The organism is Dickeya sp. CFBP 2040 (genome assembly GCF_012273755.1).
GTDB lineage: Bacteria > Pseudomonadota > Gammaproteobacteria > Enterobacterales > Enterobacteriaceae > Dickeya > Dickeya poaceiphila.
Genome location: NZ_JAAVXH010000103.1, coordinates 1 through 57671 on the forward strand (window position 1 = coordinate 1; position 57671 = coordinate 57671).

Here is a 57671-nt window from a genome sequence, read left to right on the forward strand (position 1 = left end):
GGTTATCTTTTACGGAAAAATAAACCGTCGCATCGTCAGAAAAATAAAAATGAGATTATCGATATACCCTAAATAATTCGAGTTGCAGGCAGCGACGCAGCAAATCCCAGCCGTTCGAATGTTGCCAGCGGAATGCTCCTTAGCGGGACAACGCCTGCCGGACAAAATCCAGCAGCAACCGCCGCGCCCACACCGGCTCAGCGCTGTCGGTGATTTCCGGCAAGGCGCAGTGGCGCAGGCAGGCGTTCATCACTGCCGCATCCATTTCCGGGTGAAACTGGAATGACAAGGTATGCGACGTGTAACGAATAATCTGGCATCCATCCTGTTCTGACGCCGCCAGCACCTGTGCACCCGGTGGTGGCACCACTACCGACTGGAGATGGCTGAGGTAGGCGCTGAATTGCGTCGGCATCGTTGTCAGCAGCGCATCAGTTACGGCACGGTCATGCAACGTTACCGTCTTCAGCCCCATTTCCCGCCCATTAGGGTTATCCGCCACCGTGCCGCCCAACGCATGAGCCAACAGTTGATGACCGTAGCATACGCCCAGCACCGGCAACCCGACCTGCACGCACTGTCGTAGCCATTCAGCGGTGCGTTCGCTCCAGTCCAGCCGGTCAGTCACCATCGACCAGGAACCGCTGATAATAGCGGCATCATGCTCACCGGCATCTGGCCGCACCACATGCAGTTGCACGCCTTCATCGGCCAGCGCACTACCAAACCAGTCAGCCTGCTGACCGACCGCATTAGCAATAGGTTCAGGCGGTTCGCCCATCTGCACAATCAGCAATGAAGGTGGTCGTGATGAAGTAGGAGAATTTACGGTCAACGTCGTCATAGCGTGTCGCTTGCCTCGAAGGACAGTAACAGGATAAGTTTTGAACCTACCACGGGGAACACGCGCTGTCATCGCTTCATACCGTTGATTTTTATTCACATCGCCAACCGGCGACGACAGCACAAATCAATGTGGCAAGGCTGACCGGTATGCCAGAGAAAAGATAGCGCGGTTGATATCCATCGACATCGCCAGCGCTACCCTATAAGTTGGTGCGCAACGGTAGCATGGCGCAGCAAAGCAGAACAGATACAGTCTGGTGAAAAAGAACTATAACAGTCAGCCCCACGTTGACAGACGACTGGCGGCGATCAACGCCTGCCCCAGCGCCAGCCCACCGTCGCCAGCCGGTAAACGCGACGGCATCAGTAGCCTAAACCCGGCCAGCCGTTCACGTAACAGCGTGACCAGCAAACGGTTATGCATCACCCCGCCAGAGCACGCCACCGTGTTCAGCCCATGTTCCCGCGCAGCCTGACACACCAGCGCCGCCAGCCCGTCCGCCAGCGCCACATGAAAGGCAAAAGCGCGGTCAGCAGGGGTAGCGTGATACGCCAGAAACTGCCGCCAAAAGGTTGCCAGATCCAGTTGGTTAGCGAACAGCGGCAACGTCACCGGCGGCGCGTCATCCTGATGCTGCCGGGCTTGTGCTTCCAGCCAACAGGCCGCTTCGCCTTCCCAGCTCTGCTCGCCGCTAAACCCACAGGCGGCGGCTACCGCGTCAAACAACCGACCGGCAGACGACGCCAGTGGCGCGTTAAGACCCCGCTCGATAGCGCGTGTCAGCAACGCTCGCGCACCAGCAGGGATAACGCCGCTTTCAGGCACGATTTCCCAGTCCGGAACGAACGCCAAAAACTGAGCCAGCAGATTACGCCACGGCTGGCGTGCCGCCAGATCGCCGCCCGGCAACGCCACCGCAGGCAGTCCTCCCAGATGCTGGCACTGGCTGTAATCCACCCGCAGGCATTCACCACCCCACCAGCGGTTATCACCGCCATAGCCAATACCATCCAACGCCAGCCCGATGACCGGCCCAGCGTCGCGTGGCCACTGATGTTCCGCCAGACAAGCGACGATATGCGCGTGATGATGCAACACCTCAATGCAGGGAATGCCCAACTGTTCCGCCTGCTGCTGCCCCAAACGACGGCTGACGTAACTGGGATGCGCATCCACCGCGATGGCCTGTGGCGTAAAGCGGTAAATATCGGCAAACAGCGTTTGTGCCTGCCGATACTGCTGTTCCACCTCGTCATCAGCCAGGTCGCCCAGATGCTGGCTGACGATGGCAGAGCTATCGCGCAGCAGGCAGAAAGTATTTTTGAGATCCGCCCCCATCGCCAGCAATGCCGGCTGTTCGCTGAACCCCGCCGGCAACGGCAAGGCATCCGGCACATAACCACGCGAGCGCCGCAGCATCTCCGCCTGTTCACCCTGCATTCTCACCACCGAGTCATCAACACGCTGCACAATATCGCGGTCATGCAGCAACCACAGATCGGCGATACCCGCCAGTTCATCCAGTGCCTGCGAATTATCCAGCGCGGGTGGCTTACCGCTGGCGTTGCCGGAGGTCATCACCAGCGGTCGAGCCGACGCTGCCAGCAGCAGGTGCTGTAACGGGTTGGCAGGCAACATCATTCCGACTTCATCCAGACCGGGGGCAATCCCAGCCGCCAGAACACCATTTTGTCGCAACGGCAATAACACAATCGGCGCTGCCGGGCTTTGCATTATGCGTAGCGCTGACGCAGACTCCGCCACGCGACTGCACCGCGCCAGCCAATCGACATCCGGCAGCATCACCGCCAGCGGCTTGGCCGGGCGATGTTTACGCTCACGCAGCCGTACCACCGCCTGCGCATTGGTGGCATCACAGGCGAGATGAAACCCGCCCAGCCCTTTTACCGCCACGATCTGCCCGGCACACAATGCCACCGCTGCCTGTATGATGGCGTCATCACCGCGTGCCACGGTTCCGGATGCATTGCTCAGCCACACCTGCGGCCCGCAAGTCGGGCAGGCGTTAGGCTGGGCATGAAAGCGCCGATCCGCCGTATGTTGGTATTCCTGCTGACAGGTGGGGCAAAACGGGAACGTCGCCATCGCCGTATTCGGGCGGTCGTACGGCATCTGGCGAATAATGGTAAAACGCGGGCCGCAGTGGGTGCAGTTGATAAACGGATAACGGTAGCGGCGGTCATGCGGTTCAAACAGCTCCTGACGGCACGCCTCGCAGGTAGCGGCATCCGGCACGATGTGGGTATCCATCTGCCCGGCACCGCTGTGTTCAATGGTGAAATCGTCCGGAAGGGTTTCCCAGCAATAAGGCTGACATACCACCTGATCGATCTGCGCCAACGGCGGGCACTCGGCGTATAGCGCAGCAATGAAATCCGCCTCGGCGCTCGCAGGCCTCAGCCGGACTAACACCCCCGCGCCATCATTCAGCACACTGCCTTTGGCACCAAGCCGGTGAGCAATTTGCCAGACATAAGGCCGAAACCCCACCCCCTGCACTTTGCCCTTAACACGAATTTCAATTCCGTCGTGATGTGGTGACATCATAGTTATATGAATAGCTATCACTGTAAGTGTTGCTGTATGGATGCCTTAACATCCCGCATATCCAGCTTGAAAACGGTGAATTTTCTCTGGTCAGTGAATAATTTCGTGCGGAATAAACAGCATCATTTCTTTGCCATTTCATCGCTCGCACGACAAGGAGAGGCTCAAACGCCGCCTCTCCTTGACCACTGGCTGGGAGGCTAAACTATGAACCCTGACGGGTTCACCCTTGCGGGCCAGCGCAAGCGCTGTTCCATTTTGCGTTGCAAAATGGTGTGCTGCTAACGCGGTCCTTTCGGCGTTCGCCTTCGCTGTTCGGGCCGCCCATGACGCGCTCCCAGCGCGGCATGGGCTTTCGCCGCGTCCATGCGGCTCACCCGGCGAAGCCGTCCACCTCAGCACAGTTTTTGACGCCGGAAAAACGCCGTCCTGTACGTACTGAATGGGCTGTAGCCTATAACCCACTAATGTTCAGCAAATCCTCGGCATAGGCTCGCTGTGGGGTAAATCCAGCAGGCGGGAGGTGCCGAATACGCCGCACAGGCGTACCTGTTTTTTGTCGGTGACGCTGCCGATTACCGCGGCATCGCGTCCCAATGGGTGAGACTGTAAAACGTCCAGGACCCTGCTTTCCGCTTCTGGCGACACCGCCAGCACCAGTTTACCTTCATTGGCGAAATTGAGTGCTTCCAGCCCCAGCAGTTCACAGATGCCGCGCACCGCCGTTTTGACCGGTAACGCGCTCTCCTGCACTTCCATGCCGCAACCGCTGGCTTGCGCGAATTCGTGCAGGATCGCCGTCACCCCGCCGCGGGTGGCATCGCGCAGAGCGCGTACGCCGTCAATCTGGCGCAGCGGCGCAATCAACGGCGCCAGTACCGCGCAATCGCTGGTCAGTTCTGCTTCCAGTCCCAGTTTCTCGCGTAAATTCAGAATAGTGGCGCCATGATCTCCCAGCGTACCGCTGACAATCAAACGGTCACCGGGGCGAATTTCACCTGTGCCCCACTGCACATGTGGTGGAATCACGCCAATACCTGCGGTATTGATGAAAATTTTGTCCGCCGCACCGCGCGGCACCACTTTGGTATCACCGGTGACGATTTGGATGCCAGCCTCGCGGGCGGTTTGCGCCATCGAATTGACGATGCGCAGTAACGTTTCTCCCGCCAGCCCCTCTTCGAGAATAAAGCCACAAGAGAGGTAACGCGGCACTGCGCCGCTCACCGCCAGATCATTAGCGGTGCCGCATACCGCCAGCTTGCCGATATTACCGCCGGGGAATTCAATCGGGTCGATGACGTAGCTGTCGGTGGTAAACGCCAGCCGGTCACCCTCGGCATTCAGCTCGGCCAGCGACAAACGCGCCTGATCTTCACGCTCCGCCAATAATGGGTTATCGAACGCCTGCAGGAACAGGCCTTCGATCAACTGCTGCATTGCCTGCCCACCGCTACCGTGCGCCAGGGTAATTTCTTTTGGCAATAAGGTGTTCTTCATCAGGCGCACTCCCGTCGATACTGGTAATAAGCGGCGCAGGCGCCTTCTGAGGACACCATCAACGCGCCGATAGCATTTTGCGGTGTACAACGCTGACCAAACAATGGGCAATCACCCGGTTTGCAACGCCCGGTGAGCACATCACCGCAACGCGATAACGGCTCATCCGCTACCTGCTGCTGTTGTGGTTTGAAACGGCGCTCGGCATCAAATTCAGCGTACTCCGCCCGCAATTGCATACCGGAATTGGCGATTTCGCCCAACCCACGCCATTCACTGCTGGCCTTGGTTTCAAATACCTCGGCCATCGCCTGCTGCGCCAGCGTATTGCCGCTGTCCGGCACGATGCGGCGATACTGATTTTCCACCTCGCAACGCGCACCGTGCAGTTGTTGCACCAGCATCAGCAGCGCCTGCAGGATATCCAACGGTTCGAAACCAGTGACCACAAACGGTTTCTGGAACTGTTCACACAGCGGTTGGTATGGATACGCGCCAATCACCATACTGACGTGACCCGGCGCCAGGAAACCATCAATGCGCAAATCCGGCTGCTCCAGCAGGCTTTTCAGCGTCGGGATGATGGTAATGTGCTGGCAAAACAGCGAAAAGTTGTGGATACCACGGCGTTTGGCTTGTTGCAGGGTCAGCGCGGTGCTCGGCATGGTGGTTTCAAATCCCAGTCCGAAGAACACCACTTGCCGATCAGGAAATTGTTCCGCCAGCGCCAGCGCATCCAGCGGGGAATAAACCACCCGAACATCAGCGCCGTGGCGGCGGGCATCCTGCAACGAACCGTTGCGGCCCGGCACTCGCATGGCATCGCCAAAGGTGCAGAAAATCACTTCCGGGCGAGCCGCTATCTCCAGACAGGCATCAATCCGCCCCATCGGCAACACGCACACCGGGCAACCCGGCCCGTGCACAAACTCGATTTCCGGCGGCAGTAGCCGGTCGATACCGAACTTAAAAATGGCATGGGTATGTCCGCCACACACCTCCATCAGTTGCAACGGGCGCGCCTTTAAATGCGGCATGTCATCAACCAGCGCCTGAATGCGCTGCAATAGCGATTTCGCCAGTGCGGGATCACGAAATTCATCAACGTACTGCATAAATGGCTCCGGTTTGCCTGACTTCATCCAGCTCCAGTCCAACCGCCTGCATGGATTGCAGCGCCGCCAGCGTTTCCTGTGCTTCCTGCTCATCGAGCAAACTCATGGCGAAACCGACGTGCACCAGCACCCACTGTCCCACCAGATCCGACGGATCGCCTTCGCATACCAGTGCGATATTGACTTCGCGCTGCACGCCACACACATCCACCCGTGCCGGATAATGCAGGTCCGGCCCGACAGCGACCACTTTACCGGGAACGCCCAAACACATGGTTAGACTCCTGACAGCAGTGACGGTTGTGACGGCGTTTGCGCCCCCAGAAGCTGGGCTTCCAGCCAGGCCAACCAGGCTTCCATCCCTTCACCAGTACGCGCAGACAACGCAATCACCTCGATCTGCGGATTAACGCGACGTGCGTTAGCAACACAAGCGTCGAGATCGAAATCCAGATACGGCAACAGATCGATCTTGTTGATGATCATCAGCGATGCCGCGGCAAACATGTGCGGATACTTAAGCGGTTTGTCTTCGCCTTCGGTGACCGACAACACCGCGATTTTGTGCCGTTCCCCCAAATCGAAACCGGCAGGACACACCAGGTTGCCAACGTTTTCGATAAACAGCAGGCTCTGATTTGGCAGTTGCAGTCGGTGCATGGCGTCATGCACCATCTGCGCATCCAGATGACAGCCTTTGCCGGTATTAACCTGAATCGCGGGTACGCCGGTAGCGCGAATGCGTTCAGCATCGTTCGTGGTTTGCTGGTCGCCTTCGATCACCGCGCACGGCACGCGCTCACGCAGCAAGTGCAAGGTATTGGTCAGCAGCGTAGTTTTGCCGGAGCCGGGGCTGGACACCAGATTCAACGCCAGAATCTGGTCGGCGTCGAAATGCTCGCGGTTATGCGCCGCCAGTTGGTTATTTTTACTCAGCACATCCATTTCTATCTGCAACAACCGCTGCTGGCCGATACCCGGTGCGTGAGTACCTGCCGCGCCCTGCCCGTAGTGCAGGTGGTGTTGCTGCTCCACCGGCTGGAAACGTTCTTCCGGCAGAGTGTGTTCGTGTGAATGATGCGCGTGGTCATGGTGGCTATGATGTGCATGAGAATGATGTTCATGCGCGTGATGTCCATGGGAATAGTGCCCATGCCCATCATCTTCATGCTCGTGACGCGCGGCACCATGATAATGGTGATGCACATCGCCATGGTGATAATAGTAATGGTGATGATGAATAATCACACTGGGCGCTACGTCGTCATGATGATGGTCATGCCCGTGATCGTGGTCATGATGGTGAGGATGCGAATGAACATGGTCATGACTATGGCGATGTTCGTGGTGGTGATCGTGCGTATGGGGATGGTGGTGTGAATGCGCAGGTTCATCGCCCTCTATCCGGCGTTCTCCCTCGCCACAACCGCATGTGGTACACATTGATACGACTCCTCCGGTCAACCAGACCGTTTTTTACTGATGACACGCTGCATAACAGCAACGTGTTATTCAACCGCCAATTGCTTTAGTTGCAGGCTATCGCCGCCGCTTTCAACACGCAGGCTATGGCTGCCGCAATGCGGACAGCCGCTGTCGTGGTCGGTCACTTCCACCGGCTGGCTACACTCCCAACACCAGGCCTGTGCCGGACGCACCGACAGATGCAACTGACAGCCTTCCGCCATCGTCTGACGACAGACCGACTCAAAACAAAACTGCAACGCGCTTTCTTCAATGCAAGACAACGCGCCGATTTCCAGCCAGACGCCGGTGACCCGGCGGGCACCATGCTGACGCGCCTGCTGCTCAATCAACTCCAGTGCGTTGTAGCACAAAGAAACTTCATGCATGTCGTTCACTCCGATAACGACTGAACAGCGCGCGGCGACTCAGGTTTTCTGGCGCATCGGCATCCTGCACCGGCAACGACAGCGCCATGCGTGCGCTTTGTTGCGCCAGTTGCAGCGCCTGTTCCGCACCAAGCGCCGGGTCCAGCGGCGACATCAGCGAGCAGGACAGATACTGCTGCCCGTCATCACTCTCGCTCACCACAAACTTCACGCTGCCGCACGGTAGCTCCAGCGCCAGCCGGGAGGACAGATTACGCCGCGGCCATTGCTGCCCAGTACCGGGCAAAACCAACAGGCTAATCATCCATGGCGTCAACAGGCAGCCGAACCACTGCTGTTCAAACAAGGTAAATCCACAAGCCCGTACCGGAATGCCGTCACGGTAAAACGGCAATTGCCGCATACGCTGTTGCGCAATGCGGCTGAACTCAGTTTCCAGCCAGGCCGCCGGACTCTGATCATGCCCCGCAATCCACACCAATTCTTTGCGCTCGTCGGGTATTAACGGCGGATTATTACCGCCGTCGCGTGGCGAAGCAGAAAAAATATCAGTCACCACACACCTCCTGTGCAGTCTTCTCCGTCACCGTCACGCCACTCTGGCGCAGTGCGGCGATGATGTGCTGTAACGCCGGTTCCAGCGCACGGGTGACGGTATCGGACAAGCCGATACCGGAATCCAGCACGTCTGGCTCTACCCCAACCAGCGTCAATTGGCGGGGAAATTCGCCGGTCAATTGCAGCGCCATCAGCACATCAGCCAGACCTAACTGGTGCGGGGAGATCTTGCGGGTAAACAACGCCGGGACTTCACGGTCACGCAGCACCGTTACACTGCCCGGCGACTGACCGGTCAGCACCGCATCGGCGACGATCAGGTGATCGCGCCCGGCCATGCATTCCATCAGCTCCATGCCGCAGGTGCCGCCATCCACCACGTCAACGACGGGCGTGCAGTCAAAACGCCGCTCCAGTTGTTCCACCAGACGCACCCCAACCCCTTCATCACTCAGCAAAATATTGCCGATCCCCAGCACCAGTATATTCATCACAGCACCTTCACCCGCGTCACTTCATTGCCATTCACGGTATCCACTACGTGCACCGCACAGGACATGCACGGGTCGAAGGAGTGGATGGTACGTACCACTTCCAACGGTTTGTGCGGATCTGCCACCGGCGTACCCACCAACGATTGCTCGTACGGACCGGGCTTGTCCTCGCCGTTACGTGGGCAGGATGTCCAGGTGGACGGCACCACCGCCTGATAGTTGGTGATTTTGCCGTTTTTAAACACCACCCAGTGCGACAACATGCCACGCGGCATTTCCCCAAAACCGACGCCGTGGAATTCGGTGTCTGGTGAAAAGTCCGGTTTGATGAAGGTTTGGTGATCGCCTTTGCCGATGTTGTCCACCAACGCTTGCCATTGCTGCGCCAGCGTATCTTTCAGTACGCAGCAGTGCACCGTACGACCAATCACCCGACCCAACGTGGAGTGCAGATGTTTCTCTTCCAGTTGATGACCGCTGAGCGTCTGATAAGCGGCTTTGACCTGAGAGAAGTGAGCCAGCGTGTCTTTATGCTTCGCGGCCAGTCCGCACAACAGCCAGGCCAGCGGCCCTACTTCCACGGTTTTGCCGTAGAAGGTCGGCGATTTCACCCACGAATACTTGCCGTCCTCCTGCCAGCCGGTGTAGTGAGGTCGGGTCAACCCTTCCCACGGCGCCAGCGGCTGATCATCCTGATACCAGGCGTGTTTACCGCTCTCGCGGATGCCATCGATCAGGAATTTATCGCTGTGGCTGGTGATTGGCCGGTAGCTCGACAGGTCGCTGTTTTCGATATACCCGCCCGCCAACAGGAAGCTGCCGTTTTTGTTGTCGGTCGGCAGCTCCGGCACGCTCAGGTAGTGATCAGCCCCGCGTCCTAGCGTCAGCCACTGCGGATAGTGGGCGGCGATCACCGCGCAGTCCACCTTATAGACCTGTTCGATAAAATCGCCCAACCGGTCGATAAAGCTTTTCACGTACATCAACCGCTCCAGGTTGAGTACGCTCGGCGCATCCAGATTGATCGGGTTAGCCACGCCGCCGACCGCCAGGTTCTGAATATGCGGCGACTTGCCGCCCAGAATCGCCACGATACGGTTGGCGTCACGCTGGCATTCCAGCGCCTGCAGATAGTGGGCGACGGCAATCAGGTTTACTTCCGGCGGCAGCGACATCGCCGGGTGGCCCCAGTAACCGTTGGCGAAAATCCCCAACTGACCGCTGGCGACCAGATCGTTGAGCTTCTGCTGCACTTTGGTGAACTCGGCAGCGGTATTCAGCGGCCAGTCGGACAACCCGTTAAGCAATGCCGCCGCTTTCTGCGGGTCGGCCTTCAGCGCGGAAGTGACATCCACCCAATCAAGCGCCGACAACTGATAGAAGTGCACGATATGGTCATGAATGCTGTGCGCTGCCAGAATCAGGTTGCGGATGTGCTGGGCGTTGACCGGCACATTCAGGCCAAGCGCGTTTTCCACCGCACGCACCGAGGCGATGGCATGTACCGTGGTGCAGACACCGCAGATACGCTGCACGATCATCCAGGCATCACGCGGGTCACGCCCTTTAACAATCTCTTCCATGCCACGCCACATGGTGCCGGATGACCAGGCTTTGGTGACCTTGCCGTTTTCAATTTCGCAATCAATGCGCAGATGCCCTTCGATACGGGTAATGGGATCAATGGTGATGCGTTGGCTCATGCTTTACCTCAGCCTGATGATGCGTATGTTCGCCTTTCAGCGCGGGCAGTACCGGCAGCAGGCGGATTAACAAGATGTAGGCGCAGACCTCAATGGCGACGAAGCCAATGGAAATCAGGATCTCCTGCGCTTTGGGAAAATAGTGGTAGCCGTTGCCCGGATTGAACGCCAGCAGCGAGTAACTCAGTCGCCACAATGCCGCGCCGAACAACATGCTGAGCGCGCTGACGAACAGCCAGCGGGCATCCTGACGGCAGCGCGACTGCTGGAGTATCAGCAGCGGCATCAGCATCAGCGCCATCTCACACCAGAACATCAGCGAGAAGCGATCACCGGCGAACAGCAATGCGGTTTTCTGATGCCAGATAATCTCGCCGAGGCGCAACACCATAAACAGCAAGACCAGCACCCGCGTCAGCACCGTCAGTTTGCGAAACAGTGCCTGCTCATCCGGCCCGCGCCCTTTCAGACCCGCCTGCACCATCGAGCCTTCGAAAATCACGATCGAAAAGCCCATGATGAACGCGGTCAGCAACGACAGCAGCGGCAGCAGTTCATAGCTCTGCCACAGCGGGTGTACCTTGTAACCGGCGGAAATCATCAACGATCCCATTGATGACTGGTGCATCGTCGGCAGCAACGCTCCCAACGCAATGATGAAAAACATCACCTTGTTGAGTCGTTTCAGCGACACCTTCCAGCCGAAACGCTCCAGCACCACCGGCGCGAACTCCAGCGCCATCACCCCGATGTAGATAGTCATACATACCGCGGTTTCAAACAGCACCGAATTGGTGTTGAAATAGCCGGGAATATAAAAGTACGGCAGGTTCCAGTAACGGCCAACGTCGATGGTTATCGACAATCCGCCCAGCGAATAGCCGAACAGGCTGGCGAGCAGCGCCGGACGCACCAATGGGTGATATTCACCGCGATTAAACACGTATACCGCCCAGGCCAGCGCCCAACCGCCGCAGGCAAAGCCGGTGCCGACCAGCAGGTCAAACGCGATCCAGATCCCCCACGGGTAGCCACCGTTCAGATCCGCAACCGAGCCAATGCCCAGAAACAGACGTTTCACGATCAGGATCGCGCAAATCGCCACCAGCGGAGCCAGCAGCATCACCGGCCAGCTCACCAGCCGACCGCCCAACGGACTTGCTTTATGCGCCGTCATGAGGTTTCTCCTGTGAGTCGTGCGTCTCTTCCCGCTCAGCGCGAGTATTGCGATGCACCAGTACCGACAACCCGGCCAGTACCGCCAGCGGCAGCACCATGCCTTTATACAGCGTGTGCTGGATATGCTCTGAACGCGCACCGGTGGACAACGAATCCAGCGCCGGCATTTCCAGGTTTTGGTACGGCACCCCGGCCAGCACCAGCACCTGTGTGCCGCCCGCTTCCTTTTCGCCATAAACATACCGCTCATAGCTCGGCACGGTGTGCAGGTAGGTGTCTTTCCTGTCCAACGTCTGGCGTGGGTAGGCGTATTCATCGCCCGGCTTAAGCGCCAGCCGGCGTTTCGCTTCCTCCAGCAGTTGCTCGCGGGTGCCGTAAATCACCGCCCCGGTCGGACAGACTTCCACACACCCCGGCATTCCGCCTTTGTCGAGCCTTGCCAGTTCTGGCTGATTGCACAGCTCGCATTTGTGGATCTTGCCAAGCGGGTTCTCATAGTCGTACTTCGGTACATTGAACGGACAGGCCACCATGCAATAACGGCAACCGGTACAGATACTGGCGTCGTAATGCACCACGCCGGTTTTCGGGTCTTTCTTCAACGCCGAAACCGGGCACACCGACACACAGTTAGGATCGACGCAGTGCATACACTGCTTTTTGATGTAGGCGTAACCATCCTTCGCCTGATCCTTGTTTTTGCCGTCGCCGCTACGCCATACCTGAATGATGTTGTTGGTGTACGGGCTGAGCTTGTCATTGTTGGACCAGGTCGCCGCACCGCCGGAATAGACCGCGCTGTCTGGTTTATACTCCAGCTTGTTGACCTGCTGGCATTTGCTCACACACGCCTGGCAGCCCACACACAGTGTGGAGTCATACAGCATACCGAGCGCGCCGGGAATCGGCGGTCGGTTGGTGGCCTGCGCCTGACTGACCAGCGGCGTACCCGCCAGTAGTGCTCCCGCGGACGCCAGCTTGAAAAAATTGCGTCTGTTCACGGCTTAGCCCTCCTGGGATGCGTTGCCGGCGTCCTGCTGTTTTTTCTGCCGACCTAATTCGCGCACGGCCATCAGGCTCACACCGGCTACCGCCCCCAGTACGCCGCCGATAAGCCCGGTGGCCGTCGCAGAACTGTTACCGCCTTCCGGGCTGGTCACCAACGGCTTTTCAACACGCGGCGTCGGATTTTCCACGTTAGCCAACTGGAAAATACCCTTGGTAAACCCGATGCCCTGCTCGTTGCAGCCATAACACGGATGACCAATCCCCACCGGCCAGATACCGCCGCCTACGTCGCAGAACTCCAGCGTTGAACAGTTGCCGTAGGTTTCCGGTCCCTTACACCCCAGATGGTAGAGGCACCACCCCTGACGGTGCCCTTCATCGCCAAACTCTTTGGCGAAACGACCGGCATCGAAATGTGGACGGCGCTCGCAGTTTTCGTGAATCAGGCGAGCATAGGCGAAGGAGGGGCGATTCTGGCTGTCGAGCGCTGGCGCACGCTGATAAGTGATGATGTGCGCTATCGTCGCCAGGAAGTTATGCGGGTTGGGTGGGCACCCAGGAATGTTGATAACGGTTTTACCCGGCAGCACCGTCTGCAAGCTAGCGGCCCCCGTCGGGTTAGAACCACTGGCTGGCACCCCGCCCCAGGCAGAGCAGGAACCAATGGCGACAATGGCGGCGGCATGTTCGGCAGCGGCACGGATGTGCTCGACAATCGGCTTGCCGGCCACCATGCAGTAGATACCGCCATCTTTTAGCGGAATGGAACCGTCTACCACCAGTACGTATTTACCTTTGTACTGTTCGATAGCACGGTGTTTGTTTTCTTCCGCCTGCTCACCAAACGCGGCGGAGAGGACTTCGTGGTATTCCAGCGAGATAGTATTCAGCAGCAGATTTTCAATGGTCGGGTGGGTCGAACGCAGCAGGGATTCCGTACATCCGGTACATTCCTGTGCGCCAATCCAGATCACCGGCGGACGCTGGGGAGACGTCAGTGACTGGGCCATTTCTGCGGCGGCGGCCTCTTTCAACCCCATGGTGGCGGCAAGTGCGGCACATAGCTTCATAAAATCGCGGCGATTGATGCCGTGACGGGAAAGCATCATATTTTCCCCATTCATTCTTTATTATTCTCCTGTAGCCAAGTCGGAGTAACACATTTCCGTGCCGGCATAGAATAATGAGGGGAATAACATCACCAACTTGATCTCTATCAATTGGCCGGGGAATAACCATTTTATTTATGTGTCTTCTGTGAGGATCTCCGCGATATTTATTTTTCGAACGCGCAATCTGCCAAATTAAATGAGAAGGCATCTCAACACGTAACAAAGCAAATATTTTTCTGTGAACTACAGTAGCTTAATCGATTTAACTGTAACTTATATCAGTTATAATAAAATTATTATCCATTTGATTTTTAATCATTTCAATCAATGTCCTCTTTGGTGGGTTTTATTTTATTGTTATTGAATTATACCCTAAATAATTTGAGTTGCAGGAAGGCAGCAACCGAGTGAATCCCCAGGAGCTTACTCAAGTAAGTGATTGGGGTGAGCGAGGGCAGCCAACGCACCAGCAACTTGAAGTATGACGGGTATACATTCATCATGTCTTCACCAACCAATATAGCTACATTAGATACTTTACTTTTAAAAGTAAAATCGCCAGATAATATCGCTGTTGAACCGAAAGATAAAATTGTACGCTGCGGTTGTTTTTTATTCAGGATGTTCCTCATCCTGTTTCACATTTTAGCCAATAAAAAAAGCAGCCGACAGGCGACTGCTTTTTCTGGAAACACAGAATATTATTCGATTCCGCGACTACGCAGATAATCTTCATAACTGCCGCTGAAATCAATCACTTTACCCGGCATGATTTCCACAATGCGGGTCGCCAGCGAACTGACGAATTCACGGTCATGCGACACAAACAGTAGCGTGCCCTGATACAATTCCAGCGCCATATTCAGCGACTCGATGGATTCCATATCCAGGTGGTTGGTCGGTTCGTCCATCACCAGAATATTGGGTTTTTGCATCATCAGCTTGCCAAACAGCATCCGACCTTTTTCACCACCGGACAGCACCTTGACCTTCTTGCGGATATCATCCTGAGAAAACAGCAGACGCCCTAACACGCTGCGTACCGCCTGCTCGTCGTCACTCTCCTGCTTCCACTGGCTCATCCAGTCAAACACCGTCAAGTCGCCGTCAAATTCGTACTCGTGATCCTGAGCGTAATAACCAATACGCACGTTTTCCGACCATTTGACGGTGCCGGATTCCGGCGCTAGTTCACCAACCAGTGTTTTCAGCAAGGTGGATTTACCGATACCGTTAGTACCGAGAATCGCCACCTTTTCACCCACCTCAATCAACATTTTTATCTGGCTGAACAGCGGCCCGTTATCAAAGCCTTTCGTGAGTCCGTCAATTTCCAGCGCATTACGGAACAGTTTCTTGTCCTGCTCGAAACGAATAAACGGGTTCTGACGGCTGGATGCCTTCACTTCTTCCAGTTGGATTTTCTCTATCTGACGCGCACGGGAAGTCGCCTGACGCGATTTGGAGGCATTAGCGCTAAAACGGCTGACAAACGACTGCAATTCGGCAATCTGTGCCTTCTTCTTCGCGTTATCCGCCAGCAGACGCTCACGCGCTTGTGTTGCTGCTGTCATGTACTCGTCGTAGTTACCGGGATAAATGCGCAGCTCGCCGTAGTCCAGATCCGCCATATGGGTACAGACCATATTAAGGAAGTGACGGTCATGGGAAATGATGATCATCGTGCTGTTACGTTCATTCAGCACCTGCTCCAGCCAGCGGATGGTATCGATATCCAGGTTGTTGGTCGGTTCGTCCAGCAGCAGAATATCCGGATTGGAGAACAATGCCTGCGCCAGCAGCACACGCAGTTTCCAACCTGGGGCAACTTCGCTCATTGGCCCGTAGTGCTGCTCCAGCGGAATGCCCACTCCCAACAGCAGTTCACCCGCGCGCGATTCAGCACTGTAACCGTCCATCTCGCCGTATTTGACTTCCAGATCAGCCACCCGGTAGCCATCTTCTTCGCTCATTTCACCCAGCGCATAAATACGGTCACGTTCCTCTTTCACTTCCCACAGTTCGACGTGCCCCATAATCACCGTATCCAGCACGCTGTATTGTTCAAACGCGAACTGATCCTGACGCAATTTACCAATCCGCTCGTTCGGATCGATAGCGACGTTGCCCGCGCTCGGCACCAGATCGCCGCCGAGGATCTTCATGAATGTGGATTTACCGCAGCCGTTGGCGCCGATCAATCCATAGCGGTTACCGCCGCCGAACTTGACAGAAATGTTCTCAAACAACGGCTTACTGCCGAATTGCATCGTAATATTATTGGTTACCAGCACAGCACTTACTCGATTAGGAATGTGATTTGGCGCGCATTATGCCACAATCGGGAGGCAGAATCCCGGCGATCATCGTACATTTTTTAATCAAACATAATGTCACCTCTCTCCTTTACGTTCCCTTGCGCTGCCCACAGCCGACAATAGACACGACAGCACATGGTCAGGCGTACATAATGAGCATTGTCACGAATCGCAGAAGGAAAAAAATCAGATGCCGTCATCACGCCGTTTTAAACAGGTCGATGTGTTCAGCTCTCATCCCGCTAAAGGCAATCCGCTGGCCGTCATTCTGGACGCCGACGGCCTCAGCGATGAACAGATGCAATCCATTGCTCACTGGACCAATTTATCGGAAACCACGTTTGTTCTGCCGCCGGACAACCCACTGGCCGATTATCGGGTGCGTATTTTCACCCCATCGGAAGAGTTGCCGTTCGCGGGTCATCCAACGCTGGGGACGGCACATGCACTGCTGGAGTCTGGCCTGACACCGCATGTACCGCATCAACTCATCCAGCAATGCGGTATCGGGTTAGTGCCGGTGGTGATTGGCGATGATGGCCAACTTGCGTTTCACGCACCGGACGCCACGATGACAGAACTTGACCCGCAATATTACGCGTTGCTCGATAGTGCGATCGGCAGCCATTTACGTCATCCGGGCCATCGCCCGGTCAACGTACAGATGGGGATCCGCTGGCTGACGGTACGAATGGAAAGCGCGCGCGCCTGCCTGGAGGCTCGTCCTAACGCCACTCATCTGCAACGCTTGCAGCAACTCGGCCAAACCAATGGCGTAGCGATCTACGGACCGCACGACAACGGCAACCCAACCGACTATGAAGTACGAGCCTTTTTTATGATCAATGATACGGTGGTGGAAGACCCGGTGACCGGCAGTGCCAACGCCTGTATCGCCAGAGTGATTCAGCACAGCTCGTTGCCGGAACAAGCGGACCACAAGCTCGGTTATCGGGTACGTCAGGGCACCATGCTATACCGCGATGGCCGGGTCAATGTTTCCTATATTGACGGCCAGCCATGGATTGGTGGTCACAGTAACACGTTGATTAACGGTGAAATTACCTTATAACGCACATTTCTGTCAGTTGGAGCGCTGCCAAAACGACGGCCCGTGACTCACCTCACGATGACATCGCCGTAATAATAATGTGACTTTTGTCACAAAAAAGTTGAAATGACGTTTTCTATCCATTATCATCAAAACCGTGACAAGCATCACATAAAACACTAACGACGATAATGGAGACAACCATGAGCTCATTGATCAATTTTTTCAAAAAACTGGGCGATATCTACGTTGGCTACTGCGAACGTATTGGTTCCATCATTAGCCCGTTTTGATATGAACGCCGCAGACTAAAAGCCGCCTTTTTGCATTCAGGCGGCTTTAGTTTTTTCATCCCTTTTCAGCATTACCCCACAACATTCGTCATCCCCATCGCTGATTCCTGATGATTTCACTGGCGATGCGCTGCTTTTTGCTCCTGTGACAGCACAATCTCGACATTTTCCATCATCCCTTGATCTTCGTGATCCAAAATGTGGCAGTGCAGTACAAACTCACCGATATAGCGCTGATAGCGAGTTCTTAACAATACGCGGTAATAGTTTTGCGGCTTACCGGTCAATTGGCCGGGCAGCAAATTAGTTTTGACGAAAATCGTGTCTTTCCACTGCCCTTTCAAGCCAGCAAACTGGCTGTCGCCATCGGCTTCTGTAACACCAGGCAAGCTGACATCACGCCCTTGAGGATCGTAAATCGCCACAATCTGAAACGGATTCACGTGAATATGAAATGGATGGCTGACACTGTATGAACGCAGTTCCCATTCTTGCGATGCCCATAATGGCAACGTCATATCAATGCGCTTAGGATCATAAGCGTTGAGCTGTTTCGGCAACCATACACCGTTCACTTTCTCCACGCCAAAGTCATGGCCGATAGCGAAGATATTGGCTTTATTCGGTTGCGTACCGCCAGCAAAAAAGACGATTTTCTGTTTTGGTTGACCGGCAATCTCTTCATCACTCACATCACGCGTATGTGGTGCGAACCGGGTGAGATAGATCTGGTTATCGCTACGATTCAGCTCATCAACAATGTTCTGCCTCACCTCTTCAGGCATCAATTTCTGCGCTGAATACGTCAGCTTACGGCGTAAGGTAGGCACAAAATCCTGCACCGCGATATTATCCGTGCCAGATACGGAAACCAACCCCAGCAAGCTGTTACCCTGAGCCTTACCGCTAATGCTACCCGTCCTTGATTGCGCTGGCTGGATCATGCAATAACCGCCTGCCTGTGGAAACATCGTCAGCAGATCATAACGATACCCCGGCTGTAACGTCACCTTCTCCGCCGTCAGAGAATGAGACATGGTTAATCCGTCAGCAGCGACCACCTGGAAAGGGATCTTTTCACCAGAACAAAGCTCGTTAATCAGTGCATCAACATCCTGACGGCGTAATTTGCCAAAATGAGTTTTGCGATGTAATTCATTGAGATTCATGCCTGCTTTTATCTTACGGAATTCCACATTGATGGTTTCCCGTACGCCGCCGTGAATCAGCCGCCAGCGCTCGACCTGCCCGGTAGTCGCTTTAAAGGTTGGCAATACCACGCCGTTAATGCTGGTCCAGCGACCGGATGCCTGCCAGGTGCCAGGACCAAACTGAGCGTAATCTTCAATGACACCCGTCTCGTTAGGGCGGCAATCCCAGTTAATATTACCCTTCTGATCCCGTTTCAACTTTCCATCCCGCCCCAGACAGGCATACTCAATCTGCTGGAACAATACCGTGTGTTCCGGGAACGGTTGCCGGCTGTCGGGGTCAATCAGCAGCGTGTCCAAATCGCCATTCGACAACGCGGTAGGCTTGCGGTCACCATGCACAATAAGCGCTCCCGCCATGCCGCTGGAAACCTGCAACGCGGTAGAGCCGTGTCGGTGAGTGTGATACCAGAAAGTACCGGCTGGAATATCCTGCGAGAAGTTGTACTGGTATTCAAAACTGTTGCCCGGATTCACCGACAGTAGCACATTGTCACTGTTACCTGTCGGGCTGATCCATATACCGTGGGCGTGCAGGTTAGTGCCATTAAAGCAGTGGGGTGAATTGGACAACGCCGATGATGATAGCGACGCGCCTGAGGCCGGCTGTGCCATGGTAGAATGAGAATGCATCAGCATTGATGACTCATTTCCGCTCCCCATTTGATGCGGCTGACAGCTACTATCCACCGGCAAATTATTTTTAAGCAGAATCCTTACTGTATCACCTGGCATAACATCTATCTGTGGCGCAACAAACGGCGCGCCGATAACCGGTAGTCTATCCGTACTGCCGGTGTATCCACGCAAGTGCACCTTCTGAAAGCGATTTTGTGACGGATCATAAATTCGCCCATCCACATACCCGACGTCCAGCTCATAATATTTTTCCCTATTTTCCTCCTGAATACCGCTAAAGTGATTCTGTAATAGCGGCTTGACCAATCGCTGCAAATGAGGCGGATTTTCGAATAAAAAGCCAGCCTCTTCATTTTGTGTATTTTCATTCTCTATCGACACACCATCAGCTCGACTATCAAATACCAACAATGTTAGTAGGAAAATAAAAAAAAACCGGGGTGTCATTTTGTATCTCATTTTCTCACAGTTTGTCATTTCACTATCCTTATACCTGATTTAATTCATTATTCATTGAATTTAATAGACAAATAACCCACTCACTCTCAAACCCATCGTATAAGGACTATAAATAGAAAAGCGTTGTATTATTTCCAAGCTGGAAGTGCATGTAAGGAAGTTAAGGAAAGTAAATAACACGATAATGCCAGACAATCAGATATCGCCCCAAACCGCCTGAAGACTCTGTATCGATATCTTTCTACAGACAATAGAAGCTGATAACTGTTTAAAAAGAAGAAAAATTAAGATTAAAAATAATATTGGGGAACAACGTAGTGAGGTAAAGATAATCAACGCGTAATAAATAAGAAAGCCGCGATATTCGCGGCTTTCTGTATGACGATACTGATAGATTACATCAGCGGCTGCGCCAATTGCACCAGTGAGATCAGCGGCTGCGGGTAAAGACCCAAAATCAACACCAGCATCGATGAAATCAGTACCACAACGCCGCCTGCGGTCAGCGCCCAGTTGCTTGGCGTATCACGGTTCAGGGTTTGCGGCGCGCTCAGATACAAACTCACCAAAACACGCAGATAGTAGTACAGGCCGATAGCACTACCGACTACCACCGCCGCACTCAGCCACCACAGGTGCGCATTCACACCTACCGCCAACACGTAAAATTTACCGAAGAAGCCCAGTGTCATCGGAATACCTGCCAGCGACAGCATCATCACCGTCATCACTGCAGACAGAATGGGCTTATGCCAGAACAGACCACGGTACGAGAACAGCGAATCCGCATCCGGACCACGGTACGGACTGGACATCAGGCTAACCACACCAAATGCCCCCAGACTGCTAAACAGGTAACCGGCCAGATAGACACCGATAGTTTCCAGCGCCAGCTGATGTGTTTGTACAGCAATCAGCGCCACCAGCAAATAACCCAAATGCGCAATAGAGGAATACCCCAGCAGACGCTTGATGTTGCTCTGCGCTACCGCCATCAGGTTACCAAACAAGATAGACGCAAAGGCAATTACGCCAAGCGTGGTGCGAACTGACTCACTATCCGCCAGCGGTGCGTACAGGAACAGACGCATTACCGCACCGAAGATAGCGATTTTGCTGGCAGTCGCCAGAAAGGTGGAAACGGGTGCAGGTGCCCCCTGATAGACATCAGGGGTCCATAGATGAAACGGCACCAGAGACAACTTGAAGCCCAACCCGACCAGCATCATACCAAGGCCTGCCAGCAACAACGGCGCGTGCAACTGGTGATCATTCAGGCTTTTGCCAAGGCTGGCGAAACTCAGGCTGCCGGAATCGGCATATACCAACGCCATGCCAAACAACAGGAACGAGGACGCGGCGGCAGACAACAGCATGTATTTGATGGCTGCTTCCAGCGAACGTTTCTGACGGAAAGCATACCCCACCATGCCAAACAGCGGCAGGGAAATCAGCTCGATACCGATGAAGAAAGCGGCCAGATGATTAGCGCTTGCCAGCAGGATACCGCCCAGTGCAGCAATCAGCACCAGCAGGTAGAACTCGTCCTTATTGTCCGGATAACCTTCCAGCCATGGATAGGCAAAAGTACTGGTCGCCAGACTCGCCGCCAGCACCAGACCGGTATAGAACATTGAGAATCCGTCAACCCGAATCAGTGGAGTGACGTCGGTCGGCCCAACCTGGCCGACCAAATACAGAGATAACAACGCAATGTTCAGGCCAATGACCGTGAGCGTTGCGTTGACAAAATGGTTGCGTCGCCACGCAATGCACAGCATCACAACCACGACTGTCAATCCGACGATTAACAGTGGCGACATCGCGATCAGTTGTTGAGGAGTTATTGTCATGGCGAATTACAGCCCTGTCGTTGAAATTGTTGAACTCTGAACCGATGACGTAAACCAGTGCTGGATATTAGCCATCGCCGCGCTGGACGTATCCAGGATCGGCTGTGGATAAACCCCCAGCAGCACCAGCAGCACCACCAGCAACAGAATGAGTGACAGTTCACGCACGGTCATGCCCTGCAGCGGCTCGTCCGATTTAGCGGCGCCGTAGAATGCGCGCTGCATCATCACCAGCGAATAAACGGAAGCAAACACCAGACCGAAAGTCGAAATCACCGTAATCACCGGTACTACCGGGTAGCTGCCAAACAGGATCATAAATTCGCCGACAAAGTTACCGGTCCCCGGCATCCCCAACGTCGCTACGGCAAAAAACAGTGACAGCGCCGGCAAATAACGAATACGTCCCCACAAACCGCCCATCTGGCGCAAGTCGCGGGTGTGCAGGCGCTCATACATCTGACCACAGATAATGAACATACCTGCAGCAGACAGACCATGGGCGATCATCTGCACCACTGCGCCCTGATAAGCCAGTTGACTGCCGGTATAGATGGCAATCATCACAAAGCCCATATGTGACACCGAGGTGTAGGCGATAAGGCGTTTGATGTCAGTCTGTTTGAAGGCCATCCAGGCGCCGTAGAAAATACCGATAATCCCCAACCACATAGCGACCGGCGCAAAGTCGTGGGAAGCGTTCGGGAACAGCGGCAGGCTGAATCGCAATAAGCCGTAAGCAGCCGTTTTCAGCAGAATACCTGCCAGGTCAACGGAACCTGCGGTCGGTGCCTGGCTGTGCGCATCCGGCAGCCAGCCATGCAGCGGCACCACCGGCATTTTCACCGCAAACGCGATGAAGAAACCCAGCATCAGCGCATATTCCAGTCCGTAGGACATCGGCGTTTTCAACAGACGGGAATAATCGAAAGTCCATTCGCCGGTAGCGTTATGATGTACGAACACCAGCGACAGAATCGCTATCAACATTACCAGGCCGCTTGCCTGGGTATAAATAAAGAACTTTGTCGCTGCCGCAATACGGGTTTTGCCATCTGAACCTTTGTGCCCCCACAGAGCTATCAGGAAGTACATCGGTACCAGCATCATTTCCCAGAAGAAAAAGAACAGGAACATGTCGATGGCAAGGAAAACACCGATAACGCCACCGAGAATCCACAGCAGGTTGAGATGGAAGAAGCCCTGATAGCGTTGAATTTCACGCCAGGAACAGAGAATCGCCAACACGCCCAGCAGGCCGGTCAGCACCACCATCAGCAACGACAGGCCATCCAGCGCCAGATGAATAGAGATACCGAAACGGGGTATCCAGTTCAGCACGAACTCCGACTGCCATTGCGGCAGGCCCGTCGGTGTCGCCAGCGAAAAGCCACCCTGCAGCCACAGCTGCAATGACAGCGCCAGTGTCAGCCCCATGGAAATCAGCGCGATCCAGCGTGGCACACGCGTGCCGAAACGCTCGAGCTGCCAGCACAGCAGGCCGCCGATAAAGGGGATAAGAATCAGCCAAGGTAGTAGCATGGCGTTTTGTGTCCCTAAATTAAAGAAAACGAAAAACTTGCTGCCTGCGGGGCCACCTAATTATCAAGTGCCCCGCCCCTCTGCATTACCGCATTGCTTAAACCAGCAACAGCAGCGCCAGCACCACCACAGCGCCAATACCCATTGAGGCGGCATACCAGCGTACCTGCCCATTCTCGCTGACAATCAGCGCACGGTTACCCCAACGGGTCAGCATGGCTGGAATATTCATCAACGCATTAAGCGGGTCACGTTGCAGCAGTGTCGCAATAGCCAGATACGGTTTGACAAACACCTTGTCGTACAACCAGTCGAATCCCCATGCATGGAACCACCATGTTGAGAAGAAGCGACCCGGCGCACTGTTGGCGACACGGGTCACCAACTGACGTTTGCCCAGCCACAACGCAGCCGCCAGCAGAATACCGGCAATGGCTACCACGCCAGAGGCAATTTCCAGCGTCATGACCTGACCATGCTCAAGCTCAGTTGTAGCAGGCAGAACACCATGCAGCGGCAGAGCAATTTGAGCGCCAACGAAAGTGGACAGTACCAACAGCACCAGCAACGGCAAGTGATGGGATATTCCCTTGCCTGCATGAGCTTTGGTTTTTGCTTCACCATGGAACACGATAAAAATCATCCGGAAGGTGTACAGCGATGTCATGAACGCCCCCACCAGACCGGCAATCACCAGATTAATATGGCCGTTAGCCCAGGCGCCTGCCAGGATTTCATCCTTACTAAAGAAACCGGCAGTTACCATCGGCAACGCAGCCAGCGCAGCACCACCTACCAGGAAGCAGGCATATACCAGCGGAATGGTTTTACGCAGCCCTCCCATCTTGAAGATGTTCTGTTCGTGATGGCAGGCCAGAATGACTGAACCGGACGACAGGAACAACAGCGCTTTGAAGAACGCATGAGTCATCAGATGGAAGATGGCGGCGTCCCACGCCTGTACACCCAGCGCCAGGAACATATAACCAATCTGACTCATGGTGGAGTAGGCCAGCACACGCTTGATATCGGTCTGCACCAGTGCAGCGAATCCCGCGAGCAGCAGCGTAACGGCACCCACATTAGCGACCAGATGCAACACATCCGGTGCCAGCAGGAACAGACCGTGGGTACGGGCGATCAGGTACACGCCTGCAGTCACCATGGTTGCAGCGTGGATCAACGCGGAAACCGGTGTCGGGCCTGCCATCGCATCCGCCAGCCAGGTCTGCAACGGCAACTGAGCAGATTTACCCACTGCGCCACCCAGCAGCATTAGCGTTGCCCAAGTAATTACAGGAGAACCTTCGGCCAGATGCTGAGGTGCCAACACCATCAGATCGCGGAAGTTCAATGTACCCAGCTCGCGGTAAAGGATAAACAGCGCAAATGCCAGAAATACGTCACCCACGCGGGTCACGATGAAGGCTTTCATCGCCGCAGCACCATTATTCGGATTGGTGTAGTAGAAACCAATCAGCAGGTAACTGCACAGCCCCACCCCTTCCCAGCCGAGGTACATCAGCAACAGGTTGTCCGCCAGCACCAGCACAACCATGCTGGCGATAAACAGGTTGGTATAGGCGAAGAAACGGGAATACCCCTCTTCACCGCGCATGTACCATGAAGCGAACAAATGAATGAAGAAGCCCACACCGGTTACTACTGACAACATGGTCAAAGACAGACCATCCAGTGCCAGCGTCACGCCGATGTCGAACTTGCCTACCGTCATCCAGCTCCACAGGTGCTGGCTGAAGAAAGTCACCCCGCCAGGTTGTTGCTGGCTGAGAAAGTCCATCACGACTCCGCCAGTTACCAGTGCAGCCAACCCAATTGACCCAACCCCGATAGTGGCGGAAATATTTTCCGACCAGCGCCCACGAGAGAAGGCCAGCAACAGGAATCCGATCAGCGGAAATAGAATAGTTAAGTAGAGTAAGTTCATCCGCGCATCTCACTGACAGTATCAATATTCAGGGTCTGACGGCGACGATACAACTGAAGCAGCAACGCCAAGCCAATACTGGCTTCCGCTGCGGCTAGCGTAATCACCAGGATATACATCACCTGACCATCCGATTGCCCCCAGTAGCTCCCTGCGACCACAAAAGCCAGCGCTGCAGCGTTGATCATGATCTCCAGACAAATCAGCATGAACAGCAGATTGCGGCGAATCACGAGTCCGGTCAGCCCCAGTACAAAGAGGATGGCCGCCAGCAGCAAACCATGTTGTAGCGGAATCATGCGCGTTCCTCCGTTATTTTCTTATCGGCATCCTGATCTTTGGCAATCAGCTCTCCGCGCTTGTCTTCACGGCCAACGTGGAAAGCCACTACCAGGCCAGCCAGCAATAGCATCGACGCCAGTTCCACCGCCAGGACATACGGCCCAAACAGGCTGATACCCACCGCTTTGGCATCGACGACATGAGCAACAATGCTCTGGTCAGTGACGCTGATAATTCCCTTGGCGATAACGGCCAGCAGCACCAGAGAAAGCACTCCAGGCCCCACCCATACACCCGGTTTGAGCCACAGCTTTTCTTGCTCATCCACCGAATTGCCGAGGTTCAGCATCATTACCACGAAGACGAACAACACCATGATGGCGCCAGCGTAGACGATTATCTCCAGCGCTCCGGCGAAATACGCCCCCAGCGAGAAGAACACACCAGCAACCGCCAGTAACGAAACAATCAAATAAAGTAATGCATGTACTGGATTGGTATGGGTAATGACACGCAACGTTGCCAGTACCGCAATAATCGCAGTCGCATAAAAAGCGAATTCCATGCTTGGCTCCTTAGGGCAGCAGGCCTTTAACGTCAATGGGTTTGGCTTCGTTTTCGGCTTCGCCCTTCTCTTTCCCATCAACAGCCATACCGGCCATCCGGTAGAAGTTGTATTCCGGATATTTACCCGGCCCCGATATCAGCAGATCTTCTTTTTCGTACACCAGATCCTGACGCTTGAACTCACCCATTTCAAAATCGGGAGTCAACTGAATAGCTGTGGTCGGGCAGGCCTCTTCACACATACCGCAGAAAATGCAGCGGGAGAAGTTGATACGGAAAAACTCCGGATACCAACGGCCATCCTTCATTTCAGCCTTCTGCAGGGAGATACAGCCTACCGGACAAGCTACCGCGCACAGGTTACAGGCTACGCAGCGCTCTTGTCCGTCCGGATCGCGGGTCAACACGATACGGCCACGAAAACGCGGCGGTGGATTAACCGGCTCTTCCGGGTACATTTTGGTTTCACGCTTTTTAAACGCGTTGGAACCCACCATGCAGATACTGCGTACCTGGGTGCCGAAACCAATCAAAAGTTCTTTCAGTGTCATGGTTTATTCACCCCTATCAAGCGTTGTACAGAATGACCGCGGCGGTCGCCAGCAGGTTCAGCAGCGTCAGCGGCAGGCACACCCGCCAGCCAAATGCCATCACCTGGTCATAACGCGGACGTGGCAACGAAGCACGAATCAGGATGAACATCATCATGAAAAACGCCGTCTTTAACGCAAACCAGACGAACGGCGGCAGGAAAGGCCCATGCCAACCACCGAAGAATAGCGTCACGATCAATGCGGAAACCGTCACGATCCCAATGTATTCGCCAACGAAGAACAGACCGAACTTCATCCCGGCGTACTCAATATGGTAGCCGTCAGCCAGCTCCTGCTCAGCTTCCGGCTGGTCGAACGGATGACGGTGACATACCGCCACACCCGCTATCGCAAAGGTGATGAAACCAAAGAACTGCGGGATGACGTTCCACACGGTTGACTGCGCGTTGACGATATCAGCCATATTGAACGAGCCAGCCTGTGCTACCACCCCCATCAGGGACAACCCAAGAAACACTTCATAACTCAGAGTTTGTGCAGAGGCACGCACCGCACCCAACAGCGAGTATTTATTGTTACTGGACCAGCCAGCAAACAATACGGCGTAGACCGCCAAACCCGCCATCATCAGGAAGAATAGTATCCCGATGTTCAGGTTGGCTACCTGCCAGGTCGGGCTAACCGGTACGATAGCGAACGATAACAGCAGAGAAGTAAACGCAATCACCGGTGCCAGCGTGAAAATCACCTTGTCGGCAAATGGCGGCGTCCAGTCTTCTTTGAAGAACATCTTGAGCATGTCAGACACCAATTGCAGCGAACCGCCCCAGCCTACACGGTTAGGTCCATAGCGCCCCTGGAACAGCGCGAGCAAACGGCGCTCCCCCATACTCATCAACGCACCGCAACTTACCACGACCAGCAGAATCACGATTGCCTTGCCGACGGTGGCCAGAATGTCCAGTACTTCCGGAGTCAACCAACTCATTGTGCAGCCTCCCGCAGCATTTCAACGGTCGCGCCCGCCAGCACCGGAGCGATCCCCGGGAAACCCAGCGGCAAACCAACCTGGCCCTGACGTAGTTCGGCACTCAAACGCACCGGCAGACGCAACGTCTGACCACCACAGGTGATCTCCAGCAATGCGCCAGTATTGACACCCAGCAACGCAGCATCAGCCTGATTCACTACCGCGCAGGCTTGCGGCATACGCTGCTGGATAACGCCGGAACGCTGGGACAACTCTTCGCTGCCGAACAGATTGTAGTAAGGCGCAACCTGCCACTGCCCTTGCTGAGGGGCAAACGGAGCCGGAACCTGCCTGAAATAGGCCAGAGAACCGTCGCCAGCTTCGATCAGACGAACGCCGGGATCACCATGGCGTAAATGTCCGCCCACTTCATCCTGGAATTTGTTCCACGCTTGCGGGGAGTTCCAACCCGGTGCCCAGGCAAACGGCACCTGCTGGCGCTCGGCCAACGGACTGTTGTTCCCTTCCATTGAGAAAGCGAACATGGTGTCACGGTCCTGCGGCTGACGTGGTTCATGCACGCTGATGTTGGCGCGCATGGCAGTGCGACCACTATAACGGTGTGGCTCACGCGCCAGTTTCTGCCCTTTGATGCGGAACGATGCATCTGGAGCGGCATCTTTGATCGCAGCCAACTGCGGCAATGCGCTGACGCACGCATCAATCACATGGTCCAGCTGTGTCCAGTCCACCTGACGGCTGTTATAGGTGATATACAGGGAATGCAGCCAACGCCAGCTTTCCAGCATCACCACCTTGCTGTCGTAATAGGTCGGATCGTAGACCTGGAAGAAGCGCTGAGCGCGGCCTTCCTGGCTGATGAGCGTACCGTCGCTCTCTGCAAAGCTCGCAGAAGACAGCACCAGGCTGGCTTTGTCCATGATCGCGGTACGTTGGTGATCCAGCACAATCAGATTGGCTGCTTTAGCCAGCGCAGCATCGACACGCGCCGCAGGCGCATGGCGATACAGGTCGTTTTCCAAGACCACCACGCTGTCTGCTTCGCCGGTTTCCAGTTGAGACAGTGCATCGTCCAGCGACCCACCACCCATCATGGCTACGCCCATGCTGTTGGCTGACGCCGCAACAAACGTAATGCCAACATCAGAACCACGGCCTTTGAGCGCTTTAGCAACGTTGGCTGCCGCCGCTATCACATCGTCGCTGCCCGCATTGGTGCCGGAGATAATCAACGGCTTGCGAGCGCCAGCCAGAGCCTGAACAATCACGTCCACTTTCTGGTTAAGATCAGTTGGCAAATCGCTGACTGCCGGAGCCGCATTGTCAAGTGCATGGGCAATGGCGAAACCAAGCCGAGCCTGTTCCGCCACGGGCGCGTGGTAACTCCAGGCAGCGATATCATCCAGACGAGTACTATCAACGTTAGTGACAAACAGCGGATGTTTGGCATGTTGACCAATATTCAGGATCGCAGCTATCTGCCAGTCGGCAACTTTCTGGGCCGCCGCCAGTTCGCGGGCTTTGCCTTTCACCGCCTGACGCACTGCCAGCGCAATGCGCGCGCCGGTCTGGGTCAAATCTTCTCCCAGCACCAGCACAGCGTCATAGCTTTCAATTTCACGCAGAGACGGGGTACGAACACCGCTCTCTTGCAAAATCTTCAGCATCAGTTGCAGACGATCCTGCTCAGTCTGGGATACACCGGTGTAGAAGTTGTCGGCACCAACCAGTTCACGCAATGCAAAATTACTTTCCACGCTGGCGCGCGGTGAACCAATCCCGATCGTCCGTTTGGCCTGACGCAATACATCGGCAGCACCCTGCAGCGCTTGCTCGGCATTCAGCGCAATCCAGTCATCGCCACGGCGTTGCAGCGGCTGACGAGGGCGGTCTTTCAGGTTAACGTAGCCATAACCGAAGCGACCACGGTCGCACAGGAAATAGTGGTTCACACTGCCGTTATAACGGTTTTCGATACGGCGCAATTCGCCATAGCGCTCACCTGGGCTGGTGTTACAACCCACGCTGCACTGTTGACAAACGCTGGGTGCGAACTGCATGTCCCATTTACGGTTATAACGCTCGGAATGGGTTTTGTCGGTGAACACGCCGGTCGGACAGACTTCCACCAGGTTGCCGGAAAACTCGCTTTCCAACACCCCGTCTTCCGGACGACCGAAATAAACGTTGTCATGCGCACCGTAAACACCCAGGTCTTTACCGTCGGCGTAATCTTTGTAATACCGCACACAACGGTAACAAGCGATACAACGGTTCATCTCGTGGGAGATGAACGGGCCGAGGTCCTGATTGTGGTGAGTACGTTTGGTAAAACGGTAACGACGGAAGTTGTGCCCCGTCATTACGGTCATATCCTGCAGATGACAGTTCCCCCCCTCTTCACAGACAGGACAGTCGTGCGGATGGTTGGTCATCAGGAATTCCACAATGGTCTTGCGGAACTGCTTTGCCTCGTCATCGTCAATGGCGATATAGGTGCCATCCGACGCTGGCGTCATACAGGACATTACCAGACGACCACGAGTATCTTCCGCGTTCTGGTACTGCTTGACCGCACACAGGCGGCAAGCACCGACGCTTCCCAGCGCCGGATGCCAGCAAAAGTAAGGAATATCAAGCCCCAGAGTCAGACATGCCTGCAGCAGGTTGTCTGCTCCATCCACTTCATATTCTTTGCCGTCTACATGAATCGTTGCCATAGTCAGCATGCTTCCATAACAGCCCGCCTCAGGCGGGCACTAATCAAAAATTCTGTCTGCGGGATGAATCGGCGTTTAATCCCGGCGTGATGCTCAACACGCCAGGCAGCACGATTACCAGCGCTGTTTCAGCAGGTTAGGCTGAATGCCGCCAATCGGTTTGGCGTTACTGACAACCTGTCTGGCGATGCCTGCCTCGAATTCGTCCCGGAAATATTTAATGGCGCTCTGCAGTGGTTCGACGGCCCCCGGCGCATGGGCGCAGAAGGTGTTGCCCGGCCCCAGGAAGCGGCACAGTTGCTCCAGCGTTTCAATATCGCCCGGCTGCCCTTCCCCACGCTCCAGTGCACGCAGAATCTTCACGCTCCAGGGCAAACCATCACGGCACGGCGTACACCAGCCGCAGGACTCGCGGGCGAAAAACTCTTCCAGATTCCGGGTCAGCGATACCATATTGATTTCATTATCGACCGCCATCGCCAGCGCCGTACCCAAGCGGCTACCAGCCTTGCCGATGTTTTCGAAATCCATCGGCAGATCCAGATGCGCTTCGGTCAGGAAATCGGTACCGGCACCACCAGGCTGCCAGGCTTTCAGCGTTAAGCCATCACGCATACCGCCAGCGTAATCTTCCAGAATTTCACGCGCAGTGGTACCAAACGGCAATTCCCATAATCCCGGATTGTTCACACGGCCAGAGAAGCCCATCAGCTTAGTACCGGCATCTTTGCTCTTGCCCGCCGACAACCCCTGATACCATTCCACGCCATGCTCAATAATGGCAGGCACGTTGCACAACGTTTCCACGTTGTTGACACAGGTAGGTTTCCCCCACACACCAGCGGAAGCCGGAAACGGCGGTTTGGAGCGAGGGTTGGCGCGACGGCCTTCCAGTGAGTTAATAAGCGCTGTTTCTTCACCACAAATGTAGCGACCAGCACCGGTATGAACAAACAGCTCGAAATTGAAGCCGGTGCCCATGATGTTTTTGCCAAGCAGCCCTGCTTCTGTCGCTTCAGCGATAGCACGACGCAAATTAGCAGCAGCCTCAACATATTCGCCGCGCAGGAAGATATAGCCACGATAGGCTTTCAGCGCATAAGCACCAATCAGCATACCTTCCACCAGCAAATGAGGCATCTGCTCCATCAGCAGGCGGTCTTTGTAGGTACCTGGCTCCATCTCATCCGCATTACACAGTAAATAGCGGATATTCATGCTTTCATCTTTCGGCATCAGGCTCCACTTAAGACCCGTGGAAAAACCTGCACCGCCACGACCACGCAGGCCGGCATCTTTAACCAGAGTCACCACCTCATCCTGTGCCATGCCAGTCAACGCTTTTTGAGCGCCGGCATAACCATTCTTGCTGCGGTATTCGTCCAGCCACACCGGCTGCTTGTCTGCACGCAGACGCCAGGTCAAAGGATGCTGTTCAGCCGTCAGAACAATGTTTTTACTCATTGATACTGCTCCAGTAACGAATCGAGATCATCAGGCTTCAGCTGACTGTGGGTATCCTCGTCGATCATCATGGTCGGCCCCTTGTCACAGTTTCCCAGACAACAGGTCGGCAATAACGTGAAACGACCGTCAAAGGTAGTCTGGCCAGGTTTAATATTGAGTTTCCTCTCCAGCGCAGCCTGAATGCCCTGATAACCGGTGATATGGCACACCACACTGTCACAATAGCGGATCACATGGCGCCCAACCGGTTGGCGATAAATCTGGCTATAAAACGTCGCTACGCCTTCGACGTCGCTGGCAGGGATACCGAGAATCCCGGCAATCGCATCAATTGCGCCATCTGGTACCCAACCACGCTGCTTCTGCACGATTTTAAGCGCTTCAATAGACGCAGCTCGCGCATCTTCATAATGGTGCTTTTCATGCTCGATAGCGTCACGCTCTGTGTCACTTAACACAAAAACATCGCTGGCGGCCTGCGCCGGAGCATCGATAGGATCCTGAGTGTTGTTATGTTCGTGCATAATTAGCGGTCCACATCTGACATGACAAAATCAATACTACCGAGGTATACGATCAAGTCGGATACCAGACAGCCACGAATCACCGCCGGAATCTGTTGCAGGTGCGCAAAGCTCGGCGTGCGGATACGGGTTCGGTAACTCATGGTGCTGCCGTCGCTGGTCAGGTAATAACTGTTGATTCCCTTGGTCGCTTCAATCATCTGGAATGATTCGTTAGCCGGCATCACCGGCCCCCAGGAAACCTGCAGGAAGTGGTTAATCAGCGTCTCAATATGTTGCAGCGTACGTTCTTTCGGCGGCGGCGTAGTCAGCGGATGGTCAGCCTTGAAAGGACCTTCCGGCATATTCTTGAGGCACTGTTCCAGAATACGCATACTCTGGCGCAGCTCTTCCACTTTCAGCATCACGCGACTATAGCAATCGCTAATGCCATCACCCACCGGCACCTCAAAATCGAAGTTTTCATAGCCAGAGTAAGGACGGGCTTTACGCACATCGAATGCGATGCCGGTAGCACGCAGGCCTGCGCCAGTCACGCCCCACTCCAGCGCTTCTTTGGCATTGTAAGCAGCCACTCCTTGTGAACGGCCTTTCAGGATGCTGTTTTGCAGCGCCGCCTTGATATAGGTATCCAGACGGGCCGGCATCCAGTCGAGGAACTCGCGCAGTAAACGCTCCCAGCCACGCGGCAGGTCGTGCGCCACACCGCCGATACGGAACCAGGCTGGATGCATACGGTAACCGGTAATCGCTTCGACCAAATCGTAGATTTTCTGGCGATCAGTAAATGCGAAGAACACTGGCGTCATTGCGCCGACGTCCTGAATAAAGGTACTGATATACAGCAGGTGGCTATTGATGCGGAACAGTTCGGACAACATGACGCGAATAACTTTCACGCGTTCCGGCACCTCGATACCCGCCAGTTTTTCCACCGCCAGAACATAAGGCATTTCATTCACACAACCGCCGAGGTATTCGATACGGTCGGTGTAAGGGATATAACTATGCCAGGACTGGCGTTCCCCCATTTTTTCCGCACCGCGGTGGTGATAGCCGATATCAGGAATACAATCGACGATCTCTTCACCGTCGAGTTGCAGGATAATACGGAACGCACCATGGGCTGACGGGTGGTTAGGCCCAAGGTTCAGGAACATGAAGTCTTCGTTATTCGTACCGCGCTTCATCCCCCACTCTTCAGGTTTGAAGGTCAGGGACTCCATCTCCATATCTTCACGCTGTTTGGTCAGCACGAAGGGATCGAATTCGGTAGCGCGCGCGGGGAAATCCTTACGCAGCGGGTGCCCTTGCCAGGTCTGCGGCATCATGATGCGCGTCAGATGAGGGTGGCCTTTGAAGGTGATGCCAAACATATCCCACACTTCACGCTCATACCAGTTGGCGTTGGGGAACAATTTGGTCAGGGTCGGCATGTTGAGATCGTTTTCCGACAACGCCACCTTCAGCATGATATCGCGGTTACGCTCAATCGAAATCAGGTGATAGAAAACGGTAAAATCGGCGTCTGGCAAACCCTGACGATGGGTACGCAGACGTTCATCCACACCATGCAGGTCAAGCAGCATCACATAGGGTTTAGACTGTTTTTTCAGAAAAACCACTACATCCAGCAACTGATCGCGTTTAACCCATACCACAGGCAGGCCCGTGCGGGTCGCCTGAACGGTGAAAGCGTCGGGTCCAAAATGGTTGCACAGCTCGCTGACGACCGGATCATCAAGGTGATCACGTGTTTGCCATGCAGGCAGAGCGACATCGTGTGTCGTTAAATCTGTCATAAATTATGTCACCACAGTAAATGTGCTATTTCTGTGACTGATGATGGCTACACACGTTTCTCGTGATATGAATTTATCGTGATCTTACGTAGCCACTACAGCCCTCACTCACAGGGGTCAAATTTCATCTGGAGAACGCAGATTGGTTACCGCAATACGTTCGCCCCGCTTACGTTCGCGCTCGGATTGCATGTTGGCGCGGTAAACCCCCTGATCGCCTACCACCCATGACAGAGGACGGCGCTCTTTACCAATAGACTCTTTCAGCAGCAACAGCGCCTGCATGTAGGCTTCCGGACGCGGCGGACATCCTGGGATATACACATCAACCGGCAGGAATTTGTCTACACCCTGTACTACGGAATAAATATCGTACATACCGCCGGAGTTCGCACAGGCTCCCATGGAAATGACCCATTTAGGTGCCAGCATCTGGTCGTATAAACGCTGAATGACCGGCGCCATTTTTAAAAACGGCGTACCGGCCACGACCATAAAATCCGCCTGACGTGGTGAAGCGCGAATAACTTCGGAGCCAAAGCGCGCAACGTCATGCACAGAGGTGAATGACGTTGCCATTTCCACGTAACAGCAGGAAAGACCGAAGTTGTAAGGCCACAAGGAATTGCTGCGCCCCCAGTTGACCATGCTGTGCAGCGACTGTTCGAGGTTGCCCATGAAAACGCTGCGATTGACATGCTGCTCAAGCGGATCGCTGACAATCTCTTGCTTCTGGAGGGGGTAACGGTCGTTCTCACCGTCCGGGTCAATACGGGTGAGCGTATAATCCATCTTCTAAATGCCTCGCTATTACTGCTGATGAGTGTTGGTGGTCTGCGTCACGACATTGGATTTCATGACTTGTCTTTTGGAACGCACTGGCGTCCAGTCCAACGCGCCGATACGCACCAGATAGACCAAGCCAGCCAACAGCACCAAAATGAAAATTGTAGCTTCGACGAAGCCTATCCAGCCACTTTCCCGGATAGAAACGGACCAGGCATAGAGATAGAGGGCTTCAACGTCGAAAATAACGAAAAACATGGCAACCAGATAAAACTTGGCGGAGAGGCGCAGCCGTGCTGAACCAACAGAATCGATACCTGATTCATAAGGAATGTTTTTATGTCTGGCGCGAGCTCTGCCTCCTAGCAGGAAACCACCAAGTAACATAAAGCCGCAGAGACCTACAGCAACGATAACGAATAGCGCAAAGGCCCAGTGATGGGCGAGGACTTCAGTAGTTGTTGACATACTCTTGCTTACTCATCAAAAGTGATCAGACTCCTGCTCTTTACTCGGCAGTTTGTCGCCACATCGATTAAAAGGAAGGATTTTTCGCCACAAAAACGCCACAACTTACAAGGTCAAGTAGCTGTTTAATGCGGTCTGATTCCCTGTTATGTAACCTTATTTTCAACGCCACTAAAAATAACAGCACATTACTTTACATGCACGCGGTTTCGTTAACATTTTGTGTGTAACATGATGACTAAATCGAGTCAGTCAATTACTTCAGGTTAACTATTCCACCTACAGAAAGCCCTTATTGGCAGGGTGACTATACCATTTTCGGCAAAGATTCCTGTTCCCCCATAGTGTTAATAGGGATATTTTTTGATCCAACGCACATTTTTTCATTTATGTTAGTAAAAAAATCACGCAAGCTGCTCATTTATTGAGCTTATCATTGCACCAATATAGCTCTAAAAAAAAGAAACATGGTTTTAATGAAAATGGAACAATAGCAGTAAATTAAATACACAGAACAAGGCGTCGCAGCTGTGAATCGGCTAAAAAAAGAGTGAAAACATAGAAAAAGAAAGTGGAAAGGCAAAACGTAACGGGTATTGCCCCGCTACGTTAGGATTCAAATAATATCTTTTAATGGATTATTCCGTCGGCGGTTCCTGCATATCGTTATCGGCACCTGAGTTTACCGGCAACAAATGAGAACGTGTGCCAGACTCAATAGCGCTGAAAATAGCGTTGGTCAGTTCGTTGTCATGCTCCGGATTCTTGCACAGGTAATAACGGGTATCAGGCAGTTTTGGCAAACCTTCTTCTTCACCCAGCACACGCAATTCAGGACTCATCATTTCTACTGAACGCACAGTGATCCCCAAACCGGCTTTTACCGCTGCACGCACTGCAGACAACGTAGAGGCGACATAGGAAATCTTCCACGGAATACCGGCAGCAGTAAGGTGCTCCAACGCCAGCGAGCGGAACGGACTTGGCTCATCCAGCACAACCAGCGAAACCGTTTCTCTGGGCTGATACTGGTAATCGGCAGCGCAGTACCACAATGTTGGTGAGGTACGCAGCAACACATGAGGCAACTCATTGGTATTGCTGGTCGTAATGACCAGATCAATTTTCCCTTGTTGCAACATCTCCGCCATTTCGGCGCTGCGCTTGATACTGACCGCAACCGACAGCTTCGGAAACACGCTGGTAACACGCTGCAGGATGAAAGGCAGGATAGTATCCGCGGTGTCATCGGAAGCACCGATAGCCAGCGTACCCTGAATATCACTGTACATCAGTGAGGCACAGGCCTCGTCATTAAACTGAAGGATTTTTCTGGCATACCCAAGAAACTGGATGCCATGCTCAGTCAACAGCTTGTTTCGCCCATGACGGGCAAACAACTCCTTACCAATCAGCTGCTCCAGACGCTGCATCTGCTGGCTTACTGCTGACTGCGTTCTACACACAGCAACAGCAGCTGCCGCAAACGTATTCAAATCTGCAACAGCGACGAATGTTCTCAACAGATCGAGATCAAGGTTGAGAACAGGGCGACTTGTATTTGTCATACGTCTCTTCACTTATCTATTTTAATTTTTAACAAACATACCTGGTGTTGATGTTGATGCCCCGACAAAGGCCGGATGCACAATAAAAGACGGACAGTATCGCAGACGAACGGCTACGGCAAAAGACAATGATATTCCCTTGTCCGAATCGTCTATCTCCTTTAGCCTCCTTAATTTAAGCACCTTATTAGGTAATCAGACTTTCAAAAAGGACTCTCTTATTTTAGATAATAAAATAAAAATAAAAAAAACACCAGCCATATCATTTAACCGCAATTTACAATCATGAGATATTAAGGTTTTGATTGCGCTTACTTTACGAGGAGCATTCGCCAAAATATACGACATCTCTTATTTTTCACCTTTGACGCATAGTTTGTGCATCATTCATTCCTTGTTTGCTTGAAAAGGACATTACGCTCAAAATATCAACAAGCCCAAAGGCACACTATTCAATCCAGAATCTGGTTTTAATACAGTGTTAAAAACCATCAACCAATCTGATGTATCCACCTCATCAATGTCTTCGATTCACTACCATATTCTCTGTTAGCGATATCATAGCAACTACCACCAAACACCATTAATACAGTGAGTTACTATCACCATGCGACTCACACTTTATGTAAATGGAGATATTTTTTTGTAAATTTTTTAAAAAATATACTAAAATAGTATATGTAACATAAATTTTCATGAAGTTATGTCGTGAGGTGGACTATTTCTAAAAAAATATCCTATCCACCGTGCGTATATACCTTTTTTTTATTTCCACGCTGTCACTTACCCTATTCGATTAAATAAATCTGCTTTTTATTATCAGCAAGTTGGCCTACATTTATTTTAACCTCAAAAAGAGAACCCATCCTATTACCACATAGAAAGACATTTGCCTGATCTGCAACTATTCGTGTATTTAAAAATATTTTTGATAACGCCAGAGACGCTGAAAATTTTATGATACCGGTTTCAGTGCTTAAATAAGATAGAAATACCCCGCCAGCCACCAATAAGATTATTCCTAAATACTCCAACGAAAGAGGATAATGCATCATTATGCGATCTGGCAGGCAGTGTAATTGGCCGTTCAGGCGGCTTTTTTGCTCATCACTTTCAAACGTTAGATTGAAAAACAGAAATTATATTACATCATATAAACACCTCATTAACAATAAATACCATTTATTGTGGCCTTTACTGGTGACAATCCAATATGGAAGCGACTTCACAGCCACAGTAATGATTCTTCAAAACACACGACGGTAAGAGTACATTAGATGGGTTAGGCGATTACTCATCAGGAAAACAGTATCCTGCAAAAGGTTTGTTAAATGTCACCGATAGAAAAATCGAAAAAACTGGAAAACGTTTGTTACGATATTCGTGGCCCGGTATTAAAAGAAGCAAAACGACTGGAAGAAGAAGGCAATAAGGTACTTAAGCTGAACATCGGCAACCCGGCACCTTTCGGGTTTGAAGCACCGGATGAAATCCTGGTAGATGTCATCCGCAATTTGCCGACTGCACAAGGCTACTGCGATTCCAAGGGGTTATACTCCGCCCGAAAAGCCATCGTACAGCATTATCAGGCCCGTGATATGCGAGACATCACGCTGGAAGACGTCTATATCGGTAACGGTGTGTCCGAGTTGATTGTTCAGTCGATGCAAGCGTTGTTGAATACCGGTGACGAAATGCTGGTGCCAGCGCCGGATTACCCACTGTGGACTGCCGCTGTTGCGCTTTCCAGCGGCCATGCGGTGCACTACCGCTGTGATGAAGAATCAGGCTGGTTCCCGGATCTGGACGATATTCGCAGCAAAATCACGCCCCGCACACGAGGGATCGTTATTATCAATCCCAACAACCCGACTGGGGCGGTATATAGCAAAGAGCTGTTGCTGGAAGTGGTTGAAATTGCCCGCCAGCATAGTTTGATCATTTTTGCCGACGAGATTTACGACAAAATCCTCTACGATGATGCACAACATCATTCGATAGCTGCGCTGGCGCCGGATCTGTTGACCGTCACCTTCAATGGCCTGTCTAAAACCTATCGCGTAGCCGGATTTCGCCAGGGCTGGATGGTCCTGAATGGCCCGAAAAAACATGCCCGCGGTTATATTGAAGGGTTGGAAATGCTGGCATCAATGCGCCTTTGTGCTAACGTCCCCATGCAACATGCTATTCAGACTGCACTTGGCGGTTACCAAAGTATCAGCGAATTCATTCATCCGGGCGGACGTCTGTATGAACAGCGTAATCGCGCCTGGGAGCTGATCAATCAGATTCCTGGCGTATCCTGTGTTAAGCCAAGTGGGGCGCTGTACATGTTTCCCCGCATTGATGCCAAGCGTTTCAACATCCATGATGATCAGAAGCTGGTACTGGACCTGCTGCTGCAAGAGAAAGTACTGCTGGTGCAAGGCACCGCGTTCAACTGGCCGGAGCCGGACCACCTGCGTATCGTGACCCTGCCGCGTGTTGATCAACTGGAAATGGCAATCAACAAGTTTGGCCGTTTTCTGGAAGGTTATCACCAGTAATCGGAGCGGCATCCGGTGCCAACAAGGTGCCGGATTCTCCATTTTTCCCGATGTTCTTTCCCTCTTTTTCGTCGGTTGCTTCTTGATGACGGAGCCGCCACAATGAATCTCCATTGCCGTACACTGAGAGATGTTTATGGTCCAAAGTCATTTCTTCGCCCATTTGTCCCGCCTGAAATTGATTAGCCGCTGGCCGCTGATGCGCAATGTCCGGACAGAAAATGTCTCTGAGCACAGCTTGCAGGTGGCGTTTGTCGCTCATGCTCTCGCGGTAATCAAAAACCGCAAATTCAATGGGAATCTTAATATAGGTCGTATTGCCTTGTTGGCCATGTACCATGATGCCAGCGAAGTACTGACCGGCGATATGCCCACCCCTATCAAGTATTACAATGCGCAAATTGCCCACGAATATAAGAAAATTGAAAAGATTGCCCGCCATAATCTGATTGCGATGCTACCTGCAGAACTGCAGCAGGACTTCAAGCCGCTGCTGGATGAATCACAAATCAGCGAAGATGAACATGCAATTGTTAAACAGGCTGATGCACTTTGCGCGTATTTGAAGTGTTTGGAAGAACTATCCGCTGGCAATAATGAATTTCTGTTGGCCAAAACACGGCTGGAAAAAACACTCCAGCAGCGTCAAAGTCCGGAAATGGATTATTTCATGACGGTATTTATTCCGAGCTTTAGTTTGTCACTGGACGAAATCAGTCAGGAATCACCGCTTTAACCCGCAACCTGGATGAAGCCAGACAGCCTGATGATGACCCCCCTTCAGGCTGTTACGATTGACGGCGCTCAGAATGGATACAACCACGGCACCATCACTACGCTGATAACCATTACCAATAGCGTGAATGGCACCCCAACCCGCACAAAATCACTGAAGCGATATCCACCAGGTGCTAACACCAACGTATTGACTGGCGAGGAAACGGGGGTCATGAATGCCGCAGACGCGGAGATAGCAATAATCATTGCAAAAGGATACGGCGAAACCTGCATCTGTTCCGCAGCAGCAACGGCAATGGGCGCCATCAGCACAGCCGTTGCCGTGTTGGAGATAAACAATCCCGTCAACGCACACAACAGGAACAGACACACCAACATCACGTGAGGGCCTGCGCCGCCGCCTATCTCCATCAACCCCTTTACGACCAAAGCCACGCCACCGGTTTGCTGCAATGCCAAAGCAAACGGCATCATCCCTACGATGAGAATCAGACTCGGCCAATGTACCGCACGGTAGGCGCTTTCCATGTCGATACAGCGGAACTGCCCCATCAGCAGACAGGCGACCAACGCCGCAATGGCGTTAGGTATCTCATCAGTCAGCATCATCGCTACCATCAGCGCCAGACAAAACAACGCGTGTGGCCCCTGATTACTGGCTGGCGCCACTTCATCCACTTCCGCCGGCAGATTGAGCACAATAAAGTGACGCTTATGCTTATTCAGCAACCGAATATTTTTCCAGTCGCCGATGACCAGCAGAATATCTCCCAGCTTTAACGCCTCATCAGCCAGGTTTCCTTCCAGCGCTTCGCCGTCCCGGCGAATTCCCACCACGGTTAACCCGTAACGACTGCGAAACGCCACTCCCTGCAACGTTTTACCCAACAGCCCCGAATCAGGGATCAACGATACTTCCGCCATGCCCACATCACGCGCCTGTTCGGAGAAATACTCGCCACGCAATACCATCGGTTCCAGACGCTGGGTGGAGCAAAACTCACGCAGATCCACATCGGATGCCGACATATCGATCAGCAGCACATCATTCAATCGCAATTCGCTATTGCTGCTGACGCTCACCATAATGCGCCGGAATTTTTGCCAGCGCTCAATTCCCACCACATTCGCGCCATAACGCTGGCGTAATTGCAAATCGTCCAGGCGCTGGCCAATCAGCGGCGATCCGATGCGAATCGCCACGCGACGTGCCCGCCCGGTCAGGCGATACTCCCGGATCAGATCACGAAATGTTTTGCGTTTCCACCCGTCTTTGAGGCCATCGCTGTTAGTCGCCGTCAGCCAGAAACGCGCTACCAGCATGTAAGCAATCCCAGTCAACAGCACAACGGCACCAATAGGCGTGACACTGAAAAAACTGAACCCGTTCATACCGGTACGCATCAACTCACTGCTAACCACCATATTGGGTGGCGTTGCCACCAGCGTCATCATACCGCTGATAAGCCCTGCGAAAGCCAGCGGCATCATCAGACGGGCGGGGGTAGTTTTCATCCGCGCTGCAACGTTCAGTACCACCGGAATAAAAATAGCCACCACCCCGGTGGAACTCATAAAAGCCCCCAGCAGTGCCACCGTACACATCAGTAAAATCAGCATACGGTTTTCACTCTGTCCGGCCACACGCATCAACCAGTCACCGACCTGATAAGCTACCCCGGTTCGCACCAGCCCTTCACCGATCACAAATAGTGCTGCGATCAAAAACACATTCGGATCGCTGAAACCAATCAGCGCTTCCTGTAGTGTCAATGTACCGCTTAAGACAAACGCCACAATCACCAGCAGTGCAATCACATCCATACGCAGTTTGCCGGTAGCAAACAGCACGATGGCAATCAATAGCAAAATGGCAACCCAGACAAGTGAACTGCTCAACATGCCGCCTCCTGACATTAACAGTCCTTATTCATCAGGCGGTATTCCGAACAACAACGTTTCTTTCGGAGAAACCGCTTAAAATCAGAATGCCATAAAAAAACCCTGACAAAGCAGGGTATTGATCATGTTTATCTGGGTTTAAAGCATCATTTCAGGGTAATGTTTACCCAACCATCCGGTGTACGTGAAATCTGCAATTGCTCAAGAGAAGGTAATATGGCATCCACTTCATCCAAACGTGGTGTATCGACTGGCGCATTCACCGCGATAACCTGACATCCAGCAGCCAACCCGGATAGCACGCCAGCCGGCGCATCTTCCACCACCACGCATTCAGCAGGAGCCAGCCCCAACCGTTGTGCTCCCAACAAATACGCATCCGGATTCGGTTTACCGCGCTCCACTTGCTCCGCCGTAATAAACTCACGCGGTGAAGGCAAGCCCGCCGCACGGTGACGGGCATGGGCAATCGGCACCGTTCCCGACGTCACAATCGCCCATGGGATATCCAGTTCATCCAGTCTGTTCAGCAGTGCACATGCACCCGGCATAGCCGCAATACCTGTGGTATCCGTCGCTTCTACCTGCTCCAGCGCGATAAACTCACGCTGAATCGTCTCTTCGCTGGCTCCCGCCAGAAAATGACGCAACGAGGTAATCGCCTGCTTGCCATGAATAAAATCCAGAACACTCTGCGGGTCGATATCATGATCTTTTGCCCAGTTGCTCCAGGCCCGTTCAACCGCGGGCAGTGAATCTACCAACGTGCCGTCAAGATCAAACAGAAAACCTTTACACTCCACAGAAAGCCCCTTCTTTATTTATATGCCTCTGAACCTCTCAGGCATTGATGACTTGCGCTATCTCTACCGCGCTCAGATGATACTGACGTGGGCAAGATTGCCACACCGCCAACATACGGATGTATTTATCCCACATTTTGGTCTGCGAGTTAAAGCCATGCGTACCAGAATCAAAGTGAGGATAACGACCTTCAACATGTACCATGAAACGTACGTAGCCAAGATAACGCGCTTCGGTAGCCGCATCGAAACCAAGAAATGCCAGTCGGCGCTCATCCATATCCGGTTTCTCTTTCAGGTTAGCCCAGGAAACCTGTAGCGCATGGTGCATTTCCATAATATTAATGAGAGTACGACATACATCTTCGCTCAAATCGCCAAAATCGCGATCCAGTTCCCGCATTTGCAACCCGTAGCCGCGTTCAATGATGGTTTGCAGGCGACGGTAACGTTCCGCATTATCGGGGTCCAGCATCGACATCATTTTGTACTGATTGGACAGGATAAGTCTCTGAGCATTGGTCATTTCCATGGTGCACTCCTGAATCTGATTCCGGCTAAAGGGGGATTAATAGCAGAATCGCATACTGGCTGGCGTTCGTTTCTTGATTTAAAACAGAATCCAATGGAAAAAAAGCTAGCGTCTTTGGCTAAAAACCGGGTTTACATCAAAGATCGTCCAGGAATGCCCTGTCAAGTTGCCTGAAGGCACGATTCAGCACGTCGGCCAACATCTGGTAAGTAGGTTGCCCTTCCACCGGCATCAGCGCCATACCCGACTCCAGTAGCTTATTACGAATGTCATGAAACCAACGTAATAAAGAAGGCGGTAGTGGAGTAACCGAACGGCGTCCAAGCCACCATAACCCTTGCATTGGTAATCCAAGAGCAAATAGCGCGGTCGCCACACTTGGGCCAAGCTGACCACCCAATGCAATTTGCCAGGTCAGGGTAAATACAGCCAACGGCGGCATGATGCGAATGGCAAACCGGGTGATATGCACTACGCGATTTTCAGGAAACACAGGCGCCAGTCGTTTATCCGCAGGCCAGGTTTTCATATAACGCTGGCCAAGATGGAATAGCTGCAGCCATCCTGCTTTGTCTTTGTCGGAGGGTTTCGTCGACATGCTAGACCTCAACTTTACATATAAAAAATAAAATTTTCGTACAAATCACCAACTGCAATTGACAAGCTTAAAATATATTTTGTGTTTAATGGTTGCTATCGGTATCCTAAAACAGCCTTTTGGGCTGCGATAAAAGCCGTGATAAAAGCCGTTTGACGCCGTTTTGTACTCGCTGTTAGCCACTTACTGTTTCAGACAGAGTTTTACTATGCCGGCAGGCAAATCCGGCCACTGTTGAGTCAGCGTGCAGCAAGCGTCATGTGTGTCTGCTGTCGCCGTTTTTTGCTGGTCGATGTATCTCTCGTTCAGGAGCGTCACGATGCTGCTGCTCGTCCGTCACATCGGCATTTTTCCGCTGTCATGTCTGGAAACTTCACCCAGCCATGATGTTAATCATAAATGTCAACAGCCTTCTGCGCTACGCTAGTGTTGTATGACATTTTTTTAACCATGTATAACAAGTAGGTACTTCCATGTCGAGTAAGTTAGTACTGGTCCTTAACTGTGGCAGTTCTTCCCTGAAGTTTGCCATTATTGATGCCGTCAGCGGAGACGAATACCTGTCTGGCCTGGCCGAGTGTTTTAATCTGCCCGAAGCGCGCATCAAATGGAAAATCGATGGCGGCAAACAGGAAGCTGCTCTGGGTGCCGGTGCCGCCCACAGCGAAGCACTGAGTTTCATCGTTAACACCATCCTCAGCCAGAAGCCTGAATTGTCCGCTCAGCTGGTAGCGATTGGTCATCGTATCGTACACGGCGGTGAGAAATTCACCCAGTCCGCGGTTATCAACGACGAAGTGCTGCAGGGTATCAAAGACGCCGTTCCGTTCGCGCCGTTGCACAACCCGGCACACCTGATCGGCATCGAAGAAGCACTGAAAGAATTCCCGCATCTGAAAGCCAAGAACGTTGCCGTATTCGACACCGCGTTCCATCAGACCATGCCGGAAGAAGCCTACCTGTACGCCCTGCCGTACAAGTTATACAAAGAACACCACATTCGCCGTTACGGCGCTCACGGTACCAGCCACTACTTCGTCTCTCGTGAAGCAGCGAAAGTCCTGAACAAGCCGGTGGAAGAACTGAACGTGATCACCTGCCACTTGGGCAACGGCGGTTCCGTTAGCGCTATTCGCAACGGCAAGTGCGTGGATACCTCTATGGGTCTGACGCCGTTGGAAGGCCTGGTGATGGGTACCCGCAGTGGTGACATCGATCCGGCGGTAGTTTTCCACCTGCACGATTCCTTGGGTATGAGTGTAGATAGCATCAACAAACTGCTGACCAAAGAATCCGGCCTGCTGGGTCTGACCGAAGTAACCAGCGACTGCCGTTACGTAGAAGACAACTACGAAACCAAAGAAGACGCCAAACGTGCGATGAACGTGTACTGCCACCGTCTGGCCAAGTACATCGGTTCTTATTCTGCGCTGATGGAAGGTCGTCTGGACGCAGTTATCTTCACTGGCGGCATCGGTGAAAACGCCGCGATGGTACGTGAGTTAACGCTGAAGCAACTGGGCCTGCTGGGCTTTGAAGTCGACCACGACCGTAACCTGGCTGCACGTTTCGGCAAAGGCGGCAACATCGCCAAAGACGGTACTCGCCCGGCATTGGTCATTCCGACCAACGAAGAATTGGTCATCGCTCAGGACGCACTGCGTCTGACCGCCTGATTAACTCTCCCCACTCCGTCAGCTTCAGCTGACGGAGTTGTTTTAGCAACATCGTTTTTGAACAACGAGCAACCGCAAACAGAGGTTAAGCCGTGTCCCGTATAATCATGTTGATTCCTACTGGCACCAGCGTGGGCCTGACCAGCGTCAGCCTGGGTGTCATTCGTTCCATGGAACAAAAAGGCGTGCGCCTGAGCGTGTTCAAGCCCATCGCCCAGCCACGTTCCGGTGATAGCAAATTGGATCAGACCACCGCTATCGTCCGCGCCACCTCCTCCATTCCAGCCGCTGAACCGCTGGCAATGAGCTACGTGGAGTCAATGCTGAGCAGCAACCAGCAGGACGTACTGCTGGAAGAAATTATTGCCCGCTACCACGAAAGCACCAAAGACGCGGAAGTCGTGCTGGTAGAAGGTCTGGTGCCAACCCGCAAACACCAGTTCGCCAATGCGCTGAACTATGAAATCGCCAAAACGCTGAACGCGGAAATCGTCTTCGTATTGGCGCTAGGCAACGATTCTCCGGCACAGTTGAAAGAGCGCATCGACATCGCTCGTTCCAGCTTTGGCGGCAGCAAGAACAAAAACATCACCGGCGTCATCATCAATAAACTGAATGCACCGGTGGATGAGCAAGGTCGTACTCGTCCCGATCTGTCTGAAATTTTTGATGACTCCACCAAAGCCAGCGTCGCCAACATCGATCCGAAGCTGCTGTTCGCCAACAGCCCACTGCCGATTCTGGGCTGCGTACCCTGGAGCTTTGATCTGATCGCGACCCGCGCCATCGACATGGCCAACCACCTGAACGCACGCGTTATCAACACTGGCGACATTCAGACCCGTCGTGTGAAATCGGTAACCTTCTGCGCTCGTAGCATTCCGCATATGCTGGAGCATTTCCGCCCAGGCTCGCTGCTGGTGACCTCCGCTGACCGTCCGGATGTACTGGTTGCCGCCTGTCTGGCTGCCATGAACGGCGTTGAAATCGGCGCCCTGCTGCTGACCGGCGGCTACGAAATCGACCCGGCTATCAGCAAGCTGTGCGAACGTGCCTTCCAGACTGGCCTGCCGGTGTTCATGGTCAAGACCAATACCTGGCAGACCTCACTGAACCTGCAGAGCTTCAATCTGGAACTGCCGCCGGACGACCATGAGCGTGTGGAAAAAGTGCAGGAATACGTGGCTCGCCACATCGATTCTCAGTGGATCGATTCCCTGACCGCTACCTCCGAGCGTTCACGCCGTCTGTCTCCACCAGCGTTCCGTTATCAGTTGACCGAACTGGCGCGTCAGGCCAGCAAGCGTATCGTGCTGCCGGAAGGCGACGAACCGCGTACCGTCAAAGCCGCAGCCATCTGTGCCGAGCGCGGTATCGCACAGTGTGTGCTGCTGGGCAACCCGGATGAAATCCAGCGCGTCGCCGCTGCACAGGGCGTTGAACTGGGTAAAGGCATCGAGATTGTCGATCCGGCTGAAGCACGTGAGCGCTATGTACCGCGTCTGGTTGAACTGCGTAAGAGCAAAGGCATGACCGAAGTGGTCGCCCGCGAGCAGTTGGAAGACAACGTGGTGTTGGGTACGCTGATGCTGGAACAAGGCGAAGTTGACGGTCTGGTATCCGGTGCGGTTCACACTACCGCTAACACCATCCGTCCGCCGTTGCAGTTGATCAAAACCGCGCCGGGCAGCTCACTGGTCTCTTCCGTGTTCTTCATGCTGCTGCCGGAACAGGTACTGGTTTATGGCGACTGCGCCATCAACCCGGACCCGACCGCAGAACAGCTGGCTGAAATCGCTATCCAGTCCGCCGACTCTGCTGCCGCTTTCGGTATTGAACCGCGCGTGGCGATGATCTCCTACTCAACCGGTAACTCCGGTGCCGGCAGCGATGTGGATAAAGTCCGCGAAGCGACCCGTCTGGCGCAGGAAAAACGCCCGGATCTGGTCATCGACGGTCCGCTGCAGTACGACGCCGCGATCATGGCCGATGTGGCTCAGTCCAAAGCGCCGAACTCACCGGTTGCGGGTAAAGCTACCGTGTTCGTGTTCCCGGACCTCAACACCGGCAACACCACTTACAAAGCAGTACAGCGTTCTGCCGACCTGATTTCCATCGGGCCCATGCTGCAAGGTATGCGCAAGCCGGTTAACGACTTGTCCCGTGGCGCACTGGTGGACGACATTGTCTATACCGTAGCGCTGACCGCTATTCAGGCTACCCAGATTGCCTGATAGACGGCATTAGCGGCGCATCTTTCGATACGCCGCTGATACACGGAAACAAAAACGCCAGCAACGTAACTGCTGGCGTTTTTTATGAAAGCGGTCTGAGTAACCACACTCAATGTTGTTCTACGAATGTTGTTCTACGGCATCACTATCTTCAGTCCCGGTCACATCATCGTTCTGAATGCGTGGCGCAACGCGTTGCGGTTTAACGTAATCATTGCTGCCGCTGTTACGACTTAACCACAGCGATAATGCCTTGAGCGAATCCGGAGTGAACTCATCGCAACGCGCAGTAATCTCTTCCGGCGTCAACCAACTCACTTCATCAATCTCTTCCGCCTGCAAGGCAAACGGGCCATGCATTACGCAACTGAACAACGCCCCCCATACCCGGCAGTCATCACTTTCATAGTAAAACAGGCCATGTTCAGCAAACGGCACACCGGCGATGCCCAGCTCTTCTTCTGCTTCACGACGTGCCGACTCCAGCAGATTCTCACCACTTTGCACCACGCCGCCTGCGGTCGCGTCCATCCAGCCGGGGTAAAAATCTTTGGTTTCGGTACGGCGCTGAACCAGAATCTTGCCCATGCCATCATGTACAACGATATAGGTAGCGCGATGCCGCAGATGCTGAGCACGCATCTGCTGGCGACTGGATTGGGCGATAACTTCGTTGTTTTCATCAACGATATCGACCCACTCCATGGCTGCCATCTGTGTTTGTTCCACCATCCTCTGAAACCCTTTCGTCATGGCGCGGTGATGCGCATCAGTTTTTAGAAATTCTTAGAATTATTGATGTGAGAGTGTAGTCTCTAACTTAGTGGCTAATCACAACCTGTGCAATAGTCTCCCCGCCCTGTAATGGCACCACTTGTAATACCCCTTGATCAAACAAACCATAACTGGCGGGATAGCCACCTTTAGGCAGGCTGACGGAACCGGGATTGAAGCAAAAAATATCATCACGCCGCTCAGCCACCGGTAGATGTGTGTGGCCGAATACCAGTACATCATCGGTATGCAGCGGCGGTCGTTTTTCCGGGTGATAGAGATGCCCATGGGTCAAAAATAAGCGGTTTTTAGGCAATAACACCTGTTGCCAGGGAGCAGTAATCGGAAACTGCAACAGCATCTGGTCTACTTCGCTGTCACAATTTCCCCGCACCGCCACAATCTGTGAGGCGTAGCGGTTCAGTAAACTCGCCACATCTGCCGGCTGGTAACGATCCGGCAGCGGATTACGGGGACCATGGTTAAGAAAATCGCCCAGCAGAATCAGCCAGTCGGCGCCGCTGTGTTCAAAGCGGTCCAGCAGCGTTTCAGTGGCCGACAGTGAGCCATGCAGGTCAGACGCAAACATCAGTTTCATGGTTCTATCCCGATGCGTGAACATATTCAGTCTCGCTATAGTACCAAAAACCCATGTCATCACAGGCCAAAATTATTGACTTATCAGCCTTTCCGGTCAGTTTCTCCCCGCAGCGGATAGCTGTATGAAAGGAAAAGAATAGCCATAACGGTTATTTATGTTTTATGCGTGAAAGTGCTAGGCTTTTGCCTGCCAACTGTTTTTCAGAGTCGTCAGTCCCCCGGCCAACGACTCCCTCAATGGAGAGATGATTCATGATTGACGTGTATTACGCCCCTACCCCTAATGGTCACAAAATCACCCTGTTTCTGGAAGAAGCACAGTTACCCTATCAACTGCACAAGGTAGATATCAGCGCCGGCGATCAGTTCAAACCCGCATTCCTGGCAATATCTCCCAATAATAAGATTCCTGCCATTGTGGATAAGCAACCCGCAGACCAGGGCGCACCGCTTAGCTTGTTCGAATCCGGTGCCATTTTGCTCTATCTGGCGGAAAAAACCGGCAAACTATTGAGTACCGATGTGCGGGAGCGTGCCGCTACCCTGCAATGGCTATTCTGGCAGGTATCAGGATTTGGTCCGATGTTGGGACAAAACCACCATTTCAACCACTATGCCTCCCAGCCAGTGCCTTATGCCATTGAGCGCTACCAGAAAGAAACTGAGCGACTGTACGGCGTGCTGAACCAACAACTGCACGACCATGTCTGGCTGGCGGGTAATGAGTACAGTATCGCTGACATCGCCACTTACCCTTGGGTCGTTTCTCACGAACGCCAGCGTATCTCTCTTGACGACTTCCCGGCAGTGAAAAGCTGGTTTGAGCGTATTGGTGAACGCCCGGCTACACAGCGCGCCTACCAACTCGTCGCTCATGTCTAACAAGGCGAACTACCACGTCCGATTCACCGGGCGTGGTTTTCTTATGCTGTCGGCGCTCATCCAGCCGCACTATGCTGTTTTCCTCTAAAAAGTGCTTGTTCTGCTGATAAAAACTCCCTGAGATGTGGTTAATATCACCAGCAAAAACAGATGAATCATCTATGCTGAAACCAGAGTGGATAAAGGCGATTCCAGCGGGTACAGCACCGTTGCCCGGCTCAAGGGAATAACCCGACATAGCGAAGCGAGGCCAGCTTATGAAACTACTGATCACCGGGGGAACCGGCCTTATTGGGCGTCATTTGATTGCACGTTTGTTGTCTCTGTCACATCAGGTAACTGTGGTGACCCGCTCGGTTGAGCGCGCGCGACGGCTGTGGGGCGACCAGGTTAATTACTGGCGCGGACTGGAGGATCAGACCTCGCTGGACGGCTTCGATGGCGTCATCAATCTCGCGGGTGAGCCGATTGCCGACAAGCGTTGGACCAAAGCCCAAAAAGCGCGCCTGTGTCAGAGCCGCTGGGATATCACTCGCCAACTCACACAACTGATTCGCCGCAGCCACACTCCACCTTCAGTATTTTTGTCAGGCTCGGCGGTTGGCTATTACGGTGATCAAGGTCAAGCGCTGGTGACCGAAGATGAAACGCCCCACAATGACTTTACCCATGAACTCTGCGCTCGCTGGGAAGCGCTGGCGCTGGAAGCGGAAAGTGATCAAACCCGCGTCTGCCTGATGCGTACCGGCGTGGTGCTTTCTACGGAAGGTGGCGCGCTGGCAAAAATGCTGCCGATTTTCCGGTTGGGATTGGGCGGCCCAATCGGCTCCGGTAAGCAATACCTGCCATGGATTCACATTGACGACATGACCAACGCGATTTTGTATCTGTTGGATAGCCCGATTCTGAGCGGTCCTTTCAACATGGTATCGCCCTACCCGGTGCGTAACGAGACATTCTCCGCCATGCTGGCAAACGTGTTAGATCGCCCAGGCTTTGTGCGTACGCCCAGTTGGGCGCTCAGGATACTGATGGGCGAAGCGGCGACGCTGCTGCTGGGTGGGCAACGAGCCATTCCGCAACGACTGGAGAAAGCCGGATTTGGCTTTCGCTTCTTTGAACTGGAAGAGGCACTTAACGATTTATTGCATCCCCGCGCCAGTTGAACGGGTTCATCCGGCGCGGGAAGGCATGGCAGTACAAAAATTACTTCAGCGCGCCGGACAGGAACTGCTGTAAACGTGGGCTTTGCGGGTTGCCGAACACCGCCTCAGGCGGCCCTTCCTCTTCCACCAGTCCTTGATGCAAAAAGATCACATGGCTGGAGACATGGCGGGCAAATTCCATTTCATGCGTCACTACCACCATGGTTTTCCCCTCTTCCGCCAGTTGCTGCATGATACGCAGCACTTCGCCTACCAGTTCCGGGTCCAACGCTGAGGTTGGCTCATCAAACAGCAACACATCAGGCTCCATCGCCAGCGCACGAGCGATGGACACACGCTGCTGTTGACCGCCAGACAAATCAGACGGGTATTTCTCCTGCGATGCACCGGTGATCCCCACCTTGTTCAGGTAGAATTCAGCGCGCTTACGCGCTTCTGCTTTGCTCAACCCCAACACCTGTACCGGCGCTTCCATCACGTTTTCCAACGCAGTCATGAAGCTCCACAGGTTGAAATGCTGGAACACCATCGTCAGTCGGGTGCGCAGCAGTTGTAACTGCTTCTTGTCAAACACCTTGAGCTGGCCATCCTTGTCTCGCACCATGTGAATCTCCTGTCCATTCACATGGATAGAGCCTTCACAGGGTTTTTCCAGGAAGTTGATACATCGCAACAAGGTGCTTTTACCCGATCCCGATGATCCGATAATAGAAATAACGTCCCCGGCTTTAGCCTGTAATGAAATGCCTTTGAGCACTTCATGCTGACCATAACGCTTACGTAATTCCGTCACCATCAGCTTATTATTCTGCATTCTTTGTCTGTTCCTGCACTATTTTAATGGGATGAACGGGTGTGAAGATGCCGTAACCAGCGGCGTTCTGCCTTTCTGAACAACGAAATCAGCACGAACGATACCGCCAGATACATCACGCCTGCGATGCCAAAGGCGTAGAACGGTTTGTAAGTGGCGGCGTTAATGTCACGCGCCACTTTCAGCAAATCCGGCACCGTGACGGTAAAGGCCAGTGCGGTGGAATGCAGCATCAGGATAACTTCATTGCTGTAGGCGGGTAACGCGATGCGCAATGCACCCGGCAAAATGATGCAGCGGTACTGCTTAAAGCGTGAAAAACCGTAGGCGCGCGCCGCTTCAATTTCACCATGCGGCACTGAACGGATGGCACCAGCGAAGATTTCAGTCGTATAAGCGCAGGTATTAAGCGCCAGCGACAGAATGGCGCAGTTCAGGCCGCTGCGAAAAAATGCGTTCAACACATCGGTGCCGCGTACAATTTCCAGACTGTACACGCCGGAATAAAACACCAGCAGTTGCACGTAGAGTGGCGTGCCGCGAAACACATAGGTAAAAACCCACACCGGCAGCCAGTAGCGCCGACGCGGCGACACGCGGGCTACCGCCAGCGGAATCGCCATCAACCCACCAATAACCACCGAGACAATCAGCAGCCACAGCGTCATCGCCAGCCCAGTGAGACGATAACCGTCGCTCCACAGCAAGGCCTGCCAATATTGTTGTAAAATCTCACTCATAATTTACTTTCCGGACTCCCTGCGAGTAGCGTTTTTCCAGCCACCACAGCACCCCATTGGAAAGGGTGGTAAAAACCAGATACAGCACACCGGCGACAATAGCGAAAAAGAACGGATGATGCGTTCCCTTTCCAGCCAGTTGGGTGGCTTTGATCACATCACTCAGCCCCAGCAACGACACCAATGCGGTCGCTTTGAGAATCACCTGCCAGTTGTTGCCGATGCCCGGCAGAGCAAAACGCATCATGGATGGAAACATAATGCGGCGAAACACCTTCATCGGCGTAAAGCCAAACGCCACCGCAGCCTCAATCTGGCCGCGCGGCACCGCCAGATAAGCACCACGAAACGTTTCGGTAAAGTAAGCGCCGTAGATAAATCCCAGCGTAATGATCCCTGCGGTCAGTGGATCAATATCGATCTGATCCATACCCAGCGATTCGGTGGCGCTGTTGAGCGCCATCTGCAAACCATAAAAAATCAGCAGCATCAGAACCAGATCCGGCACACCGCGAATCAGGGTGGTATAACCAGAAAAACAGCCAGACAGCACTCGGTTGGACGACAGCTTCGCCGCCGCCCCCACCAGACCAATCAGCAGCGACAACACCAGCGAACACAACGCCAGCTGCAACGTCATGCGTGCACCATCCAGGATTAATTCGGAATAGCCATAAAGCATTACATCAGTCCGTTCAGAAAAGACACACCACTGCCGGCACAATGCAGGCAGTGGTTAATCAGGAAGGCTTAATCACCGTATACGTTGAAGTCAAAGTACTTCTTCGCCAGTTTGTCGTACGTGCCGTCCTGACGCATAGCGGCAAAGGCTTTATCCAGCGCGGCTTTCAGTTCAGTTTCGTTCTTGCGTAACCCCATACCGGTGCCCACGCCGAACAGTTTGTCGTCTTTCACCGCCGGACCGGCAAATGCATAATCTTTACCGGCATCCTGTTTCAGGAAGCCTTCACTGCCTGCCACTTCATCCTGAAAGGCCGTATCGATACGACCAGCGGTCAGGTCGGCATAGATCAGGTCCTGATTCTGGTAGGTCACCACATCCACGCCTTTCGGCTGCCAATACTGGTTAGCGTAAGCCTCCTGGGTAGATGCCTGCAGCACGCCGACACGTTTACCCTTCAGTACATCCAGCGTCGGCAGAATCGGCGAGCCTTTTTTAGCAATCAGACGGGCATTGGCCGCATACAGTTTCTCGGTAAACGCAATTTCCTGCTGACGTTTTTCGGTAATCGACAGAGAAGAGATAATGGCATCGATTTTTTTCGCTTTCAGCGACGGAATCAACGCGTCGAAATCGCTCTCGACGAAGGTGCAATTAGCCTGAATGCGTTTGCACAACTCATTTGCCAAATCAATATCAAATCCAACCAGTTGACCGCTGGCGTCTTTGGATTCGAACGGTGCATAGGTCGGGTCAGTACCAATTTTGATATTTTTAGGAACCTCGGCGAGGGCACTGCCTGCTGCGAATACCAGTGCAAGGGGCAAAAGTTTCAACATTTTTTTCATTGCGTTACCCTTATTTTATGATTGTGTATGCCTAAGTGATTTATGAAATCCGACTACGAATTATTGTGATTACGTCTGTCTGCCATGTACGTCAATATGATACTAGTTGTCAAACTAAAGCAAATTTTATGCCATAAAAAATATGCAACCCCACATAAAATCAGTCGCCGTGATCATGTCAGTCAAATCAATATAATCAATGAATTATGTCAACCTGTGCTATAGAGGAGAGTAACGCCACGACGCCGATCTGGATTGCCTGCACAATAATAGTGCGTACTCATGCACCACGAAAAACACAATGATTCATGATAGTGCAACCCACCCTTCCATCGCCAAACACCCGGTAACGCTACAGCATGGCTTGTTATTACAAATGAGGTGGTTACGCACCTTGCCAGCGCGTAAAAAGATCCTGAGGTAATTCAATATCAAACTGATCGAGCACCCGATTAACGGTTTGATCGATGATATCTTGCACAGTTTGTGGGCGATGATAAAACGCGGGTACCGGCGGCATGATAACCGCCCCCATTTCAGCCACGGCATTCATTAATCGCAGATGACCGAGGTGTAGCGGCGTTTCACGCACGCACAATACCAGCGGACGGCGCTCTTTCAGCACCACATCCGCCGCACGAGTCAACAAACTGTCAGTATAACTATGCGTAATGCCGGATAATGTCTTGATGGAGCAAGGAAGAATCGCCATCCCTGCCGTCTTGAACGAGCCAGAGGAAATGTTGGCGGCAATATCGCGGCAGTCATGCACCACATCAGCCAGCGACTGCACATCGCGCACGGTCAGATCGGTTTCCAGCGCCAGCGTTTGCCGGGCTGCGGAACTCATTACCAGATGAGTTTCAACCCCGCTAATCGGCTGCAGCACCTGCAACAACCTCACCCCATATATCACGCCGCTGGCGCCGGAAATACCGACAATCAGTCGCTTCATGTTCACCTCGCGGACCCACCGCCCAGAGGCGGTAAAAATACGTGCGCTGACTTTGCCGCATCACCAAAAGATTGGCAAGAATAACAGCGACAAAAAAGGGAGCCTGCGCTCCCTTTTTGATAACACCCGATAACCGATTATCACCCTTCGTTATGTAACTCAAGATCTTCGACTTCATTCTGGCTGCGCAGTGCTTTGGCGTCGTCATTACGCAGCGCTTCCAGATAATCCAGATAGTCCTGATTCACATCTTTGGTGACATAAACGCCGTTAAAAACCGAACATTCAAACTGAATGATTTCCGGGTTATCTTCACGCACTGCGTCGATCAAATCATCCAAATCCTGGAAAATCAGCGCATCAGCGCCGATTATCTTACGAATTTCTTCCACTTCCCGGCCATGAGCGATCAGCTCATTAACGCTCGGCATATCGATGCCATACACATTCGGAAAACGGATTTCCGGTGCCGCAGAGGCCAGATAGACCCGACGAGCGCCAGCTTCACGCGCCATCTCGACAATCTGTTGAGAAGTGGTACCGCGTACGATGGAGTCATCTACCAGCAATACATTTTTGCCGCGAAATTCCGCCCGGTTGGCATTCAGTTTACGACGCACGGATTTGATGCGGGTCTGCTGACCCGGCATGATAAACGTACGACCGACATAGCGGTTCTTCACAAAACCCTGTCGGTACGGCTTGTTGATAATACGGGCGATTTCCAGCGCGATATCGCAGGAGGTTTCTGGAATCGGAATCACAACGTCGATGTCCAGCTCTTCCCACTGACGGGCGATCTTCTCGCCCAGTTTCTGCCCCATACGCACGCGAGCGCTGTAGACCGAAATCTTGTCAATAAAGGAGTCAGGGCGGGCGAAATACACATACTCGAACAGGCACGGATGACTTTTCGGGTTTTCCGCGCACTGGCGGGTAAACAATTGACCATTTTCGGTAATGTATACCGCTTCGCCCGGTGCCACATCACGCAGGAATTCAAAGCCCAGCGTATCCAACGCCACGCTTTCCGACGCCACGATATATTCGTTACGCCCATCTTCCCGTTCGCGCTTACCGAGCACCAGTGGGCGAATGCCGTTCGGGTCGCGGAAAGCCACCATGCCGTGGCCGATAATCATGCCAATACACGCATACGCGCCACGGATCAACTGATGCACTGCCGCCACCGCCGCAAAAATGTTATCCGCTTCCAGCGGATAGTGCTGAAAACGGTCCAGCTCTTTGGCAAATACGTTCAGCAGGATTTCAGAATCGGAGGTGGTATTAACGTGACGACGACCTTCTTCAAACAGCTTTTGACGCAGTTCATGGGCGTTGGTCAGGTTACCGTTATGCGCCAGCGTGATCCCAAATGGAGAGTTGACGTAAAAAGGCTGGGCTTCTGAAGCACTGGAACTGCCCGCAGTGGGATAACGTACGTGGCCGATCCCCATGTTGCCCTGCAACCGTTGCATGTGCCGGGCTTCAAATACATCTTTCACCAGGCCATTTGCTTTGCGCAGGCGAAAGCAGTTGGCGTCATTAATGGTGACGATGCCTGCGGCATCCTGCCCACGGTGCTGCAACACCGTTAACGCGTCATAAATCGACTGGTTGACCGGTGTAAAACCGGCGATACCGACAATACCGCACATGTGGTCTTTTCCTCATCAGCGCTACCGCGGCTAGAGGTGCCGCGGCAAGAAACTCGACGTGCTTTGCAGGTAGTCAAAAAACCACCTGATGATATAACTGAACTGCGGGATTAACTGGGACTGCTTCCAGTCAGCACTCTGTGAAAAACCGGTGAAGGCATCCAGAAAAAACAACACGGCAGAGACAATCAGCACACCGCGTAATGCACCAAAGCAAATGCCCAGTACCCGGTCAGTGCCTGACAATCCGGTGCGTTCAACCAACGAACCGATCACATAATTGACGATAGCACCCACAATCAACGTTGCAATAAACAGAATGGCAATGGCGATACCGTTGCGCACCAGTTCATCATTAAACCGCGTGAAATAGACCGCAAGATAGACATAGTAGTGACTGGCGATAAAGAACGCCGCCCCCCAGGTCACCAGTGACAGCGCTTCACGCACAAACCCCCGGATGAGACTGACCAGAGCCGAGAATCCGATAATACCGATAATGACGTAATCAACCCAAACCATGAACCATCCTAATAATGAACG

Annotated in this window: 51 protein-coding genes; 7 read left to right on the plus strand and 44 right to left on the minus strand. The window is 53.3% G+C overall.

All coding sequences use genetic code 11. The annotated features are described in order from the left end of the window. Positions 1–139: 139 nt before the first annotated feature. From Dpoa2040_RS16190 to Dpoa2040_RS16255, 14 genes are all read right to left on the minus strand, one after another. On the minus strand, positions 140–844 hold the full coding sequence (locus Dpoa2040_RS16190; RefSeq protein ID WP_168641912.1) for a glutamine amidotransferase: 705 nt from the start codon (positions 842–844) through the stop codon (positions 140–142). A 279-nt stretch (positions 845–1123) separates the two neighbouring features. Next, positions 1124–3415, minus strand: a complete 2292-nt coding sequence (gene hypF / locus Dpoa2040_RS16195) for a carbamoyltransferase HypF (RefSeq protein WP_168641913.1) — start codon at positions 3413–3415, stop codon at positions 1124–1126. 471 nt (positions 3416–3886) lie between these two features. Then, the gene (gene hypE / locus Dpoa2040_RS16200; protein ID WP_168641914.1) at positions 3887–4915 is read right to left on the minus strand and encodes a hydrogenase expression/formation protein HypE; all 1029 of its coding nucleotides are present in this window, start codon (positions 4913–4915) and stop codon (positions 3887–3889) included. Then, complete coding sequence (gene hypD / locus Dpoa2040_RS16205; RefSeq protein WP_168641915.1) at positions 4915–6030, minus strand: hydrogenase formation protein HypD; 1116 nt, start codon at positions 6028–6030, stop codon at positions 4915–4917. Before hypD ends, hypE begins: the two co-directional genes overlap by 1 nt. Next, entirely contained in the window at positions 6017–6304 is a 288-nt protein-coding gene (hybG, locus tag Dpoa2040_RS16210) for a hydrogenase maturation factor HybG (protein WP_168641916.1), read from the minus strand. The genes hypD and hybG overlap by 14 nt, the downstream gene beginning before the upstream one ends. Positions 6305–6306: 2 nt before the next feature. Further along, complete coding sequence (hypB, locus tag Dpoa2040_RS16215) at positions 6307–7473, minus strand: hydrogenase nickel incorporation protein HypB (RefSeq protein ID WP_168641917.1); 1167 nt, start codon at positions 7471–7473, stop codon at positions 6307–6309. A gap of 65 nt (positions 7474–7538) precedes the next feature. Further along, entirely contained in the window at positions 7539–7883 is a 345-nt protein-coding gene (gene hypA, locus Dpoa2040_RS16220; protein WP_168641918.1) for a hydrogenase maturation nickel metallochaperone HypA, read from the minus strand. Beyond that, positions 7876–8385 (minus strand): hydrogenase-2 assembly chaperone, encoded by a 510-nt coding sequence (hybE, locus tag Dpoa2040_RS16225; RefSeq protein WP_168641964.1) that lies wholly within the window; start codon positions 8383–8385, stop codon positions 7876–7878. The genes hypA and hybE overlap by 8 nt, the downstream gene beginning before the upstream one ends. Positions 8386–8431: 46 nt before the next feature. Then, positions 8432–8932 carry a HyaD/HybD family hydrogenase maturation endopeptidase gene (locus tag Dpoa2040_RS16230; protein WP_042871722.1) on the minus strand — a complete coding sequence of 167 codons (501 nt, stop codon included), beginning with the start codon at positions 8930–8932 and terminating at the stop codon, positions 8432–8434. After that, the gene (gene hybC, locus Dpoa2040_RS16235) at positions 8932–10638 is read right to left on the minus strand and encodes a hydrogenase 2 large subunit (RefSeq protein ID WP_168641919.1); all 1707 of its coding nucleotides are present in this window, start codon (positions 10636–10638) and stop codon (positions 8932–8934) included. Before hybC ends, Dpoa2040_RS16230 begins: the two co-directional genes overlap by 1 nt. Next, positions 10616–11815 (minus strand): Ni/Fe-hydrogenase cytochrome b subunit, encoded by a 1200-nt coding sequence (gene hybB / locus Dpoa2040_RS16240; RefSeq protein ID WP_168641920.1) that lies wholly within the window; start codon positions 11813–11815, stop codon positions 10616–10618. The genes hybC and hybB overlap by 23 nt, the downstream gene beginning before the upstream one ends. Then, on the minus strand, positions 11802–12818 hold the full coding sequence (gene hybA, locus Dpoa2040_RS16245; RefSeq protein ID WP_042871728.1) for a hydrogenase 2 operon protein HybA: 1017 nt from the start codon (positions 12816–12818) through the stop codon (positions 11802–11804). Before hybA ends, hybB begins: the two co-directional genes overlap by 14 nt. A 3-nt stretch (positions 12819–12821) precedes the next feature. After that, on the minus strand, positions 12822–13949 hold the full coding sequence (gene hybO, locus Dpoa2040_RS16250) for a hydrogenase 2 small subunit (protein WP_071604329.1): 1128 nt from the start codon (positions 13947–13949) through the stop codon (positions 12822–12824). A 689-nt stretch (positions 13950–14638) separates the two neighbouring features. Further along, positions 14639–16231 (minus strand): ABC-F family ATPase, encoded by a 1593-nt coding sequence (locus Dpoa2040_RS16255; RefSeq protein WP_168641921.1) that lies wholly within the window; start codon positions 16229–16231, stop codon positions 14639–14641. 214 nt (positions 16232–16445) lie between these two features. Between Dpoa2040_RS16255 and Dpoa2040_RS16260 the strand changes: the two genes are divergently transcribed. Beyond that, positions 16446–17327: a PhzF family phenazine biosynthesis protein gene (locus Dpoa2040_RS16260; RefSeq protein WP_168641922.1), complete on the plus strand. Its 882-nt coding sequence runs from the start codon at positions 16446–16448 to the stop codon at positions 17325–17327. Positions 17328–17715: 388 nt separating this feature from the next. Here Dpoa2040_RS16260 and Dpoa2040_RS16265 read toward each other — a convergent pair whose 3' ends face one another. The 16 genes from Dpoa2040_RS16265 to Dpoa2040_RS16340 all read right to left on the minus strand — a co-directional run bounded on the left by Dpoa2040_RS16265 (position 17716) and on the right by Dpoa2040_RS16340 (position 38035). Continuing rightward, entirely contained in the window at positions 17716–19896 is a 2181-nt protein-coding gene (locus Dpoa2040_RS16265) for a multicopper oxidase family protein (RefSeq protein WP_168641923.1), read from the minus strand. Between the two features lie 407 nt (positions 19897–20303). Beyond that, positions 20304–21761, minus strand: a complete 1458-nt coding sequence (nuoN, locus tag Dpoa2040_RS16270) for an NADH-quinone oxidoreductase subunit NuoN (protein ID WP_168641924.1) — start codon at positions 21759–21761, stop codon at positions 20304–20306. A gap of 6 nt (positions 21762–21767) precedes the next feature. Beyond that, positions 21768–23303 carry an NADH-quinone oxidoreductase subunit M gene (nuoM, locus tag Dpoa2040_RS16275; RefSeq protein WP_042871740.1) on the minus strand — a complete coding sequence of 512 codons (1536 nt, stop codon included), beginning with the start codon at positions 23301–23303 and terminating at the stop codon, positions 21768–21770. A gap of 97 nt (positions 23304–23400) precedes the next feature. Next, positions 23401–25251, minus strand: a complete 1851-nt coding sequence (gene nuoL, locus Dpoa2040_RS16280; RefSeq protein WP_168641925.1) for an NADH-quinone oxidoreductase subunit L — start codon at positions 25249–25251, stop codon at positions 23401–23403. After that, positions 25248–25550 (minus strand): NADH-quinone oxidoreductase subunit NuoK, encoded by a 303-nt coding sequence (gene nuoK, locus Dpoa2040_RS16285; protein WP_168641926.1) that lies wholly within the window; start codon positions 25548–25550, stop codon positions 25248–25250. Before nuoK ends, nuoL begins: the two co-directional genes overlap by 4 nt. Next, a complete protein-coding gene (gene nuoJ, locus Dpoa2040_RS16290; protein ID WP_042871744.1) occupies positions 25547–26098 on the minus strand; it encodes an NADH-quinone oxidoreductase subunit J in 552 nt (183 codons plus the stop codon). The genes nuoK and nuoJ overlap by 4 nt, the downstream gene beginning before the upstream one ends. A gap of 10 nt (positions 26099–26108) precedes the next feature. Further along, entirely contained in the window at positions 26109–26651 is a 543-nt protein-coding gene (gene nuoI, locus Dpoa2040_RS16295; protein WP_012769140.1) for an NADH-quinone oxidoreductase subunit NuoI, read from the minus strand. Positions 26652–26667: 16 nt separating this feature from the next. Further along, on the minus strand, positions 26668–27642 hold the full coding sequence (nuoH, locus tag Dpoa2040_RS16300; RefSeq protein ID WP_042871746.1) for an NADH-quinone oxidoreductase subunit NuoH: 975 nt from the start codon (positions 27640–27642) through the stop codon (positions 26668–26670). Continuing rightward, positions 27639–30365: an NADH-quinone oxidoreductase subunit NuoG gene (nuoG, locus tag Dpoa2040_RS16305; protein ID WP_168641927.1), complete on the minus strand. Its 2727-nt coding sequence runs from the start codon at positions 30363–30365 to the stop codon at positions 27639–27641. Before nuoG ends, nuoH begins: the two co-directional genes overlap by 4 nt. A gap of 114 nt (positions 30366–30479) precedes the next feature. Beyond that, the gene (nuoF, locus tag Dpoa2040_RS16310) at positions 30480–31829 is read right to left on the minus strand and encodes an NADH-quinone oxidoreductase subunit NuoF (protein WP_042871748.1); all 1350 of its coding nucleotides are present in this window, start codon (positions 31827–31829) and stop codon (positions 30480–30482) included. After that, a complete protein-coding gene (gene nuoE / locus Dpoa2040_RS16315) occupies positions 31826–32356 on the minus strand; it encodes an NADH-quinone oxidoreductase subunit NuoE (protein WP_042871750.1) in 531 nt (176 codons plus the stop codon). Before nuoE ends, nuoF begins: the two co-directional genes overlap by 4 nt. A gap of 2 nt (positions 32357–32358) precedes the next feature. Further along, complete coding sequence (gene nuoC / locus Dpoa2040_RS16320) at positions 32359–34158, minus strand: NADH-quinone oxidoreductase subunit C/D (RefSeq protein WP_168641928.1); 1800 nt, start codon at positions 34156–34158, stop codon at positions 32359–32361. 117 nt (positions 34159–34275) lie between these two features. Next, complete coding sequence (locus tag Dpoa2040_RS16325) at positions 34276–34950, minus strand: NADH-quinone oxidoreductase subunit B family protein (RefSeq protein WP_012885398.1); 675 nt, start codon at positions 34948–34950, stop codon at positions 34276–34278. An 18-nt stretch (positions 34951–34968) separates the two neighbouring features. Further along, positions 34969–35412, minus strand: coding sequence for an NADH-quinone oxidoreductase subunit NuoA (gene nuoA / locus Dpoa2040_RS16330; RefSeq protein WP_042871754.1), 444 nt, complete (start codon positions 35410–35412; stop codon positions 34969–34971). A gap of 638 nt (positions 35413–36050) precedes the next feature. Continuing rightward, complete coding sequence (gene lrhA / locus Dpoa2040_RS16335) at positions 36051–36980, minus strand: transcriptional regulator LrhA (protein ID WP_168641929.1); 930 nt, start codon at positions 36978–36980, stop codon at positions 36051–36053. A gap of 788 nt (positions 36981–37768) precedes the next feature. Beyond that, positions 37769–38035 (minus strand): hypothetical protein, encoded by a 267-nt coding sequence (locus Dpoa2040_RS16340; protein WP_168641930.1) that lies wholly within the window; start codon positions 38033–38035, stop codon positions 37769–37771. Positions 38036–38311: 276 nt separating this feature from the next. Between Dpoa2040_RS16340 and Dpoa2040_RS16345 the strand changes: the two genes are divergently transcribed. Beyond that, a complete protein-coding gene (locus tag Dpoa2040_RS16345; protein ID WP_042871760.1) occupies positions 38312–39526 on the plus strand; it encodes a pyridoxal phosphate-dependent aminotransferase in 1215 nt (404 codons plus the stop codon). Here Dpoa2040_RS16345 and Dpoa2040_RS18435 read toward each other — a convergent pair. Further along, on the minus strand, positions 39486–39788 hold the full coding sequence (locus Dpoa2040_RS18435; RefSeq protein WP_246867322.1) for a hypothetical protein: 303 nt from the start codon (positions 39786–39788) through the stop codon (positions 39486–39488). The genes Dpoa2040_RS16345 and Dpoa2040_RS18435 overlap by 41 nt on opposite strands. Between Dpoa2040_RS18435 and yfbR the strand changes: the two genes are divergently transcribed. Next, positions 39705–40262: a 5'-deoxynucleotidase gene (yfbR, locus tag Dpoa2040_RS16350; RefSeq protein ID WP_246867320.1), complete on the plus strand. Its 558-nt coding sequence runs from the start codon at positions 39705–39707 to the stop codon at positions 40260–40262. The two genes, Dpoa2040_RS18435 and yfbR, sit on opposite strands and share 84 nt — an antisense overlap. A 68-nt stretch (positions 40263–40330) precedes the next feature. On the opposite strand, the gene Dpoa2040_RS16355 is transcribed toward yfbR, so the two are convergent. The 4 genes from Dpoa2040_RS16355 to yfbV form a co-directional block, all read right to left on the minus strand. Continuing rightward, positions 40331–42166, minus strand: coding sequence for an SLC13 family permease (locus Dpoa2040_RS16355; RefSeq protein WP_210423985.1), 1836 nt, complete (start codon positions 42164–42166; stop codon positions 40331–40333). Positions 42167–42312: 146 nt separating this feature from the next. Next, entirely contained in the window at positions 42313–42969 is a 657-nt protein-coding gene (locus Dpoa2040_RS16360) for a sugar phosphatase (protein ID WP_168641931.1), read from the minus strand. Between the two features lie 37 nt (positions 42970–43006). Further along, on the minus strand, positions 43007–43501 hold the full coding sequence (locus tag Dpoa2040_RS16365) for a YfbU family protein (RefSeq protein WP_042871764.1): 495 nt from the start codon (positions 43499–43501) through the stop codon (positions 43007–43009). Between the two features lie 136 nt (positions 43502–43637). After that, complete coding sequence (gene yfbV / locus Dpoa2040_RS16370; RefSeq protein ID WP_042871765.1) at positions 43638–44099, minus strand: terminus macrodomain insulation protein YfbV; 462 nt, start codon at positions 44097–44099, stop codon at positions 43638–43640. 473 nt (positions 44100–44572) lie between these two features. Here yfbV and ackA point away from each other — a divergent pair, with 473 nt between their 5' ends. Next, the gene (gene ackA, locus Dpoa2040_RS16375; RefSeq protein ID WP_042871768.1) at positions 44573–45775 is read left to right on the plus strand and encodes an acetate kinase; all 1203 of its coding nucleotides are present in this window, start codon (positions 44573–44575) and stop codon (positions 45773–45775) included. Positions 45776–45867: 92 nt separating this feature from the next. After that, positions 45868–48009 (plus strand): phosphate acetyltransferase, encoded by a 2142-nt coding sequence (gene pta / locus Dpoa2040_RS16380; protein WP_042871770.1) that lies wholly within the window; start codon positions 45868–45870, stop codon positions 48007–48009. A gap of 120 nt (positions 48010–48129) precedes the next feature. On the opposite strand, the gene yfcD is transcribed toward pta, so the two are convergent. Both yfcD and yfcE read right to left on the minus strand, forming a co-directional pair. Then, complete coding sequence (yfcD, locus tag Dpoa2040_RS16385) at positions 48130–48741, minus strand: NUDIX hydrolase YfcD (RefSeq protein ID WP_050569488.1); 612 nt, start codon at positions 48739–48741, stop codon at positions 48130–48132. A gap of 88 nt (positions 48742–48829) precedes the next feature. Continuing rightward, positions 48830–49381: a phosphodiesterase gene (gene yfcE / locus Dpoa2040_RS16390; protein ID WP_042871773.1), complete on the minus strand. Its 552-nt coding sequence runs from the start codon at positions 49379–49381 to the stop codon at positions 48830–48832. Positions 49382–49635: 254 nt separating this feature from the next. Here yfcE and yfcG point away from each other — a divergent pair, with 254 nt between their 5' ends. Then, positions 49636–50265, plus strand: coding sequence for a GSH-dependent disulfide bond oxidoreductase (gene yfcG / locus Dpoa2040_RS16395; RefSeq protein ID WP_168641932.1), 630 nt, complete (start codon positions 49636–49638; stop codon positions 50263–50265). A 257-nt stretch (positions 50266–50522) separates the two neighbouring features. Continuing rightward, positions 50523–51431: a TIGR01777 family oxidoreductase gene (locus tag Dpoa2040_RS16400; RefSeq protein ID WP_168641933.1), complete on the plus strand. Its 909-nt coding sequence runs from the start codon at positions 50523–50525 to the stop codon at positions 51429–51431. 40 nt (positions 51432–51471) lie between these two features. On the opposite strand, the gene hisP is transcribed toward Dpoa2040_RS16400, so the two are convergent. The 7 genes from hisP to cvpA form a co-directional block, all read right to left on the minus strand. Beyond that, positions 51472–52245: a histidine ABC transporter ATP-binding protein HisP gene (gene hisP / locus Dpoa2040_RS16405; RefSeq protein ID WP_038919652.1), complete on the minus strand. Its 774-nt coding sequence runs from the start codon at positions 52243–52245 to the stop codon at positions 51472–51474. Positions 52246–52268: 23 nt separating this feature from the next. Continuing rightward, on the minus strand, positions 52269–52985 hold the full coding sequence (locus tag Dpoa2040_RS16410; protein ID WP_168641934.1) for an ABC transporter permease: 717 nt from the start codon (positions 52983–52985) through the stop codon (positions 52269–52271). Further along, complete coding sequence (locus tag Dpoa2040_RS16415) at positions 52978–53667, minus strand: histidine ABC transporter permease HisQ (protein ID WP_042871783.1); 690 nt, start codon at positions 53665–53667, stop codon at positions 52978–52980. The genes Dpoa2040_RS16410 and Dpoa2040_RS16415 overlap by 8 nt, the downstream gene beginning before the upstream one ends. Before the next feature lie 68 nt (positions 53668–53735). Beyond that, complete coding sequence (gene argT / locus Dpoa2040_RS16420) at positions 53736–54515, minus strand: lysine/arginine/ornithine ABC transporter substrate-binding protein ArgT (protein WP_168641935.1); 780 nt, start codon at positions 54513–54515, stop codon at positions 53736–53738. A gap of 385 nt (positions 54516–54900) precedes the next feature. After that, positions 54901–55470, minus strand: a complete 570-nt coding sequence (locus tag Dpoa2040_RS16425; protein WP_042871787.1) for a UbiX family flavin prenyltransferase — start codon at positions 55468–55470, stop codon at positions 54901–54903. A 140-nt stretch (positions 55471–55610) separates the two neighbouring features. Then, on the minus strand, positions 55611–57128 hold the full coding sequence (purF, locus tag Dpoa2040_RS16430; protein WP_168641936.1) for an amidophosphoribosyltransferase: 1518 nt from the start codon (positions 57126–57128) through the stop codon (positions 55611–55613). 30 nt (positions 57129–57158) lie between these two features. Then, complete coding sequence (gene cvpA / locus Dpoa2040_RS16435) at positions 57159–57650, minus strand: colicin V production protein (protein WP_168641937.1); 492 nt, start codon at positions 57648–57650, stop codon at positions 57159–57161. Positions 57651–57671 lie beyond the last annotated feature (21 nt).

Bases quoted from the DNA above. Each gene is read 5' to 3' on its own strand.
- Dpoa2040_RS16190 (WP_168641912.1), bottom strand. From the start codon at position 844: ATGACGACGTTGACCGTAAATTCTCCTACTTCATCACGACCACCTTCA.
- hypF (WP_168641913.1), bottom strand. From the start codon at position 3,415: ATGATGTCACCACATCACGACGGAATTGAAATTCGTGTTAAGGGCAAA.
- hypE (WP_168641914.1), bottom strand. From the start codon at position 4,915: ATGAAGAACACCTTATTGCCAAAAGAAATTACCCTGGCGCACGGTAGC.
- hypD (WP_168641915.1), bottom strand. From the start codon at position 6,030: ATGCAGTACGTTGATGAATTTCGTGATCCCGCACTGGCGAAATCGCTA.
- hybG (WP_168641916.1), bottom strand. From the start codon at position 6,304: ATGTGTTTGGGCGTTCCCGGTAAAGTGGTCGCTGTCGGGCCGGACCTG.
- hypB (WP_168641917.1), bottom strand. From the start codon at position 7,473: ATGTGTACCACATGCGGTTGTGGCGAGGGAGAACGCCGGATAGAGGGC.
- hypA (WP_168641918.1), bottom strand. From the start codon at position 7,883: ATGCATGAAGTTTCTTTGTGCTACAACGCACTGGAGTTGATTGAGCAG.
- Dpoa2040_RS16230 (WP_042871722.1), bottom strand. From the start codon at position 8,932: ATGAATATACTGGTGCTGGGGATCGGCAATATTTTGCTGAGTGATGAA.
- hybC (WP_168641919.1), bottom strand. From the start codon at position 10,638: ATGAGCCAACGCATCACCATTGATCCCATTACCCGTATCGAAGGGCAT.
- hybB (WP_168641920.1), bottom strand. From the start codon at position 11,815: ATGACGGCGCATAAAGCAAGTCCGTTGGGCGGTCGGCTGGTGAGCTGG.
- hybO (WP_071604329.1), bottom strand. From the start codon at position 13,949: ATGAATGGGGAAAATATGATGCTTTCCCGTCACGGCATCAATCGCCGC.
- Dpoa2040_RS16260 (WP_168641922.1), top strand. From the start codon at position 16,446: ATGCCGTCATCACGCCGTTTTAAACAGGTCGATGTGTTCAGCTCTCAT.
- Dpoa2040_RS16265 (WP_168641923.1), bottom strand. From the start codon at position 19,896: ATGACACCCCGGTTTTTTTTTATTTTCCTACTAACATTGTTGGTATTT.
- nuoN (WP_168641924.1), bottom strand. From the start codon at position 21,761: ATGACAATAACTCCTCAACAACTGATCGCGATGTCGCCACTGTTAATC.
- nuoM (WP_042871740.1), bottom strand. From the start codon at position 23,303: ATGCTACTACCTTGGCTGATTCTTATCCCCTTTATCGGCGGCCTGCTG.
- nuoL (WP_168641925.1), bottom strand. From the start codon at position 25,251: ATGAACTTACTCTACTTAACTATTCTATTTCCGCTGATCGGATTCCTG.
- nuoK (WP_168641926.1), bottom strand. From the start codon at position 25,550: ATGATTCCGCTACAACATGGTTTGCTGCTGGCGGCCATCCTCTTTGTA.
- nuoJ (WP_042871744.1), bottom strand. From the start codon at position 26,098: ATGGAATTCGCTTTTTATGCGACTGCGATTATTGCGGTACTGGCAACG.
- nuoI (WP_012769140.1), bottom strand. From the start codon at position 26,651: ATGACACTGAAAGAACTTTTGATTGGTTTCGGCACCCAGGTACGCAGT.
- nuoH (WP_042871746.1), bottom strand. From the start codon at position 27,642: ATGAGTTGGTTGACTCCGGAAGTACTGGACATTCTGGCCACCGTCGGC.
- nuoG (WP_168641927.1), bottom strand. From the start codon at position 30,365: ATGGCAACGATTCATGTAGACGGCAAAGAATATGAAGTGGATGGAGCA.
- nuoF (WP_042871748.1), bottom strand. From the start codon at position 31,829: ATGAGTAAAAACATTGTTCTGACGGCTGAACAGCATCCTTTGACCTGG.
- nuoE (WP_042871750.1), bottom strand. From the start codon at position 32,356: ATGCACGAACATAACAACACTCAGGATCCTATCGATGCTCCGGCGCAG.
- nuoC (WP_168641928.1), bottom strand. From the start codon at position 34,158: ATGACAGATTTAACGACACACGATGTCGCTCTGCCTGCATGGCAAACA.
- Dpoa2040_RS16325 (WP_012885398.1), bottom strand. From the start codon at position 34,950: ATGGATTATACGCTCACCCGTATTGACCCGGACGGTGAGAACGACCGT.
- nuoA (WP_042871754.1), bottom strand. From the start codon at position 35,412: ATGTCAACAACTACTGAAGTCCTCGCCCATCACTGGGCCTTTGCGCTA.
- lrhA (WP_168641929.1), bottom strand. From the start codon at position 36,980: ATGACAAATACAAGTCGCCCTGTTCTCAACCTTGATCTCGATCTGTTG.
- Dpoa2040_RS16340 (WP_168641930.1), bottom strand. From the start codon at position 38,035: ATGATGCATTATCCTCTTTCGTTGGAGTATTTAGGAATAATCTTATTG.
- Dpoa2040_RS16345 (WP_042871760.1), top strand. From the start codon at position 38,312: ATGTCACCGATAGAAAAATCGAAAAAACTGGAAAACGTTTGTTACGAT.
- Dpoa2040_RS18435 (WP_246867322.1), bottom strand. From the start codon at position 39,788: ATGAGCGACAAACGCCACCTGCAAGCTGTGCTCAGAGACATTTTCTGT.
- Dpoa2040_RS16355 (WP_210423985.1), bottom strand. From the start codon at position 42,166: ATGTTGAGCAGTTCACTTGTCTGGGTTGCCATTTTGCTATTGATTGCC.
- Dpoa2040_RS16365 (WP_042871764.1), bottom strand. From the start codon at position 43,501: ATGGAAATGACCAATGCTCAGAGACTTATCCTGTCCAATCAGTACAAA.
- yfbV (WP_042871765.1), bottom strand. From the start codon at position 44,099: ATGTCGACGAAACCCTCCGACAAAGACAAAGCAGGATGGCTGCAGCTA.
- ackA (WP_042871768.1), top strand. From the start codon at position 44,573: ATGTCGAGTAAGTTAGTACTGGTCCTTAACTGTGGCAGTTCTTCCCTG.
- yfcD (WP_050569488.1), bottom strand. From the start codon at position 48,741: ATGGTGGAACAAACACAGATGGCAGCCATGGAGTGGGTCGATATCGTT.
- yfcE (WP_042871773.1), bottom strand. From the start codon at position 49,381: ATGAAACTGATGTTTGCGTCTGACCTGCATGGCTCACTGTCGGCCACT.
- yfcG (WP_168641932.1), top strand. From the start codon at position 49,636: ATGATTGACGTGTATTACGCCCCTACCCCTAATGGTCACAAAATCACC.
- Dpoa2040_RS16400 (WP_168641933.1), top strand. From the start codon at position 50,523: ATGAAACTACTGATCACCGGGGGAACCGGCCTTATTGGGCGTCATTTG.
- hisP (WP_038919652.1), bottom strand. From the start codon at position 52,245: ATGCAGAATAATAAGCTGATGGTGACGGAATTACGTAAGCGTTATGGT.
- Dpoa2040_RS16410 (WP_168641934.1), bottom strand. From the start codon at position 52,985: ATGAGTGAGATTTTACAACAATATTGGCAGGCCTTGCTGTGGAGCGAC.
- Dpoa2040_RS16415 (WP_042871783.1), bottom strand. From the start codon at position 53,667: ATGCTTTATGGCTATTCCGAATTAATCCTGGATGGTGCACGCATGACG.
- argT (WP_168641935.1), bottom strand. From the start codon at position 54,515: ATGAAAAAAATGTTGAAACTTTTGCCCCTTGCACTGGTATTCGCAGCA.
- Dpoa2040_RS16425 (WP_042871787.1), bottom strand. From the start codon at position 55,470: ATGAAGCGACTGATTGTCGGTATTTCCGGCGCCAGCGGCGTGATATAT.
- purF (WP_168641936.1), bottom strand. From the start codon at position 57,128: ATGTGCGGTATTGTCGGTATCGCCGGTTTTACACCGGTCAACCAGTCG.
- cvpA (WP_168641937.1), bottom strand. From the start codon at position 57,650: ATGGTTTGGGTTGATTACGTCATTATCGGTATTATCGGATTCTCGGCT.